This is a genomic window from Sunxiuqinia indica, from assembly GCF_009847015.1.
Taxonomy (GTDB): Bacteria; Bacteroidota; Bacteroidia; order Bacteroidales; family Prolixibacteraceae; genus Sunxiuqinia; species Sunxiuqinia indica.
On sequence record NZ_WVEM01000014.1, the window covers coordinates 1 to 57671 of the forward strand.

Sequence of the window (57671 nt, forward strand, 5' to 3'; positions counted from 1 at the left end):
TTTGATTTTTGCAAGAGACTTTGTACTCACGTGGGTGTAAATCTCCGTTGTTTTACTCGATTCATGTCCCAATATAGTTTGTATGTAACGAATATCAACTCCTTGTTCCAACATGTGAGTGGCAAATGAATGGCGAAGCATGTGAGGTGTTACTCGTTTGCGAATTCCTGCTTTCTCAGCAGCAGCGTGTAAAACGCGAGCAATGCTGGTTGTACTGTATTTTGTCCTGCCGGGGCCTTCAAATAGCCAATAGTTTGGTTTTTCCTTTTGCATATAGCGTTGTAATACGATGCCGATTGAATCGGATAAAAGACTTGTTCTGTCTTTCTTTCCTTTTGCTCCTCGAATATATAAAATATGCTTATCAAACTGAACGTCTTGAATGCGTAAATTAATTAATTCACTTCTTCTTAATCCTGCCGAATAGATTGTCCCTAATATAGCTTTATGTTTGATATTTTGGGCAGCTCTTAATATCGCCAATACTTCATTTTCAGAAAGCACTTTGGGTAACTCAAAGCTTTTACGAGGGCGCTCAATAGCGTAAAATTCTCCCGGCCTTCCCAAGACTTTCTCATAGTAAAATTTGACAGCATTGATGCGTTGATTCTGCTGGCTGGCCGAAATGCCTTTCTCGCGGATCAGCCACAAAATATACCGGTTAATCTGGTCTTTAGTCACGTCCCGCAAATCATACTTCCTGAACATGGTCGCAAAATCGCGCATATAGCTGATGTAAATCTTTTGGGTATTCATGCTGTATCGCTTTTGTTCCAGCATCTCGCGGTAACCCCCAGGAACGTCAGTTTGCTCCTTCGGGTGGCTTTCGGCTTTTGCTTTTCGAGCTTCGGGCATTGCCGGGGCATCGGTGGTTTTCAATCCCTCATAATCCACCCAAGCCTTTCCCCTGAGTGTCTCGAAAAATTGGTGCAGGTCAAATTGCGCTTTTGGCACATACCAACAACCCATCGTTTGGCTCCAACGGGTGCCTTTAAACTGTTTCACCTGGGCGGTCAGTTTGGCATCGTAAGCAAAATCAATCCGCACAACCGTTTGTTGCCGGTGATTGGCGTAGCTCAAGGTGATGGTTTTTTGTTTGGTCATTGAAGTGGGTTGATTTCGCTCCTCAATATACAAAACATAACAAAGTTAACGGCTTGATTAACTTAATTTATTCGCATTCTAAACAAGGTCTATTTAACAGGCCATGGGGGTACTTCCCAAGTGGGGTACCCCACTTCCGAAGTCCCCCCCCCACTTCAAAACCGAACTCGCGGAGTTCAATATAGCATTCACTCAGCCCGGAGATGCGCGAGTTCGGTAAAAAGGTGAATTAGAGCAGTTCCAAACCGAACTGGTTCACCTTTGAAGTGAATTCATTCGGTAAAAAGATAAACGAAAGCGGTTTTATGCAGCACTCATTCTATTCAAAACCGACTCGAGTCGGTAAAAAGGTAACTGCAGTCGGGTAAACGCTAAGTCGAGTCAGGAAAATGGTGACTGCAGTTGAGTAAATGATAACTTGAGTCGGTAAAAAGTAAACTTCGCCCGGGCCAGCGGTGGAGGGAAGGATTTTTGGCGGGTATCCCGGGTAGTGCGCCGGAAAGAAAAAATCCAGACGCGCGTGGAAGGATAACTTTGACTTGATTTTTTTTGAATACTTTTTGGTATCAAGACAAAAAAGTATTTGGGGTTTGGGGCAACGCCCCAACACAGGTAATGCGAACAAGACGTTAGATATCAGACATTAGATCCAAGAATAAAGAACCAAGAGCCAGGAGGGTGAAGATAGCAGCAATCTGTTTCGGTCAATATTGGAGCAACTGGCCAACCGATCCTGAAACGAGTTCCCGATGAAGAACATTCAATTGGGATATTTAAGTCCCCCGCTTCGCCGGCAGGCGAAAAGCCCGGCCTACGAGGGTTTTGAACTGGAAAACAAGGAAAGGAAACAGCAATGGCACTCGCTAAGAAAACCCTGTTTGACGACTGAAAGGAGGAGTTTGGTTTTCGGGCAGTGACTGACCCGTAGTTTTTGTTCAAAAGCATCGTCAGCCTTGACTTTTTTTCCTGGTTTTTGTGTCAAGACAAAAATCAGGTTCCGTTCGAAAAGACAACTTTGACTTGATCTTTTTTGATTACTTTTTGGTATCAAGACAAAAAAGTAATTGGGGTTTGGGGAAAAGAAAACAAGACATTAGATACTAGAACCAAGATTTTCAGATATTCGGATTTTCAGATCGACACCAAGTCCCCCATTTCGCCGAAAGGCGAAAAGCGCGAAGGCCGTCAAAACGCCCGGCTGAGGGTTCGGTTTGACAAGATTTTTCTTTGTTTCGTTTCTTTTCATCGGAAAAGAAATGAAATGGGGTTTGGGGCAACGCCCCAGCGCATGCAATGACACCAAGACAATAGATATCAGACATTAGATCCAAGAATAAAGAACCAAGAGCCAGGAGGGTGAAGATAGCAGCAATCTGTTTCGGTCAATATTAGAGCAACTGGCCAACCGATTCTGAAACGAGTTCCCGATGACGAACCTTCAATTGGGATATTTACATCCACTACTTTACTAGCAGAAGAAAAAGAACCGGGGTTTGGGCTGAACCCCCAACTACAGCAAACCAGACATCAAGTAAAACTCAGTTTTCAGAATGACTTCCTAAATAAAATCTTAATTTTGCCTGTCTCGAAAATAAAAAACATGGGCAAAATTTTCAACAATCTGATCGTTTGGCTTCTGAAAGCCTTATCGCATATACCTTTTCCTATTCTGTATTTAAAATCAGACTTCTTCTATCTGCTTGTGTTTTATGTTTTTCGTTACCGCCGGAAAGTGGTATATACTAACCTTCGCAACTCGTTCCCTGAGAAAACAGAACAGGAAATTGATACCATCGCCCGCAAATTTTACCGCCACCTGTGCGACTTGGGACTGGAAGCTATCAAGCTGCATAGTATTTCAGATCGGGAGCTGAACAAACGGGTAACAGTAAAGGGAATTGAAAAAGTAGAAGAATACTTCAAGCAGCAAAAAAGCATTATCCTATTGGGGATGCACTACAATAACTGGGAATGGAGTGCCAGCCTGCAACGTTTGGCCAGCCATCAGCTGCTAATGATTTACAACCCGGTACGCGATAATTTTGAGATGGAGCGATTCATTCTTGACATGCGCGGGCGGTTTGGAGGAATCTCGGTTCCGGTGCACAAGTCCGCTCGTTTTGCGATTCAGTTTGATAAAACCGAACGCCCGGGTTGCCTGTGGTTAGCCGCCGACCAAACACCTTTTCAAACCACGAAGTTCTGGACGACCTTTTTAAATCAGGAAACGCCTTTTTTCAGCGGGCCCGAGAAAATAGCCTACAAAACCAATCAGCCGGTCTTTTTTCATCACACAAAAAAAATTGGTCGCGGAAAATACGAAGTTAATTTTATCGAACTGTTTGCCGAGCCGAGCAAACAAAAGCCGGAGGACATTTTGCTGACCTACATCGATAAAATGGAAGAGGTGATCAGCGAAACACCCGAGTATTGGCTGTGGTCGCACCGCCGCTGGAAGCACAAACGTCCCGACGATGTTGAAATGATTGATCGCCTGCCGAAAAATACCCCATGAGCAAACTAGCCAGCTATATTGGATTTGTGTTGCTGACCTTGTTGTCGCTACTCCCTTTTTGGCTGCTCTATGCCTTGTCTGATTTGTTGTTTTTTCTGGTATACCGAATCTTCAAATATCGGGAAATGGTGGTCTTGGAAAATCTGCATCACGCATTCCCCGAAAAATCATCGGAAGAGCTAAACACCATCGCCCGTAAATTTTACCATCATTTTTGTGACTTGCTGGTGGAGTCGTTTAAGCTGAAAACCATTTCGGAGAAAGAGCTTGCAAAACGCATGGTGGTGCGCAACCCCGAATTGGTGAATCAATATTTTACTGACGGGCAAAGTGTGCTCGTGCTAACCATGCACTACAATAACTGGGAATGGAACTCCTTTTTGCCCTACTACCTGAAACATCGTTGCCTGTTGGTATACAATCCGGCTCGAAATCTTACCTGGGATGGGTTCATTAACCGGATGCGGAGCCGCTTTGGCGGGGAGTTGGTATCAACCAAAAAGATCGTAAAAACTGTTTTGAACTACAAAAAGAAAGAGCAAGCAACTTTCACCTGGTTATGTTCGGACCAACGCCCCAAGGCTAACACCCGTTTCTGGACAACTTTTTTGAATCAGGATGCCGGTTTTTTCCCCGGAGCCGAAGCTTTGGCAAAGCATACCAATTTTACGGTGCTATACCAGCATATCGAGAAGGTGAAACGCGGCTACTACCAAACTTATTTTGAAGTGCTGGCTGAACGCCCCGCAGAACTTCCTGCAGATGAAGTGCTACATCGGTACGTAAGCAAGATTGAAAGGATCATTCAGGAGCGCCCCGAATTCTATCTCTGGTCGCATAAACGCTGGAAACACAAACGCCCAACGAAAAACCAACAAACACGAAGCTGATGAGAGTCCAAATTTACATTCTTCTGCTGCTGACATTTCCGCTTGTTACTCTTGCTCAGCAAAATGCCGAGACGGAACTATCAAAAGCATGCGTATTCAGTAAAAAAGCATTGGAGGCAGCAGAAAGATCGGCCGATCACCTGCGTTTTTTTGAAGGAGCTTTTGACAATACCGAAATCAAGGAGTATTTCCTTTATGCCCGGGAGGATTTGGATAGCACTTATTTTTATGTGAAAAATTCATCGTACAAATGTGCTGACGCAGCTTACTACGCACAAAAGAATTCAAACGAAAGAATAGCAAAAAGAGCCTTGCAAGAGCAAAAGCAATTCAAAAGCGTGGCTGCAAAACTGGATCAAATCATAAAAAAAATTGACGAGTACATTGTTCACGGCATTTATAACCGCGATGCCTATATCATACAGTTCATTCAGGATTTTAACGAAACACACAAACAACTTGAACAAGCAGATCACCACCTGCAACAAACCCAGATGATGCTTGAAAATAAGCCCTTTAACTAGGCCGCCAGGTCCAGATCGGATCACCACATTTTATCGAGAAATCGATATTAAACCGCATTTAAAACAAACTATCGCCCTGCTCCTTTCTGTCTGTTTTGATGATCTTGAATGTACATAATAAGTGGGAAAATCATCATCAGAAAAACAATCCTCGCATAATTCAAAGAAATGTTTAAATTAGCTGTATCAAAATTCGTCGGAAACGAACGGACAACATGTGGAGGCTAGAAACCACAATAAAAACAGGGCGCCCCCGAAAAGCCTGATGAGTAGGGAAAAATAAAACTTATGAAATGAATTGGTATTTAAAAGTCTTAAAGCAATATGCTGATTTTAAAGGTCGCGCCAGTAGAACCGAATACTGGATGTTTATTTTATTCAACCTAATTTTTGCGACGGTCGCTTTAATTCTGGACAATGTTCTGGGCCTTGCATTTGGCAAATCAGGAATTGGAATACTTTACAGCATTTTTGTTCTGGCCCTTCTGGTTCCCAGTGTTGCTCTTTCGGTAAGACGAATGCACGACATTAACAAAACAGGATTGATGGTTCTTGTTGGCCTGATTCCGGTTGTTGGAACACTTTACTTGATATATCTGCTGGCGAAATCCAGTTTTCCGGGCGAAAATAAATATGGCGAGAATCCTACAATCAGCTACAACTACGATGAAGAAACAGATTCGATGCAAACAGTTGAACTATCGTCTGATGATTCCTCCATCGAAGATTCTGTCATTCTGATTATTGTTATCTGGATGGCCTTTTCCCGATTGTTTTGGGCGCTTGTTCCCATATTCACCGAGAATCACTATTCGCCAGTTTGGTACGAACTTGTCAATATGCTGATGGGAATCGTTTGGGCATTTGTTCCGTTTGGATTGGCATTCGCCGTAAAAAACAGAGTCAAACAAACTACCTTATTTGTCATTGGTGGATTATACCTGATGTACAGCCTAATAGAAGTTCTTCAATCTTTCGCCGCTTCAGGACAATCCGGAATGATGTAATTCATACACTATATTTTCAAAAAGAAATCCGATCCTGCAAATCGGATTTTTTTGCTTTCTATTGCGCAATCGGTTGCACTTTTCTGCAACTTTCTTTATCAGAAATAGCTTATTTACTATATTTGTAAAGAAACGACATTGATAAAGTGTCTTTATCCATACCAGTTATTCCCAGAAAATTCTATTGAATAATAGCTTTAAAGTAGATGATTGAGAAAGATAAATACTGTCGAAAATTTTAAATTAGATTGAGATGAAAAACCTGATCACGTTAGCATTAATCGCATTAATCGGGCTTCCGGTACTAGCCCAAAATAAAACCGATAAAAGTTTATACTGGAAAGATAAACACGAACAAGTTGATTGTATTTCGTCTGAAACCGGAGACTTGTATCAAAAAGTTGGTCACCACGGACCGGCGGTTGAAAACGAATGGATGGGTCTTCGTCTTTACTTCGACCACAAAGTAGCCATCGATGTGTACAACAAAACAAAACCTCAGCTGGAACTGGCAGAAGCCAAATGGTATCCAACTCCTGAGCAGCAAGAAGAAGGCTGGGGAGCCGATCAATACAAAGTTGGTCAAACAGTCGGTCTGGGTGGTGTTCGTTTATGGGACGGAGAACAAGTCGTTTTCCTTGATCCCGTTACAATGCGTACCGCCTGTGTAAAAAAAGAGGCTAATACATCGTACATGGAAATGCTGTCGGAAAATGTACCCTATAAAGGCGATAGCATTGATGTGTTGGTTCGGGTAACTGTTTACTCAGGCATGCGCGAAGCCAAGGTGGAAGCTTTTGCTTTTAGCTCGGAGCCTGTTCAGTTTGTAACCGGTGTTAACTACCACGCCGGAACCGAAACAAAAGAAGGTGAAGGCTTTATCGCCACCTGGGGCTTGCACCCCGAAGATGTAGCAGCTTTCCAATTGAATATTGGCGCGGCAATTATGTACGATCCTGCGGACTTTGTAAAAGAGGAAAAGTTAGAAAAAGAATATCAGTTAATTTCGAAACCAACCAATTACATTTCGACCTGGGTTACTTCGGCCTGCCAAAAAGAAGAAGGTTTTGACAATATGACTGACTTTATTGAGTACGTCGAGAAACTCTAACATACATTAAAAAATCCTGCCTCGAGCAGGATTTTTTTTTCAATCTATTCTCGAATAAGATTGAGATACGAATAGTCGAAGCCATTCTTTTCGTCATGAAAATCCTCACGACTTTCGACATCCCAATCCTTATAATCTATCGTCGGAAAATAAACATCGGCATCAAAATCTTTATGGACCAAGGTTAGATACAGTTTGCCGGCCATCGGGTAAAACTGCTTATAAATCATGCCACCGCCAATCACAAAAGCTTCCTTCTCATCCTTCACTTTCTCAATCGCTTCGTCAATAGAAGAGACCACTTCACATCCATCAAAACAATCGTCCAACTTATCGCTAATCACAATATGACGGCGATTGGGCAAGGGCCATTTAGGCAGCGAAAGCAAAGTATTACGCCCCATAATAATCGTGTGTCCCGAGGTAATTTCCTTGAAATGCTTTAAATCGTTGGGTAAATGAAACAGCAAATCGTTGTTTTTACCGATGGCAAAGTTTTGTGCAATGGCAACAATGATCGAGATATTTTGATGAATCATAAGCGGTGTATATTTGGTATTATTAAGAAGCTTACTTCAGCTGAGTCTCCTAATAATTTTAATTCAATATTGTATTTAAACAGCAACTTTCCCGGGAATATGCGGATGAGCTTCGTAATTTTCCAATTCAAAATCTTCAAATTTAAAATCGAAAATTGACTTCACATCCGGATTGATTTTCATCGTGGGTAATTTCTTCGGAAGACGTGTTAATTGCAATTCAACCTGTTCCAGGTGATTGGAATAAATATGCACATCACCACCGGTCCAAACAAATTCGCCGGGCTCCAATCCGGTTACTTGTGCCATCATCATGGTGAGCAGCGCATACGAAGCCACATTAAAAGGCACGCCCAGAAAAACGTCGCAACTACGCTGATAAAGCTGGCAACTTAACTTACCATCAGCCACATAAAACTGAAATAACAGATGGCAAGGCGGCAAATTCATTTTATCCAGCTCGCCAACATTCCAGGCACTCACAATAAGCCGCCGTGAGTTGGGATTATTTTTAATTGAATCAACAACTTCTGAAATCTGATCGATCTGCTTGCCATCGGGAGTAGGCCACGAACGCCATTGGTAACCATAGATATGTCCCAGGTCACCGTCTTCATTCGCCCACTCGTTCCAAATACGAACACCTTTTTCTTTTAACGTATTGTTATTGGTGTCGCCATCCAGAAACCATAAAAGCTCATGAATAATTGATTTTAAGTGAAGCTTCTTGGTGGTTAGTACTGGAAATCCTTCAGCAAGATTAAAGCGCATTTGGTGTCCAAAAACACTGATTGTCCCCGTTCCTGTACGGTCATCTTTTTTTACACCATTTTTGGTGACATGCTCCAGTAAGTCAAGATATTGCCTCATGATTTCTCCTTCAACGATTAATGTTCAATTTCCTCTTTTTTTCAATGCGGGAAGTTAAGCTTTTTGATTGAATAGGGAAAGGCAATTTTATAAACAATTAGAGGTCGAAACGAAAAGAGCGTGGACAAAACGGCCCACGCTCTCATCAAGAAAATGACCGGTATTGGTATCATTCAAATACTTCCTGTTCGGCAATAAAACCTTCCGAAATGACGGTCATTTTAATATTTTGTTTGTTAACAATTTGCCCTTCCAAAAGAATAGCCGGCACCAAATGATGACCATTATTTACCGTAAAGCTCATGTTATCAGTAGGATTTTTGCCTTTCGCCATTTTAACAGCTGCAATCGCCGCGTTAAATGCCATTGACTCTAAAGGCTTGTAAACTGTAATCGTCTGGTTTCCAAAAACAATATTCCGAATGGCGTTTATGTCGGCATCCTGTCCGGCTACCAAAACTTCACCTTCAAGGTCATTTTCGTGAAGAGCCTGAATAGCACCGCTTGCCAATGCGTCGTTCCCTGCAATAATTGCATCTAGTTGAACATCATTGTCAAGTAAGTCTTTAACAACCGTGTATCCATTCTCTACATTCCACTCGTTTGCAAACGTATTTGAGACAATGTTGATATCACCTTTATCAACCAAGGGTTGAAGCACATTCATCCAACCAAGATATAGTTGAACTGAGTTGTTGTCAATAGTTGGTCCTCCAATAAGCACATAGTTTCCCTCTGGTTTCGAGCTTGTAAGGAAGTTAGCTTGCTTTTCTCCAATCTGAATATTGTCGGTTGAAATGTAGAAATCCAGATCGCAATCCCAAATGAGTCGGTCATATGCCACTACCGAGACGTGTGATTTTTTCGCAGTTGTTACAATACCGGCAGCCACGGTCTTATCAACCGGAACAATAACCAATACATCAATCCCCTCATTAATCAAATCAAGCGCTTGCTGAAACTGAACCGATGGGTCAGATTCGGCAACTTTTACGATCACAGAGCCTCCAAGTTCTTCCACTTTGTTTACAAACAGGTCTCTGTCTTTTGTCCATCTTTCGCGTTCAACGGTGTCCAGAAGCAACCCGACCTTAGGATTGGTATTGCAGCCGGAAAACAGAAAGGTTAACAAGAAAAATCCGAGAATTACGTTGATGTGTTTCATAACGGAAAGTTTTTGAATGATTCATATATATGATCATACGTTAACTATCCACGAATGTTAAGTATTCAACAGCATGAAGTAAGTGGTAACCTTTTGAATGTCACGATCACGATCCCAAAATCATACCGATAATTGTTGCCGACATCAGAGAGGCCAACGTTCCGGCAATCAAAGCCGGCATTCCGTATTTCGATAAAGTAACTCGTTTGTTGGGAGCTAATGCTCCAATTCCACCAATCTGAATCCCGATGGATGCAAAATTGGCAAACCCACATAGAATATAGGTGGCCATTATGATGGATTTTTGATCAGCAAAAGCGCCGGCTGCTTTCAGATCTGAGAGACTAATGTAGCCAATAAACTCTGTCAAAATAAGTTTCTCACCTAACAGACGGCCAACTAATAAAATGTCTTGCGGATTTACTCCGATAAGCCACATGACAGGCGCAAAAATATACCCTAATAAAAATTGTAATGACAGCTCATGAAATCTTCCGTCGGTAGCCTGAATAATAACATCGTTAAGGCCGGTCCAATAGCCAACTTTTCCGAAAATAAAGTTGAACATGGCAATCAGAGCTAAAAAGGCCAGAAGCATGGCTCCAACATTTACGGCCAGTTTTAAGCCTTCGGAAGTTCCGTTGGTGATGGCATCCAGCACGTTGCTACCAATACGGTCTTTACTCACCTCAATATCTTTATTGACTTCGTCGGGATTGGGGACCATAATCTTCGAAAAAATAACAGCTCCGGGAGCAGCCATTACTGAAGCGGTTAGTAAGTGTTTAGCAAATTCCAACCGCAGTACAGGATCACTTCCTCCCAGCATGCCGATATAAGCTGCCAAAACTGCTCCAGCAAGCGTTGCCATTCCTCCGGTCATGACCAACATGATTTCAGAGTCATTCATCTTTGGCAAGTAAGCCTTAATCATCAATGGTGACTCTGTCTGTCCAAGAAAAATATTCCCGGCAACTGAAAGAGACTCAGCACCTGACAATTTCATTAACTTGGAAAACACCCAGGCGAGTGCCCAAACAACCTTTTGAATAATGCCCCAGTAAAATAACAAGCTGGTTAATGCCGAGAAAAAGATGATTGTTGGTAAAATCTGGAAAGCGAAAATCATTCCGAATTGACTTGTATCGACCAGTGTTCCAAATAAGAAATCAGTCCCAGCCTTTGTAAAGTCGAGAATCTTCACGAAAATATGGCCAAAAAAATCGAAGCCTCCCCGGATAAATGGAACATACAACACCCCCAATGCCAGCACAATCTGGAAGGCTAAGCCAATCGCCACTGTTTTCCAGGGTATATTCTTTCGGTCGCGAGATAGCAAAGCACCAAGTCCAACCAGAACCAACATACCAAGTAAGCCACGCAACACGGTCGCGAAATTAAAATTCCGCTCTTCGGCATGCTCGATTAAAATATTGGATGTTGAGGACGACTGTTCAGAGACCACGGTTGTGCTATCGTCAGCCGTCGATTGTGTACTGGAATAAGATGAAGCAGGAAGCGAAAACACCAAAAAACATGTTGCCAGTAGCAGGATCAGCAATCTATTCATTGTCGTATTTTAAAGTTCTTTTTGCTCAGCAACGCCCAACCTCTCTAATCCTGAAAGCTATGTTTCCGTCGATATGGGATGGTCTGAAATGTTTACTGAAAATTATTTTTTGCGTCGGTTGAGTTCATCTCTGATTCTCGAAGCACGCTCGTAGTCTTCATTACTAACAGCCTCATTCTGCATATCATTGAGTTCACTCTCTGTGTAACTTTCAAACTCGTTCTTGCTACCCGGCTCACCAGATCTACTTTGAAACTCCACCGGATCTTCTTCTTCGTTTTCCATAACGATACCGGCTTTATCCAAAATATCTCCATTCGTGTAAATCGGGCACTTAAAACGTAAAGCAAGCGCTACGGCATCCGAGGTGCGTGAATCAATCCGAACTTCGTCTTCTCCCATCACACACACCAATTCAGAGTAAAAAATCCCTTCTTCTAACTTATAAATAATTACTTCCGACACATTAACATCGAAAGCAAAAGCCAGGTTTTTAAATAAATCGTGCGTTAATGGCCGTGGTGGCTTCAAACCTTCCAACTGAATTGCAATTGCCTGAGCCTCAACCGGCCCTATAATAATTGGAATTCGTCGATCACCATTTTCTTCGGCTAAGACTAAGGCGTAAGCGCCTGATTGTGTTTGACTAACTGAGAGTCCGAGAATATTTAGCTTTTTTTTCTGCATAGGATATAGAACATCACCAATGTATTCAAACAAATATAACAATACTTTTAGTGTTTCATTAAAAACAGGAGGTGTTTCTTAGTTTCTAAAATGACCATCATTTCACCTCCCATTTCTAATCCAATCAGGCTCAGCTAAAAAAGGACTCTATTTTTTTGCTTCTGAGTAAAAAATATCTACTTTTGCAGACCGAAGTTTTCGAGTAGGCTCAAGAAGTGGACGATCATTTGATTTTCCCGCCTGCCGGAGGAAATTATAAAAGATAGAAAATGTACGCTATTGTAGAAATTGCCGGACAGCAATTCAAAGTAGAAAAGGACAAAAAGATTTTTGTTCACCGTCTTCAGGAAGATGAAGGATCAAGCATTGAGTTTGATAACGTTCTTTTAGTAGAAGATGAAACAGGTGTGAAAGTAGGAACACCAAAAGTTGAAGGAGTTAAAGTAAGTGCCAAAGTATTGGAACACTTGAAAGGTGACAAAGTAATCGTCTTCAAAAAGAAAAGAAGAAAAGGTTACAAAAAGAAAAACGGTCACCGTCAGTACATGACTCAGATTCAAATTGAAGATATTATTGGATAACCCTTAAAAACATTAGACCATGGCTCATAAGAAAGGTGTCGGTAGTTCGAAAAACGGACGCGAATCGGAAAGTAAACGACTTGGTGTAAAAATATACGGAGGTCAAATTTGCAAAGCTGGGAATATTATTATTCGTCAGCGTGGAACGTCTCATCATCCTGGAGAAAATGTTGGTATGGGAAAAGATCATACATTATTCGCCCTTATTGATGGTACTGTTGTTTTCAGAAAGAAAAGAGACAACAGATCGTATGTTTCTGTAGAACCTGTTACTGCAGTAAACTAAGCGATTTTAACGATATGTTATAAGAATCTCCTGTCTTTACTGAGGCAGGAGATTTTTTATTTTTTAACTTTGCCCGACCAAATTAAAAACCCGTTCAAAAATGCTCAATTTAAGATTCATCCAGGAAAACCCGGAGTTGGTTATTGAAAAGCTTAAAAAGAAGAATTTTGATGCTTCTGCCATCGTTGAACAGATCAACGATTTGTATAAAAAGAAAAACGAAACGCAGGTTCAGGCCGACCAATATAAGTCGGAAATGAATACGCTTTCGAAAGAAATTGGACAATTGTTTCGCGAAGGCAAACAAGAAGAGGCCAATCACACAAAAGCCAGAACTTCGGAACTGAAAGAAAATATCAAGAATCTGGATGAAGAATTCGCCAAAATTGACGAGCAGGTTTTTGACTTGCAGGTGCAACTTCCTAATTTACCAGCCGATATTGTTCCGGCAGGAAAAACTCCCGAAGATAATAAAGAGGTAAAAGCTGCCGGCGAAATGCCAGTATTGGGTGACAACAAGTTACCTCACTGGGAATTGGCTGAAAAATACGATCTTATAGATTTTGAGTTGGGTGTAAAATTAACAGGAGCAGGGTTCCCGGTATACAAAGGGAAAGGCGCTCGATTGCAACGTGCTTTAATCAACTTCTTTTTAGACGAAGCTCGCGATGCTGGCTATCTGGAGATTCAACCGCCGTTGGTGGTAAATGAAGACAGTGGTTTTGGCACTGGTCAATTGCCCGACAAAGAAGGACAAATGTACCATGTGACCGAAGACAACCTCTACCTGATTCCAACAGCAGAGGTTCCGGTAACCAATTTGTACCGCGATGTGATTTTGGATGCCAAACAACTGCCCGTAAAAAATACAGCTTACAGTGCATGCTTCCGTCGCGAAGCCGGATCGTATGGCAAAGATGTTCGTGGATTAAACCGCTTGCACCAATTCGACAAAGTTGAAGTCGTGCAAGTTGCCCACCCCGATAAAAGCTATGACATTCTGGATCAGATGGTGGCACACGTAGAGAGCTTGGTTACTAAACTTGGCCTTCCTTATCGCATCCTTCGGCTTTGTGGCGGCGACATGAGTTTTACTGCGGCATTGACCTACGATTTTGAAGTATTCTCGGCTGCCCAGGAAAAATGGTTAGAAGTAAGTTCTGTTTCCAATTTCGAATCATTTCAGGCCAATCGTCTGAAACTTCGTTTCCGTGAGGAAGGACAAAAGAAACCGCAGATTGCACACACTCTGAATGGCAGTGCTTTGGCTTTACCCCGAATTGTTGCCGCACTGCTCGAAAACTACCAAACAGCAGACGGAATTAAAGTGCCAGATGTATTAGTTCCTTATTGCGGGTTTGACATGATTGACTAACACATTATAAAAAATATATGATTGAAGGTCATTCCGTTTGGGATGACCTTTTTTTGCACCTAAAAAGCAGACATTCAATTACGTTAATTTTTTATTTTACAAGAACTTTACGAAGTAATCTCATCCAAAAACTCCCCCAATGAATAGATTTCCCTATATTCAGGTTTTGATTGTTTTGGCATTAAAGCAAATTGAGAGCCGAAACGAGCATGTAACAGTTTTTTACGTTAGGAACAAATCATTGCAACTCAGTTCCGTGAAATACTGTTGAAAATAAAAAACGATAACAAAATGAAAAGTAGAATGAACCTGATTGTAATGTCCCTATTTCTTTTGCTGACTTTTAATCTTCGAGCCAAAGATGTCGAAGTGATTGAGTTTGGAGCAACTGCTGATGGCAAAACCTTAAATACTGTCATCATTCAAAAAGCCATCGACCAATGTTCCGAAACCGGAGGTGGTGAAGTAATTTTTCCTGCAGGTAAATACCTGACCGGTTCAATTATCTTAAAAAGCGGTGTCCATCTTCATCTCAAACATGGAGCCACATTGCTTGGAAGCACCAATATTGAAGACTACCTCAGCATACAACCTGACTATGTTGCGCTGAGAACCTTGAAGGAAACCAAACAACTTATTTTTGCCGAGGGACAGCATGATATTGGCATTGTTGGTAACGGAACAATTGACGGACAAGGGGAAGTATTTATTCGAATAGGAAACGATGAAGGAATCAGGCGACCTCATGGAATTCAGCTAATCAATTGCAAAAATGTAAAAATAGAAGGTGTGTTCATGACCAATTCAGGAGCATGGATGCAGCATTATCTGGCGTGCGACAATTTGCAAATTCGTGGGATCAGGATATACAATCATTGCAATTACAATAACGATGGTATTGATATTGACGGCTGCCATGATGTTGTGATTTCAGACTGCATTGTAGATTCAGACGACGATGGAATTTGCCTGAAAAGTACGAGCCCACGTTCCTGCAAAAATGTGACTGTTAATAACTGTGTGATTCACTCACACTGCAACTCGCTAAAATTAGGAACTGAAACAACCGGCGGATTTCAAAACATACAAATCACGAACTGTGTTGTTAGTCCGAGTGAGAAAAAAACAACCTACTATGGCACGGCAATCGGTCAATCGGCCATCTCTGTAGAAATGGTCGACGGTGGTGTTTTAGATCAGGTGAGTATTGATCGTATTTCGATTATGGAAACAGGATGTCCCATATTTGTTCGATTGGGAAACCGCGCCAGAAAGCATGCTCCTGATGCTCCTCAACCTCAAATTGGTGAGCTGAAAAATGTCTCCATTACCAATATCACGGCAACGACGACTTCTAAAACGACATCCAACATTACCGGAATTGAAGGTACTTACGCTGAGCGTATTTTCCTGGGGAATATTCTGATCACCAACTTAAGTAACGGAACCGTGGCGGACGAAGCAACGATAGTCCCTGAAAACGACGCAGGCTATCCAACTGCTGCTATGTTTGGCGATATTTTGCCTGCCTCAGGCTTTTATGTCAGACACGTTAAAAATATCGTTTTTGAGAATGTCCGCTTGAAAACAGGTCCCCGCGAAGTTCGCCCGGCGTTTGTCCTTGACGACGTTCAGCAGGCAACAATTGAAGATGCAGAAATACGATCTGATTTAAAGATTGACCTGCTATCAAAGCATAAATCTCAGAATATAAAAGTGGAATGTGGAGAATAAAAGAATAAAGATCTAGCTACTTTGTTGATATTGGCAAGCTAAAAGAAACCGTCGTACCTTTTCCTTCTTCGCTTTCGATCCAAATGCGGGCACCTTGCTTTTCAGTCAGCTCCTGACACAGAATTAAGCCGAGGCCACTTCCTTTCTCCTGACTTGTCCCAACAGTAGATGATTGAACACCGACATTGAAAATATTGGACAGGCGCTCCTTCGAAATACCGATTCCTTTGTCAACCACTTGAACCACCTGGTAATCTTCACCATCAATAGATCTCTCTTTGGCTAAAATGGTTATCACTCCGTTGGTCCGACTGAACTTTAAGGCATTCGAAATCAGATTACGTAGAATCGTATGGGTCGCGTTTTTATCTGCAAAAACAGTCGCCTCCTCCTGTATGCTGCTTTCAACAACAACCTGCTTTTTATTAGCAATATGCTCAACACCACCGATCGCCTCTTTTACAAGTGGTTGAAGAAGGATTTTGGCTGGTTTCAACAAGAGCTCGTTACGATGCGACAAAGACCATTTTAATAAATTCTCCAACAATTCATTCAAACTAATTGATGAAGACAGCATCGATTGGATCAGTTGCTTCTTTTGCTCGTCATTATAATGATCATATTCCTGATGCAACAATTCGGAGATACTTTGAAAATTAGATAGTGGATTACGGAGATCGTGAGCAATGATGGAGAAAAATTTGTCTTTTGTGGCATTCAGCTCTTTGAGTTTCTTTTCTGATTGTCGAATGTTTTCTTCGTCGTTCTTTTTTTCAGTAACATCGTAAGCATTGAAAATCACGGAATCTTCTGACTTATACGAAAGGCGGGCTGTAAACCAACGGGGCTCACCACCGACTTCCAACGGATAATCGATAACAACTAAAGATTTTGAACGAATGCATTCTTGAATAGCATGAAGGATGAGATTTGCACGGTCAGCGTCAAACACATCGTGAACAGATTGTCCGATGAGTTCTTCCTCTGGTTTAAAAAGTAAACTTTTATTTGTGGGAGCAATTTTCACATATTCGCCTTTCCGGTTGTATTCAACAATCAGGTTGTGCATCGATTTAAAAATTGCACTTAACTCCCGAGCATTTCTCCTTATTTTTTGATGTGCCCGAACAACCAACCAAAATAAGAAGCTGATGATGATCGAACTCACAATGAGTAAAATACTGAGCGTCTTATCCTGATCAAGATAGTGACTCCATCCGTTTACCGGGGTGGCCCCCAAAATCCAACTTCCATCAGGCAAGTCGACAATTATTTTTACTGGCTCTTCTTGAAAAACTGAAGCGTCCCCCCAAAAGATAGTTCCATTTTCACCCTTACCGTCTGTACCCTTCAACGAATATCGAAACCCGTTATCAACCGCCGCTAATTCCGCCTCATCTAAAAGTTTATCTTTGTATATAACAATATCGGTTATTCCCCAAAAATCGCCATCACGTGTTGACAATCGATTAAAAACCGGCGTGTAGCTGATAAACGCGACACCACCCTCAACGAGTTCAACAGGTCCGGCAACAAAAGTTTTATGTGTTTCAATCGTCTTTTCAACGATTTCTTTTCGGGCAGGGTGCTCCAGCAAGTTCAGGCCAATGGCTGCCATATGCCCTTCCTGAGGATAAATAGCACTTAGTATGCAATCCGGAGAAATTGAAATGGTACTGATCACCGAATCTTCTTTTATCAGCTCTTTCGCCAACTGGTAAAAGTCTTCGTTGGTGAGGTTAGGGTTGACCGACACAAACGCAGCAACTCCCTTGGTATAATAAATTCGAGAAGACAGTGCTTTTTCCAGCTTCGATTTTTTTCCAATCAGGATTTCCAGCAAATTGGCTCGTATATCTTTCTCCCACTGTCCTCTTTTGTACGAAATATAGTAATAGGAGATTGACAACAACAGCAGAAAAAAAAGAATTGCAAATATCGAAGATATCCTGGATCGAATAAAATGAGCTATTCTGTTTAATTTCATCAGCACTGATTTCTGGGTCGTTTAAAATTAGCCTAGTTTTTCGGATTTATATCATGAAACGGATACTATTTCTTTAAAAAATGAAAGAAACAAAATGAAAATAGAAAAGGAGTAGTCGGCCTACTCCTTTTTATATCTACTATTTAACCAATTTGGAAATTGATTTGAATTCAGATGCTGCAGCCGAACGGGTAAGTTCGAACAAAATAGATTCGTAGGAAGTCATCATAATTCCTTCAAAGCGGAATCGGTCGGCAGCCAACTCAACGCTTTTCAACGTGCGCGATGAAACACAATCCATCACGACAATCGGGTTATAGCCTGACTCTTTTAAATCAATGGCCGTTTGCATGACGCAAACATGGCTTTCAATTCCACAAATGATAACATTGTGAGCCCCATTCATTTTTAATTCATCTGCAACCACCGCTTCATCACAACAACTAAAATCGCGCTTTTCAATCGGACGAAAGTCTTTAATTAATGAACTGATTTCTGGAATTGTATCTCCCAAACCTTTGGTATATTGCTGGGTAACCAACAAATTAAGGTTTAAGGTTTGTAATCCTTCAATGAGGATTTTTGTGTTATTCACAAAGGTTTCCTTTTCTGCCATTGCCGGAACCAAGCGTTCCTGAATATCAACGACCAATCCTACAGTGTTTTCTCTGGTAATACGCATAACTTATTTATTAATTTGAAGAAGAAGTGCCTGTGTGCGTGATTTGTCACCCAAATAACCTCCGTGGTGACGTTTGGCATATTCCTCATTTGTAAATCCAATTTCTTTCATCATCAGCACAACCAGCACATCGCCAATTACAGTCATTGTCGTTGTCGAGGTACTTGGCGTTAAGCCCAAGGTACACACTTCGGCCGGGTTTCCGGTAAAAAGAACAGCGTCTGCAATTTTGGCTAAATCGCTATCCGGATTTCCTGTAATCACCAAAATTGGTATTCCTTTATACAGATTATCCACCAGATTAACAAGCTCCAAAATTTCCCTTGTTTTTCCTGAATTCGAGATTAACAACAAGACATCATTGGGCTGAATTACCCCAAGGTCTCCATGCTGTGCATCGCTCGGGTGTATAAAAACCGCAGGAGTGCCTGTCGAACTAAACGTTGTTGCAATATTTAGCGCTATTTGTCCGGCCTTGCCCATACCACTGGCAACCAATTTGCCGTTCAGTTTATGCACCTTGTTCTTAATAATCTTAACCGCTTTTTCATATTCATCAGTAACCGGTATCGCTGATATCGCTTCCGCTTCCTGCCTGATAAGCTTAATAACTTCTTCTTTCATAACTAAAGTGTAGTGTCACTATTTTCCAAAAATAATTCATCCGGACAATAGGTTTTGATGATGAAATTTAAAGGATACAAAAATACTTAATTTTTAGCTCGAACCAATCCACTCAGATTTTTTAGTAAAAATAGTTAAGCGAATTTATGGAAGACTCAACGATGGACACTTATTCTTTATTGCATGCGACATTTTTTCTGAGAATTACTAAAAATCAAAATCCCCCCAAAAAGCTTCTTCCATGCAACTTCAAAACTCAATCATCACATAATGCAATCGATTGTATTTTTTTGACTTTTCAACCAAACAATTCAGGAAACCTGCTGTTAATATGTTTTAAAATAGCGAAGTGAGTACCAGAATTTCTTCTTGCCCATTCGATATTTTGATACTTTTATGAGGAATAAGAATTCTCTAACCTTTTAATAAAATATGTAAATTTATGAAGATACACGAATTTCATTCCAGAAACATCTTCAGGAAATACGGCCTTCCGGTACCGAACGATGTACTTTGCCATTCGGTTGAGGAAGTAGAAAAAGCAATGGCAAAGTTTGACGACATGGTCGTTGTAAAAGCCCAGGTACTTGTTGGAGGGAGAGGCAAGGCAGGCGGTGTTAAACTTGCGAAAAACAAAGAAGAAGCAGTAAGTGCAGCCCGTAAAATATTGGGCATGGACATTAAAGGCCTCACCGTTGAAAAGGTATTGGTCACCGAAGCTGTCGACATCGAAAAGGAGTTTTATGTTGGTCTGATTAACGACCGAAATACCAAAACTGTTACGCTGATGGCAAGTGCCGAAGGGGGAGTTGAAATTGAAGAAGTAGCGAAAGAAACACCTGAGCTAATTCACAAACTTCCGATCGATCCGCTGATCGGCTTGCTGGATTTTCAAGCCCGCGAGGTTGCCATGAAATTATTTGGCAATGTAAAATTAGCCCGAAAAGCAGCTGTCATCATGCAAAAGCTATATCAGCTTTTTGTTGAAACTGATTCTACAATTGCTGAAATCAATCCATTAGTTTTAACCCCCGATCACAAGATTTGGGCTATCGATGGGAAGATGAATTTTGATGACAATGCACTTTATCGTCAGGCTGAAATAGAAGCGATGCGAGAAGCAGACGAAGATGAGTTAAAGGAAATTGATGCTCACGAAAAAGGTCTTTCGTATGTGAAACTTGACGGAAACATTGGCTGTATGGTGAATGGTGCAGGCTTGGCAATGGCTACAATGGACATGATAAAATTGTATGGTGGAGAACCGGCGAACTTTCTGGATATCGGGGGAAGCTCGAACCCTCAGAAGGTAGTTGATGCCATGAATATTCTCATTTCAGATAAGAATGTAAACGCCGTAATGATTAATATTTTTGGTGGTATCACACGTTGTGATGATGTTGCCCGCGGACTGATTAAAGCTCTGGATATTATCAAATCGGACATTCCTATTGTAGTTCGACTATCAGGAACGAATGCTGAAGAAGGTTTAGCATTGCTGAAAGAGACAGGACTACCCACTGTAGAAACCATGAGTGAAGCCGCAAAAAAAGCAATCGAGTTAAGCCAAGGTCAGAAATCATAAAAACCAAACGAATGAGCATTTTAGTAAATAAAGATACAAAACTGCTGGTGCAGGGAATCACTGGCCGAGATGGACAATTTCATGCCGGACGCATGAAAGAATACGGTACGAACATTGTAGCCGGAACCTCGCCTGGAAAAGGAGGGCAAGAAGTGAATGGAATTCCCGTTTTCGATACGGTATCAGATGCCGTAAAAAAGACAGGAGCTAACACCTCTATTATTTTTGTGCCGGCTGCCTTTGCGGCGGATGCAATTCTTGAAGCTTCTTATGCCGGAATTGATTTGGTCATTGCAATTTCGGAAGGCGTTCCTATTCAGGATATGATCCGGGTGAATTCAATAATCAAACAAAATGGCACCAAGTTAATTGGCCCCAACTGCCCGGGATTAATTACTCCGGATGAAGCACTGGTTGGTATTTTACCAGGCATGATCTTCAAAAAAGGAAATATTGGGCTGATGTCGCGTAGTGGAACACTCACCTACGAGGTTGTCAACATGCTCACCATGAACGGACTGGGACAAAGCACTGTTGTCGGAATTGGGGGTGACCCGGTTGCCGGACTATACTACCAGGAAATATTGGAAATGTACGAAAACGACCCCGAAACGGAAGCAGTTGTTTTAATTGGTGAAATTGGTGGCGATGCAGAAGAGCAGGCTGCCGAATACATTGCCCAACATATGACCAAGCCAGTCGTTTCGTTTATTGCCGGACAAACGGCACCTCCCGGAAAACGAATGGGACATGCCGGAGCAATCATCTCTAGTGGTGCAGGTACTGCCGAAGAAAAGATTAAAGCCTTTGCCAAAGCTAACGTACCGGTCGCTAAAGAACCATCCGAAATTCCTGGTTTGTTAAAAGAAAAGCTAGCGAAAGCCACTTCATAAATGAAAAGAAAAATCCTGCTTAACAGCGGGATTTTCTTTTTAGCCTATTCTTCTTTCTACTTGTTGTGGGAGAACTACTACTTTCGTTTTGCTTTTCTAAAAATAGTTGGCAGTTGACCTCTTTTACAAACCTCAAAATGAGCTGTTTTCAAGTTCTACACAAAGAATAAACAACTCGCTCAGATGAGTTATAGATAAAGTAATCAAACAAGTTTAGCTTTCGAATACACAAGAAAGAACAACAAAAATCCGGTGAAAAACCGGACTTTCATTTTAATAGAGCAACTTCCCCAAGTTGTCAAATCGTTTTTGATAGTCTGTTATCGATCGCTGAATCACCTCATACGCTTCCTCAACCTCGTACGTATGCGTAATTTCCGTGTCATTGTCTTTCCCCGGCATATCTTTGTAAGTCAGGAAGTAGTGTTTTAAACGTTCTATTACAATGGGAGGTAGGTCTGAAACATTTTTATATCCTTCGTAAACAACATCGTTGTTCAATACTGCAATGATCTTGTCGTCAGCTTCGTTACCATCGATCATCCGAAAACCGCCAATGGGTCGGGCATGGACCAAAATATCACCGTGTGTAATATCTTTCTCGGTCAAGACACAAATATCGATAGGGTCGCCATCTCCTTTTATGTTTTCCCGCCCTGTTTTTTCCATGCAATATTTACCAACTTCATCACCACAAAACGTTTGTGGTATAAACCCATACAATGCCGGCACGACGTTTGAATACTTTTGCGGACGATCAATTCTCAAGTAGCCGCTATCTTTATCGATTTCGTACTTTACCGTGTCCGTAGGAACAACTTCAATAAAAGCAGTTACTTTTTCAGGAGCGTTTTTACCAATATAAATTCCGTGCCAAGGGTGTGATTTATAACGAAGTCCCATCAGTCGGCCGATGGGATCAGACAATTTATCTACCATATTTTATCTATTTATCAAGAATCAATAATAATTAACCTAAGTTTTTGAAAAAAGTTTTTGAAAACCGAACATTTTGCACAAAAATAGGAAAGTAAAATTGTTACAAAATGAAAAGACGCAAATTTGACTTAACTTTAATTGAAATCAACTACCAAACAATCAATACTAATGCCTTTTAACTGTGTTCTACGTTACTAGTAAATTGATCTCTTTGACTTAGAAATACAAAAATCGACGTTCATCGGAACAGTCATAACACAAGACCATTAAGCCCACCCAGGATATTATTTAAAAGTTATCAGATCCGGCTACTGTTATTCAACATTTTGTAGAATTTATCTATTTTATTAGCTTCAACCTCTATGAAGTATGTGATTTGTGTGGTATTGAGTTTAATCGTTTTTAATTCAGAGGCAATCCTCCCCGACCCTGTTCAACAATTCTATAGTGACTCGGCCAGTATTCACCGAGCGGAATTACAGACGGACAGCTATGTCCATAAACAACTGGACGATAGTTATCAGAATCAGGCTCAGATTGCGATGAGTTATTACCCTGAGCTGAAAGGAACAGAAATTGAGTTTGTGCGAAAAGACCTGAAAACTACGATGGCATCCCGACCAACTCTTGGATCTATTTTCAAGAAAAAGGGAAAACGGAAATACCGAATTTATATTGACACGAGTGTGAAAGGTGAAAAAGGTTTGTTATTGAGTGATGTTCCTTTTAACGCCCAGATTGGTATCATTGGCCATGAGTTGGGCCATATCGTTGATTACAAAGAAAAAACAGGAATGGGTATTGTTCTGACTGGCTTGGGTTATTTATTCCATCCATTTCGTAAAAAATTGGAACACAAAGTTGACGAAATTACCGTTGCCCACGGACTAGGACACCAAGTGCGGGAATTTTCAGAATATGTACTGAGAGAACCCAGAGTTTCTGAGAAGTACAAAAAGTATAAGCGGAAGATCTATTACAAACCCAAACAACTTTCGACGCTGATGTCGGGGTATTCGATTTATTAGTTTAACGATTTACGCTCCCCAGTTTTCCCGATCTAAACTTCGGTACTGAATCGCCTCAGAAATATGGGCTGCCTCAACTTTTGCAGACACTTCCAGATCGGCAATTGTGCGCGCAACCCGTAGAATTCGATCGTACGCTCTGGCTGAAAGTCCAAGTTTTTCCATGGCATTTTTAAGCAGATTATTGCTGGCATCATCCAACTCAACATAGTCACGAATTTGGCGTGATGACATTTGCGCATTGCAAAAAACTCCTTCAACCTCGCGATAACGGACAGATTGAATTTCACGAGCTTTAATTACGCGTTCGCGAATGGTTAAACTTCCTTCCGTTTCTTTCAACTCCGAGAGTTTTTTGAACGGAACCGGAACAACCTCTAAATGAATATCAATGCGGTCGAGCAGTGGACCCGAAATTTTATTTAAATATTTAGGAACCATTCCCGGCGCACAAACACACTCTTTGGTAGGATGGTTATAATAGCCGCATGGGCATGGATTCATGGATGCAACCAACATCAAACTAGCCGGATAATCTACTGAAAATTTTGCACGCGAAATTGTGATTTTCCGATCTTCCAAAGGTTGGCGCATCACTTCCAAAACCGTGCGTTTAAATTCGGGGAGTTCATCCAAAAACAATACGCCGTTGTGTGCCAATGAAATTTCTCCCGGCTGCGGATAAGTTCCTCCTCCAACAAGTGCCACATCAGAAATCGTATGATGTGGGCTGCGAAACGGGCGCTCAGTCATCAAGGAAGTATCTTTATCAATCCTTCCAACCACCGAATGAATTTTAGTGGTTTCCAAAGCTTCGTACAAAGTAAACGGGGGCAAAATAGTTGGTATTCGTTTGGCAAGCATGGTTTTGCCTGCTCCGGGAGGCCCAATCATAATTACATTATGACCACCAGCAGCCGAAATTTCCAATGCCCGTTTGACATTCTCCTGACCTTTTACATCAGAAAAATCCAGATCTGTTGCGTTCAATTTTTTATAAAATTCTTCTCTTGTATTCACAACGGTTTGTTCCAGCTCCTCCCGGTCGTTAAAGAAATCTACCACTTGATTCAGATTATCAACCCCATAAACTTTTAGTTGGTCAACAACAGCAGCTTCTTTGGCATTTTCGCTAGGCAGGATAAATCCCTCAAAACCTTCTTCCCGAGCTTTGATGGCAATGGGTAATGCCCCTTTTATTGGCTGCAAGGTTCCATCCAACGAAAGTTCACCCATCATTAAAAAGTGCTCAAGTTTCTCTGGAGCAACCTGCTCCGAGGCTGCTAAAACAGCGATCGCCAATGGCAGATCGTAGGCAGAACCTTCTTTGCGAATATCTGCCGGAGCCATATTGATGACAATCTTTTTGCGAGGCCATTTAAAATCATTTAGACGCAAAGCCGACTCAATCCGCTGCTGGCTCTCTTTTACTGCACTGTCCGGTAGTCCGACAAGAAAAAACTTTATTCCCTGTGATACGTCCGTTTCAATGGTAATGGTTGTCGCATCGATGCCATGAACAGCGGATGCAAAGGTTTTAATCATCATGGAGGTTGAATGTTTTTAGTTTACACAACTAAATTTAACGAAAAGTTGTGAATTGTAAAACATTTACGCGAAGTAGTTTCTGGCTAATCAAAAAATTGCAAAGGTAGAAAATACAATATTGTCCAAGCTGGCCATTTATTGAGGATTAAGTATTAGAAGAGTTGATGAATTAAATCAACCAGCACATCTCTTTTAATGGGCTTAGAAATGTAATCATTACATCCTGCAGCAAGAGCTTTTTCTCGATCTCCCTCCATCGCAAATGCTGTTTGCGCAACAATGACTACGTCTTTATTGAATTCTCTTATTTCCTTTGTGGCTTCATATCCGTTTTTTTCAGGCATCTGAATATCCATCATAATCAGATCAATATCGGGGTTATTATTAACGAGCTCAATCGTTTGAACACCAGTAGTGGCATGGATAATTTCCGTTGAAAAACTTTTTAATAAAATGCTCAGATATTGATAGCTCGCAAGATCATCTTCAGCAATTAGAATTTTCAAGTTTTTGTTATCCGTTCCTGACATTGCTGCCAACGTATTGTCTTTTGTTTGATTATCTTTTATTTTAGAATTTTTTAGTGGGATGGAAAAATAAAAAGTTGAGCCTTTATCTTCCTCCGACTTTACTCCAATTTCTCCATTCAACATCTGTACATATGCCTTAGCGATAGCCAAGCCTAAACCAGATCCCTCATATGCTCTTTTGGTTGCAATATCGCCTTGGATAAAACGCTCAAAAATAGCTTGTTGTTTTTCACATGGAATACCAATACCCGTATCTATCACCTGGCAAATTAGCTTTCCATCCTTCTTTTCAATTTTAATTTCGATGGATCCCGCTTTCGTATATTTAATGGCATTCTTTATTAGGTTGGTAGTTATTGAAATAAACTTTTTGATGTCCGTTTCGATAATTTCTTCATCGCTGCTCAGCAGACAAGTACACATCAGCTTTAATCCTTTTCGGTTTGCTTCCTCGGTAAAGAAATCATATAATTGATTGATTTCCTTTTTCACGTTCATTTCCTCAAGCGACACGTCCATCAGCCCGGTTTCAATTTTCGCAATATCCATCAAATCATTAACTGTTTCAAGTAGCCTATTTCCACTTTGCATGATAATATCCAGGAATTGCTTTTGGTCTTCACCCGACAACTCCGGATCCTGAAGTAAGCTTGTGAAACCCAAAATACCATTCATCGGTGTTCGGATTTCGTGGCTCATATTAGCCAAAAATGCAGATTTTAACCGATCCGATTCTTCGGCTTTCTCTTTAGCTCTTCTTAGTTCTTCCACAACCGCCAGTCTTTCAGTCACATTGCGCATCATTCCGAGGTTCCCGATCCATTCTCCTTCTGTATTAAATAGTTTTCTTCCAAAAGTCTCCCCCGGAAAGACAAGGTTATTTTTGTCTTTAAAGTCGGTGACAAAAAATTGATCCTGACTTTTCGCATTTTTTCCAAAAACCATTGTTCCGGCTTCTTTATATTTTTGCTCATCGGCATAAAGTATCTTGGTGGTTTTCCCAATTATTTCTTCCGGGCTATAGCCAAAGGTTGTTTTTATTCCTTTATTTGCAAGTATAATTTTTCGCGATGTATCGGAGACAATGATGCCATCTTCAATAGCATTAAACATGGTTTCAAAAAGCAACTTTTGATCGACTAGCTGTTTTTCCACCTTTTTGTAATCTGTGATATCCTGAACAACCCCGTACAATTCATTAACTTCTCCACGCTCATCTTTTCTACAAAATCCTTTTATCCTGATCCATACTATTTTATTATCACGATGCACTAACCTGATTTGGATATCATAAGGGACTTCCTCTTCTATTAACTTTTGTACTGCATTGTCAAAATACGCCCAGTCATCAGGGTGGACAAATTTCTTTTGTTCAAAGTAGTTTGGCTCTCCGTTTTCTTTAGGTACAGCATACATCTCAAAAACCTCATCGGTCCAACTGGGTATCTGACTTTTAACATCAAAACTCCAGTAGCCCAACTTAGCGATATTTTGTGCCAGCGAAAGTTGACCGTTCAATTTAACCAATTTCTTTTCATGTTCCTTTCGTTCGGTAATGTCTTGAAACGATCCATAAAGTCCAATTACCTTTCCAGATATATCTTTTTTTGCATATCCTTTAACTGCACAATTTAGACTCTCCCCACTGCTCCGAATAAGAATAAGATCCAGATGATAAGATATTCCTTCGGCAACAGCTTTTTCAACTGCCCTGGTAAGCAGTTTTAAGCTTTCTTCCGAATACATTTTGGAGTGTTCTGCAAACGATGGTGCACCGTCTTTGGGATCGAGTTGAAAAATACGGAACAATTCATCAGACCAAGTCACGGTATCGGTCGCAACATCCCAGTCCCAACTGCCAATTTTCGCAAGTTCCTCGGTTCTCTTCAGCCTTGACTCGCTCTTTTTAATCTCTTCTTCGGCAATTTTTCGCGCTGTTATATCTTGAAAGGTACCCCGTAACCGAACACATTTTCCATCTTTCATCAATGGCTTCCCGATTGAATGGGTCCATATTTGTCTTCCTTTGGCAGTGATCAAAGGAATTTCGAGATCGAAATCTATCCCTTTATCGATCGCATCACGAATAGCCTTTTCAACAATACTGCGAGATTCTTTGGGGTAAAAATCAAGTGCTTCTTCCAGTATTGGTGTAAAGTCCTTCGGGACTTCATGAATTTCTTTTGTTATCTCGGTCCAAGAAACCCTGTTTGAAAACAAATCCAGTTCCCATGCCCCAATCTGAGCCATTCTTCCAATTTCGGTTAAAAGTTCTCGGCTCCGTTCTAATTCTTCTTCTGTTTCGGCAAGTTTCCTGTGCTTTTCAATATCAACACAAATACGTTTGACTTTTTCGGGTAGAATAGTCGTAAAATCTGCTTCCTTTATTAGGTACTCACGGGCTCCTAATTTCATCATGTCAACAGCAATCCGCTCATCGCCATAACCGGTCATGACAATAAAATCTGGGATTTGCGGCAACTTTTGTTTTAAACGTTCAGCAAGCTGCATTCCGTTCATGTCCGGCAGCTTATAGTCAATAAGCAACAATTCGTTACCGGCTCCGGTTATTTTATCAATAGCTTCCTTTCCACTAAGAGCAAAACCTGTTTGAAAACCTTCTCGTTTGAGTCTTTTTTGTATTAAATGATTCAACCCTTCATCGTCTTCAATAACAATGATTTTGAATAATCTCCAACCGTCACTATCTACAACTCCCCCATCGTTCCCCGCGTTACTCATGTTCGCATATTTTATATGTTTTGATTCTCCTTTTTCATATTCTACATTACATTGAAGAACCGATAATAGCTGAATTCAAATTAATCCATCGGCTTATTAACATCGGGTATTTCAACAATTAGCAAAAACAACCCCAGCTTTCTAATGGCGTCAACAAATTTGTCATAATCGATTGGTTTACTAATATAATTGCTGCACCCCAGCTCATGGCATTTAGTAATTTCTCTCGGGTCATCAGTAGTTGTGATCATGATTACCGGCATCCTTTTTAAGTCCGGGTCCTCTTTAACTCGGCGCAACACTTCGACACCATCAATTTTAGGCATGTTGATATCTAATAATAATAGCGAGGGAATTCCATCCTTTTTTTCTTTGGTTTGAAACAGGTAGTCTAGCGTTTCCTCTCCATCTTTAAAATGAATAATTTTGTTCATTAAACCTGACCGCTTCAGATTTCGTCGAATTAGCGTAGCATGGCCTTCGTCATCCTCGGCAAGAATAATTGTTAGTTCCTTTTTCATCGTGTTATATAAGGTGAGTTTTACTTAATGCATTTGGCTTATCTATACTTTTGGTAACAAGATAATAAATTTTGTTCCAATACCGACTGTCGATTCAAGTATAATTTTGCCTTTATGTTTTTCAACAATCTGTTTCACAATACTCATTCCCAGACCAATACCTGACGTTTGCGGGTTGAGTTTATGAAATAATTCGAAAACCTTTTCCTGGTGATCCGGATGAATTCCTATTCCATTGTCTTCAACGGTGTATTTAATAAATCCATTTTCCTTTTCTCCAGAAATGTTGATTTTACCAGGTCTTTTCGAATCAAAAAATTTCATCGCATTATCAATCAGATTGGAGAATAACTGATTAATTTGAAGTTCATCTCCTTGGCATTGGGGTAAATCAGAAACATCAATCTCAATCTGACTTTCTCTTATTTTATATTTATAATTCTCAACAACCTCCTCCATTAACTTATTCATATCCAACAAACTAAGAGCGATCTTTTGCCGCCCCAAACGCGAAAGGGAGAGAAGCCCTGTTAGCAAGGCATCCATTTTGCCAGCGCTGGTAGTAATAAAATGCATAGCCTCTGGTATCTCTTCATCTAAAATTTGGTTACTAATTAGCTTTGTTGAGTCTTGCAAATTTTCATTCTTAATGAGTTCTGAAAGTTCTTTCAACGACGCTTCCAGCTCTCTATTGAAGCCTTGTATATTGACAAGTGGTGAACGTAAATCGTGCGTTGTAATGTAAAGGATTTGTTGCAATTCCTTCGTTTTAGCCTCTAATTCCGAATTCAATCTCTGTAAGTCCCGTTCTGCCTTTCTTCTCTCGGTGACATCTTGAATGGATAACAAAATCAACCTGTCTTTCGCCCGTTCCTGCAATAACTCTCTGGCATTAATCAACATAATTTTTCTGCCAATTCTTTCAAAGTCGTGTTCCACCTCATAATTGTCCATCGTTGATTTTTCAGGAAGCACGTCATTCAACAGCATCTTGAGAGCAGGAACATTCCACTGGCCGTAATCAAGCTCATAAAAAAGCTTGCCTTCCGTCTTTTGGGGAACAGTTTTAAATGTGTCGTAAAAAGAGCGACTTGCAGACACAACACGAAGACTCCCATCCAGAACGATTAAAGGTTCGCGTACCGTCGCAATAATATTCTCAGCATAATTGCGGGCGAACCGGGCAATCTCTTCTTTCTCAATTAAATCCCGTTCACTTGCAGTTAATTGCTCCGTTAGTGCTTTTAGCTGCTGCTCAGAGGCCTGAAGTTGCTGGTTGGCAGCATCTAACTGTTGATTGACCGCCCTAAGCTCTCGCTCAATATTCTGCTGCTTTCCCAGTTCATTCTCAAGTGCAGTAATTTTCTGCTGTTTTTCTTTCATTTTAGCGGATGCTTTGTTTCTTTTCAATTAAAGATACAATCTTACGTTGAGAGTTTGGTAGTATTTGAAAGTAATCTCTCATCCGAATCTCCTTCGGTATAATAAACAAAGCCACTGGAAACATTCATAAAAGCAGATCTTCTCAAGGTGCCGCCCACCGACAGTGCTTTGATCGAAAATCCTTTATGACCAAGAATTTCTTGTACCGACCTTACATTATTCTCACAGATCGTGTCATTTTCTCTTTTCAGCACATTGCCTCCGCCAATTATGCATACTTCCAGATTTTCCTTTTTCGCCCCTAGCTGTGATAGCTGACCAAATAGATTATCAAGTGCGTTTGCCGCATATCTGGTTGCATACTCCTCTTTACTTTGGGGAGCAACTCCCGGCAACATCACGTGAGCCATTCCTCCTATTTTCTGAAATGAATCCCACGCAGTTACCACGACGCATGAGCCAATCGCTGTTGACTTTAAATGGTGATTGACGTCACACACTTTTACTTCTCCAGTAGATACGAAGATCACATTCCCCATTTCTAGTCATTTAGGTTATAACAAATTCGCAGAGTTTAAATTTCGATGCAGACAGAATTTCAAAACGCTGACAAACAAACAATATACTAAGATTCAAAGATATCTGTAAATTAACAAGCTGATGATTGAAAAAAGCTCTGTCATTTTGCAGCTATCAAATATTTCGCAAAATCTCTATCTTTAGAATTCATTCAGGAAACCTATGAAAAACAGTATCAGAAATAAAATTTACGAAATTATCTTTGAAGCCGACACTCCCAAAGGAAAGGTTTTTGATGTGGCTTTACTGTTTACCATTTTAATCAGCATTGCACTGGTTATCATTGAAAGTGTTCCATCAATCAATAGTCAGCACCGAAGTTTGCTCCGCATTATGGAGTGGGTCATTACAATTATCTTTTCAATTGAATATGTCCTGCGAATACTCGTGGTTAAGAAACCGTTCAGATACATTTTCAGTTTCTATGGCATCATCGATTTACTGTCGGTGATACCAACCTATTTGAGTTTAGTTTTTGTTGGAAGCCAAAGTTTAGTGGTTATTCGTGCATTGCGGTTGCTTCGCGTTTTTCGTATCCTGAAGCTGAACCGATACACCATCGCGGGAAATAATTTATCAAAAGCACTCTGGGCAAGCCGCGAGAAAATATTCGTCTTTCTTTTCTTTGTCATTAATCTTGTGGTGATCGTCGGCACATTAATGTACCTGATTGAAGGTCCGGAACATGGCTATGTAAGCATTCCTTCGAGTATTTACTGGGCCATTGTTACCATGACCACTGTTGGTTATGGCGACATTTCACCTCAAACGCCACTTGGCCAATTACTGGCAAGCGCTGTGATGATTGCCGGCTATGCCATTATCGCAGTACCAACCGGCATTGTTACGGCTGAAATGATGAAGCCGGCCAAGAGTACCAACACTCAGGTTTGTCCGCATTGCCTGCAAGACAAGCATGATAACGACGCCGCGTTTTGCAAAAAATGCGGTGGTAAACTAAACTAAACACAAACCCAAAAAGTGAGTTTAGCATCATTTAGGACTTTTAACGAATTCCCTTTCACCATCTGGCTTGGTTTTTGTATTTTTGTAGATCAATCAATATTTGACAAGCCATGATCGGGAAATTTTTTCATATGCCCAGCCACCGCCGTTTCAGCATACCATATCGGTATTACGATCCGGAAAAGGAAGAGATGCGAGAACGTGAAGACAGAATCAAGAAAGAAATGGGGATTCATGAGAAAAAAGAATTTGACCCGAACTACCGGGCAAACATTCGCGGACAATTCAGAAGAGCAATGGGTGAATCATCAAAAACGTCATCAGATGCTCGCCGCAATTACAATACCCGTTTAATTACGTTTGTTATTGTTTTATCGATTGCCGTATACCTGTTTTTTAAATTTTAATAATTTTCTGTGTCAGATATCATTCAACTACTCCCCGATTCAGTTGCCAACCAAATCGCTGCAGGAGAGGTTATTCAACGTCCTGCGTCAGTAGTCAAAGAGTTAGTCGAAAACGCGATTGATGCCGGGGCATCGCAAATCAAAATCAACTTAAAAGATGCCGGCCGCACCTTAATTCAGGTAAGCGATAATGGCTGTGGAATGTCGGACACTGATGCCCGTATGGCGTTTGAGCGTCACGCCACATCTAAAATTAAAGAAGCCAACGATTTGTTTGCCATCCGTACGATGGGTTTTCGTGGTGAAGCACTGGCCTCCATTGCAGCAATTGCGGATGTTGAACTGCACACACAACAGCACGATCAGGAAATTGGCACCTTGATTCACATCAACGGGTCAAAAGTAATTAAGCAAGAAGCCACGCGTTGCAGCTGCGGAACAAATTTCATGGTGAAAAACTTATTTTTCAATGTTCCTGCACGACGCAAATTCCTGAAATCGAACGCCACAGAGCTCAAGCACATTATCAATGAAATTCAACGGGTGGCCTTAGCCAGCCCCGAAATATCTTTTTCGTTGATTCACAATCAGCAAACGGTTTACGAGTTGGGACAAGGCAACATCAAAAAACGCATTGTTGCTTTATTTGGAAAAAACAGTGCTCAAAACCTAATTCCGGTAAACACCGACACCAGTTTGGTGAAAATTTCCGGCTACATTGGACAACCCAAGCACGCCCGAAAAACCTTTGGAGAACAGTTCTTCTTTGTCAACAAGCGTTACATGCGCCATCCGTTTTTTCACCGGGCGGTAATGCAGGCTTACGAAAAAATATTACCACCAGACGGAATTCCTTCTTACTTTTTATTTTTTGAAGTAAAGCCGGAAGATATTGACATCAACATTCATCCAACGAAAACGGAAATAAAATTTGAAAGTGAATCTGCAATTTGGCAGATGATTAAAGCAACGGTTCGTGAATCACTAGGAAAATATAATGTGGTGCCATCTATCGATTTTGATCAGGCCGGAAGCATTGATATTCCAATTGCACGAAAAAGCTCCGAGTCAGTTGAACCACCTAAGATTGAGATCGATCCTACTTATAATCCGTTTGAAGAGGAAAAGAAATTTTCCGGAGGGTCTTCGTTTTCGTCAGGCTCAACCAATCAGAAAAGCCAGTCGCAGCATTGGGAAAAATTATACCGTGATTTTAATACGGATGAGCAAGAGGAAGAGTCATTCAATTTTCCGATCACTCAGCCAGAAGAACAAGCAAGCAGAACACTGGAAATCAAACATGAAGAACAGTACAGTGGAAAAACGTTCATCCAGTTTAAAAATAAATACATTCTAACTCCTGTCAAATCAGGATTAATGGTTATTGACCAAAAGCGTGCTCACGAACGGATTCTTTTTGAGAACTTCATGGCGATTCTTGAAAGTGAAGAAACCGTTAGTCAGCAACAACTTTTTCCCCATACGTTTGATTTGAATGCCGCCGATGCTGAAACGCTTCGCTCGGTGTTAGATGACCTGAAAGCGCTGGGCTTCGATATCCGTGACTTTGGCAATAACAGTTTCATTATCAATGGAACACCTGGCATGCTTGATAATTCGTCGCCTTTGGAGATTATTGAGAGCCTGTTGGAAGATATAAAAAGTTCGGCGACCAACTTTAAAGAAAAAGCCCGGGAAAAAGTTGCAGCATCTTTAGCTGGCGCTTCTGCGGTTTCGTATGGCTACACCATGAAACAGGAAGAAATCAATCAATTAATCGACCAATTATTCGCCTGCTCAACACCAAATTTTTCGCCAACAGGCAAACAAGTGTTAACAATTATGCCGTTGGAACATTTTGAAAAACTTTTGAAGTGACAATTTGTCCTTTGTATTGTTACTTTGTATTGAAAACAATGTTTGGCGTGGCTCTTGCAGTCACCATCTAAATTTTTCAGATATGCAGAATTTCAGACCCAATTTAAGCTCCATACCTCCGGTTGTTAAAAACCTGATCATCATCAATGTGCTAATGCTTTTGGCAACTTACATCTTGAGCATGCGAGGCATTAATTTTTCAGGCATACTCGGCCTGCACTACATTGCTTCACCCAAATTTGAGCCGTACCAGATTGTTACCCACATGTTTATGCATGGAGGTTTTACACACCTCTTGTTTAATATGTTTGCACTTTGGATGTTTGGGCGAATTTTGGAAAGTGTTTGGGGGCCGAAACGATTTTTCATTTACTATTTTGCGACCGGATTGGGTGCCGCTGTTTTGCACACTTTTGTCAATTGGATTGAATATCAGTCAGTGGTTTCACAAATGACTCCGGAAAAGATTGACCTTGTCATGCAGAACGGGGGCGATATTTGGATGCAAGGGAAAAACTATACTGATCCACTGATGGGCAAACTCAATCTACTGCTGAACGTTCCGACTGTTGGTGCATCCGGTGCAGTATTTGGTGTCCTGCTTGGCTTTGGAATGCTATTCCCCAATACCCAGTTGATGTTACTTTTTCCTCCCATCCCGATTAAAGCAAAGTATTTTGTGATTGGCTACGGTTTGATTGAGCTGTATCTTGGACTGTCTCGCCCGGGAAGCAATGTTGCTCACTTTGCCCACTTGGGAGGTATGCTTTTTGGGTATCTGCTTATTCGCTATTGGAATAAAAACAGTAATAACTTCTATTAGTCCGAGCCATGAGTATTGTAGATGAAATAAAAGAATCATTTAAAAAAGGGTCGATACTAACGCGCCTGATCTATGTGAATATTGCCGTTTTCTTGTTCATTCGGATCATTAACGTGTTTTTCTTTTTACTGAACCAGGATCTTTCGTTGGTTAGCTGGCTGGCTTTACCGGCCGACATCCATCAATTGGCGTACAAACCCTGGACCTTGGTTACCTACATGTTCCTTCACTTCGATTTCTTCCATATTCTATTTAATATTCTCTGGCTGTATTGGCTTGGCAAACTTTTTCTATTTTATTTTACCGAAAAGCAATTATTAGGAGTCTATATTTTGGGTGGTTTAGCCGGGGGGCTCTTTTTTCTGGCTGCTTACAACTTGTTCCCGGCTTTTTCGGATATGGTTGTATTTTCTCGATTGCTTGGCGCATCAGCTTCGGTTATTGCTATTGTTATTGCAGTGGCCATGTGGGCTCCAAATCACACCATCAACCTGATGTTTATTGGTCCGGTTAAAATGAAATATGTGGCACTGGTTTCTATTGCTATGTATGTGATCGGAATAGCCTCATCAAACTCAGGTGGAAATATTGCTCACATCGGAGGTGCTTTGCTGGGTGTGATTTTTGTTTTGCAATATCGAAAAAACAAAGACCTGACAAACATCGTCTCCACAGTTATCGACAAAGGAGCCAAAATTTTCACCCCAAAACAAAAGATAAAAGTAACCTACAAAGGTAAACCCACCGACGATATTGAATACAATCGCCAGCGAAACCTGAAGCAGGAAGAAATCAACCACGTATTGGAAAAAATAAGTAAATCAGGTTACGATTCGCTAACAAAAGAAGAAAAAGAGCTACTGTTTAAAATGGGGAAATAAGCTTCGTTTTCAACACCAGCTTTTCGGCCAACTTATGCTTTTATGACCAGTTACTCCACATATATTCCTGACTTGAGTAGCGAGCTATCGTTTCGCACCTCCAGAAGCAGTGGCCCCGGAGGACAGCATGTTAACAAGGTCGATACTCGTGTTGAATTACGGTTCAATATTAGCAACTCGCAACTGTTACGTGAAAGTCAAAAAGAAATTTTGCTTAAGAAATTAAGCAAAAAACTCACCAATGATGGCGACCTAATCATCGTCAGCCAGCAAGATCGTTCACAACTTCGAAACAAGGAAATTGCAACTGAAAAATTTTATTCAACCTTACAAAAAGCACTGCGCCCGGTTAAAAAACGGAAAGCCACCAAGCCTACCCGATCATCGATTGAAAAACGCATCAATAAGAAAAAACAAACTGGTGAGAAGAAAAAATGGCGTGGAAAAATTGAACCTTAAATATCCGTTCAACATGTTCTTAAAATCGATCAAAACACAATTAATAGCAATGCTAATCCTAACCACAGGAGCAACATCCAAAGCCCAGAATTATTCCTCGGAAATTATCAGAACCGGAGACTTGCTATTTCGTGAAACAATGTCGAACGGTCTGTCGAAAGCCATTGACAAAGTAACGCAAACCGAAAAACATACGCACTTTTCGCATATTGGCTTGGCAGTTGTTGAGAAAGACTCGGTTTACGTGCTTCACGCCAGTCCTATTGGGGGCACCTGTAAAGTGAGTCTGAATGAGTTCTCCCACCCTGAAGGTGATTCAACGCAAGTAACCGTTTATCGGTTAAAAACAGCGTATCAAGAAGCGATTCCGGCAGCGATAGACAAAGCCAGCAGCTTGCTTGGAAAACCATACAACTTTAGTTATTTACTGTCTGACACCAGCCACTATTGCTCCGAATTTATCTACCTGGCTTTTGCTCAGGATTCTATTTTCCAGCTCAACCCCATGACTTTTAAAAATCCTGAAACCGGAAGATTTGCACCAACCTGGGTATCCTATTATCAACAGTTGGGAATTGATATTCCGGAAGGAAACCCCGGGTGCAACCCCAATGGGTTAGCAGCTTCTGAAAAAATCGAACGCATTGTAGTGCTAGAATAAGTTGATTCGGTAAATAATTATGCAACACCAAAGGCAATTGAATTCAAAAGCTGCCATTTTTTAAACCAGCTTTCTATCGAATTATTGCGGAATGGCAGCACATGGTAAGATCAGGCTTCCAAATCATTAATCTTCTTCAAAAAGTGGCAGTTCAATATAAAAAGTGGTGCCTTCATCCAATTCGGTTTCGAACCAAATTGTTCCTTTCGCATTTTCAATAATTTTTTTGACAATTGCCAACCCTAAACCCATCCCGCTGCTTTTAGTTGTAAAATTGGGCTGAAACATTTGTTGGCGAATATTTTCAGGAATACCACACCCATTGTCCTCTACGGCAACTACAGCGTTCTTTTTTCGTTTGGTAAGTACCACTTTTACCTGCCCCCGACGTTTAGCTGGAATTGACTGAATGGCATTTTTTATCAGGTTGACCACCGCTCTGGAAATTTGCTCATGGTCGGCATAAACAAGAAACTGTCCTTTTTCCTCAAACTCCATTGAGAAATCGATCTCCGTATTCGATTGAAACAACTCGGTAACATTAATTAACTGATTGGCTAAATCGAACGCTTCATTCCTGGCCTTTGGCATTTTGGCAAAGTTTGAGAACTCGGTGGCAATATCTGACAACGTATCAATTTGCTCGATCAGCGTGCGTGTTACCCGGTCAAAATAGTCGTCAAAGTGCTCACCCTTACTGTCTTTAGCTCGCTGTAAATATTGAATATTCAGCTTCATTGGTGTTAGCGGATTTTTTATTTCATGTGCAATTTGCTTCGCCATTTCACGCCAAGCCAACTCACGCTCACTCCGAGCCAGTAAATCCGCACTCTCGGCCAATTCTTCCACTTTACGATTGTATTCCTTAATCAGGGCTCCAATTTCATCATCACGATTATAGCTGATTTGTTCGTTCTTTTTAACCAGTTGAATTCCTTTGAGTTTTTCGCGAACCAGACTCAACGGACGAGTAATTTGGTTGGCCAGCAATACGGCAACAATCACACTTGCCAAAAACAGTAAAACATACAGGTTAATGAATGCCACAATAAAAGTAGAAATCTCCTGCTTCAACTCATCGCCCCTCGAAAAATAGGGCAAGTTGATAAAACCGAGGTAGTCGCCACGATTGTTTATTATTGGCTCATAAACTGACAAATAAGACAACTTGCCAATCTTTTCAGGCTGCGAATAGTTGACCTGGTAATTCTCAATCAATTCATAAAAAGCTTCTGTATTAATCCGGTTCGAAATAATGCCTCGCAAATAAATCTCGGGTCGCGAAGAAGCAATTAATTCTCCATTCATTCCGAAGATATTGATGTCGGTTCGAAAAACAATGGACAGTTTATTCAGTTCCCGCCATAGCCAATCGACCAGCTCCGGCGATATCTCATCCACATTATTCAATCGCATATCAATCTCTTCAGCAATTGATTTCATCTTTTCATTCAGATCATCCTGATGCTTTTCTTCATATTGTTGAATATTATAAAAAATTGTTCCCCCGGCAACGACCATCAACGAAACTAACACAACAGTAATGATGGATGCCTGTATTTTAAACTTCAGGTCGTAGATCATCGCCTTTTTCCGGTAGGCCGGATTGCCACCAAACACCACCACCAAAATGAACAGAAAGTAAAAAACAAAAAGGTAAGGGAAGGAAATTAAGTAATCCAGCAATTCAAATGATTTACCGCTGACAATGATGTAGTTGTTATGTCCCAATTTATGAATCAGATGATCGTAACCATCCCATTTCTTGAGAGTAAACTCACCACTATCGCTCTCAATATCGTAACTGTCGATGTAATAATTGTACTGGTAGTCGCCACTTAAATGCACCAACTCTTTGTCGAAATATTTTGAATATGAAAAATGTCGATAGCGGTCTGGTTTGGTCATCGATTGATCCAGCAAAAGCTCAGGAAAACCCGCTCCCTCGGGTAGCAAACGCGAATTAAGCTCAAAGAAGATAGACGTACCCAACGAATCGGCAGATAGTGGATAGAAAATTTTTCCCATATAGGAAATCCGACCATTCAGATTATCCATAAAGTAAAAATCGGTACCCGGAATCTGAATACCCGATTCATCAATCATATTTTCAAAAAACGGGAAACAGGGAACCCATTGATTATCGGGTTCAACCAGTAAGCTATCCGAGCCACGACATAGAATGATATCCACGTCATATTTTCGAAAATAACCACCAAAATACTGGCGTTCAATATAACTCTCCAGCTCTTGATAGGTCGTCGACAATAGATACGGAATTACCGAATCAACACTCAACTCTTCGTAAATCTCTGTTAAAAAGATCTCTGCAGCAGGATCATGCTCCGAGTTCAGAGTTATACTCATCAACTTCTGGCTTTCAATCCGCCGAATCTCGCTGTAATGCTGGATAGTAATCAGGGTGAAAAATGCAAAAAGCGAAACAAAATAAATCAGATAAGAAAGTGAATACCGCTCAAACTGGGTATTCTGCAAGGCAAAGACCGAAAAATTGGTCAGCAAAAACAAACTAACCATGTACACGTAACCATTTCCTGCAACAATAGCCGAGCTAACACTAATGATAATTAGCAGCAGATGAATCTGTAAAAAACGTTTTTTAGAAATATATCGACCACTTAGTTCTACGATCTTTAAATTGATTAAAAAAGCAGAAAAGAAAAGTAGCGCTACAATGAAATATCCGATAACGCTATCCAGGTTAATATCGTCAATTTGGTTCAGCTGAAACGAAATACTACTATTTTCAATCAGGTTTTTAATCAGGTAATTGGCAAGAAGGTAAACAAACAAACTAAAGGAATATACAGTAAGAAGTTCAGTCCATTTGGCATTTTTGGAGTACGAAAAATCTTTCACAAAATTCATGCTCCAAAAGAAAAACAGGATGGCAAAAATGAGTAAATCGCCCAAAGACGGAAGCCAAAAAGAATAAGCGTACAGCGATGGCCCAAATAAATCGAACGCATATAAAAACTCGGGAATACGAAACAAAATATGAATCCAATAGAACCCGATAAGCGATAAGCCCAAAACAATAACACGGGCTACAAAATTCTCGTGCCGAAATAGTTTGAAAAACCTTCGGACAAAGACCAGTAGAAACATAAAAGCCAGCACGAATACGAATGCCGGAAAATAAAGCTGATCAACGCTACATTTTATTTTCCCTGTCGGCATAACCGAAAACAGGTAATTCCCATTCTCATCGCGAACAGGCAGGTTATAATCTGACTTTTCACGCTGAATAACAAATCCATCCGGCAAATCAAATGGTTTGACAAATTGATTGTTTATAAATTGATTTTCAATGCTGAACACATCCTTGATTTGAATTAGTCCAACGACATTCAAAGAATCCACTTTACGGTTGAGTCCCAAGTAGGTGCCATTTGGCAGAGCCAGCAACTGCTGGTCTTTCATTTTGCTTGAATAGCGGCTGGTAAATGCAAAATGATTATGTGACCAATACAGCAACTGGTCGCCTTTCAAAATAACAAACCCAAGTCCTTGATCATGGAAAATGGTTGAATAATCGATAAATGCATTCTGAAAATGGCCATCAAAATCAGGGTTGTTCAGCGTTTGCTCAATTTCATCCAACTGAGCATTTAAAATATCTTTTTGATCATGCAGTTTCTTTTCAAAAGTCTGCACCAACTTAACTTCCGGATTATGATACAACACATGGTGTTCCAAGAAAAAGGCCCCGACAAATAACAAAAGCGAAAAAAACAGGTAATTATATTTTGTGTTGTATCTCATAAATCAGTTTCAATGCAACTATTCGTGATGGTATGGCTCGCCTTTCAAAATCGTCAACCCTCGGTACAGTTGCTCGCTAAAAATCAATCGAATCAGCTGATGAGAAAAGGTCATTTTTGACAAGCTTACTTTACCAGTGGCTTTTTGATATACTGTATCCGAGAATCCATAAGGTCCTCCGATGACAAAAACAAGGTTCTTAACTCCACCAAGCATCTTCTTCTCCAAAAATCGTGCAAATTCAGTTGATCGAAAAGTTTTCCCCTTTTCATCGAGCAAAATCAACTCATCGCCAGCCTTCAACTGATCGAGAATCAGGCCCCCCTCCTTTTCTTTTTGCTGATCTTCCGACAACTTTCTTGTATTTTTTATATCCGGAATCACCAAATAATCGAACGGAAGGTAATGAGGGATTCGCTGATGATAAATTTCAATTCCCTTTTGCAAATAAGGCTGGTCAGTTTTTCCAATTACAATCAATTTAATCTTCACTCTATTCTCTTTTAAAACAACGTTCTGTTTTTTTTCACTCTAAAAATGTAATCTATAAATATCAGCATTCTTACTGAAAAGTTTGTATCATTACGACAACAAAAAATCAAGCCGACCATTACTTGATAGATACAATCTTAAATTTGTTAACTTTACAAAGTTATATAGCGTGTTATATGCATAATCTTATTTGGTACAATTTATGCATACAAACAACGCATTAAAATTGATAAACAATGGAAAATCAAAGCATTAAAACAATCACACTGGGACTTTTTTTTACAATTGCGACTGTTGTTAGCTTTGCTCAAGTTCCTGACGAAGTGATATTAAGCCTGAAAACAGGAAATGCCTCAACCTTGTCAAACTATTTTAACGATAATATTGAGTTAGTCGTTCTCGAAAAAGATGATGTTTACAGCAAAGATCAGGCAAAACAAATTGTTGCCAACTTCTTTTCATCCAACACAGCACAGCGTTTTGCAATTATTCACCAAGGAGGAAAAGAAGGTGCGCGTTACGCCATTGGAAACCTGACAACCCAATCCGGCGTTTACAGAGTGTATTTTTTATTGAAAGAAAAAGGATCACAAGTATATATTCACCAGTTACGAATTGAAAAACAGTAAGCTGAATGAACATCAGCAAACGGAGGCATAAAATTAAGCGCTTCTTTCAACGGCTTTTAATTTGGGCCCGAAAGGCGAGTTTGCCTGGTTTTGATGATATTGCGCTTTATGATGTTGGGCTCTTTTTTTGGCACAGTATTGTCAACGGATCCATCACCACCAGAGCTTCGGCAATTGCTTTTAGTTTTTTTCTGGCACTTTTCCCGGCCATTATTTTCCTGTTTACCCTAATTCCATACATCCCAATCAAGAATTTTCAGCAGGAATTATTTTTCCTGATTCAGGAATTTCTTCCTCCCGATGCCTTTTCGACCGTGGAAGAAACCATTCAGGATATTTTAACCCGTCAGCGGGGAGACCTATTGTCACTTGGTTTTTTTATGGCTCTTATTTTTTCAACCAATGGTCTGGCTAGCATGATGAGCGCCTTTGACGGCTCGCTACACACCTTTAAAAGGCGGAGTTGGCTAAGTCAACGGATAACAGCAGTGGTGCTTTTATTTATTCTCTCCATTTTAATTACGCTTTCCATTGCCTTAATTACGGGAGGTCAATTTGCAATTGATTACATGCTAAAAGTGGGTTTTTTGAATGACAAGTTCACCTACTATCTGCTCACTTTCGGAAAATGGATTATCACCGTCACCTTATTTTTCTTTGCCTTTGCTTTTCTGTACTATTTTGCTCCGGCCAAGAAAACCAAGTGGCGTTTCATTTCTCCAGGAGGAACACTAGCCACTTTTTTAAGTATTTTTGTGATGATCGGTTTCAGTTATTACATCACCAACTTCGGGCAGTACAACAAACTTTATGGTTCCATCGGAACTCTGCTGGTTATTCTGCTTCTTTTTTATTTAATGTCCTTGATCCTGTTGGTTGGATTTGAGCTTAACGCCAGTATCAATGAGGCACACCAACAAGCACAGGAAGTCTGAGTTTACCTTAAAAAAACATCTTTTCGTCGAAAATCTAACTCATCAAGCAAAACGATTTGTAAATTTAGGTTCAGAAATAAATTCAAAAATGAACAGATATGCAGTCACACGAAATTGATTACAAAATTATCGGGCACGATGTCCAATTGGTGGAAGTGGAGCTTGACCCGGGAGAAACTGTCATTGCGGAAGCCGGTGCCATGATTTACATGGAAGACGGAATTAGCTTTGAAGCTAAGTTAGGCGATGGTTCCAATCCGAGAGCAGGCTTTTTCGACAAAATTTTATCGGCCGGGTCCCGCATTATTACTGGCGAATCGCTTTTCCTGACACACTTTGCTAATCAAGGCTGGGGTAAAAAGCATGTTGCATTCTCTGCCCCTTATCCCGGTACAATCATTCCGCTTAATTTAGCGTCCATCGGTGGCCGAATCATTGTTCAAAAAGATGCATTCCTTTGTGCAGCATTGGGGACCAAAATCTCGATCACGTTTAACAAACGACTGGGAGCCGGTTTTTTTGGCGGCGAAGGTTTTATTATGCAAGAACTTATTGGTGATGGAAACGCATTCGTTCATGCCGGCGGAACAGTCATCGAGCGCCAGTTGAATAACGAAGTTTTACGCGTTGACACCGGCTGCATTGTGGCTTACGAACCTACTGTTGATTTTAGTGTAGAACAATCGGGTGGTTTGCGTTCCATGGTATTTGGTGGTGAAGGAATATTCCTGGCCTCCCTCCGCGGAACCGGGAAAGTTTGGTTGCAATCCATGCCAATCCGAAAACTGATTGCTCAACTCTCACCGAGAGGTGGAAACCAACGGAAAGAATCCGGTGGTTTCCTGAATCAATTTTTGCAAGACTAACCAATACAGAAAACAAAAAAGCCGGGTTACCGGCTTTTTTGTTTTCTGTTATTTTGTTTATGAAGTTGTTTCTAAATGTTTTCGATAGTTATCAATCGCTACGCGATAGTTCGGATCTTCAACAATATTCACATCGCAAATCTTTTCGGCTCTTTTAATCAACTTGATACAGTCTTTGCTCAAGTGGCGTAAGTGAATGGTTTTTCCTTCTTTCTGATACCGTTCATCCAGCTTGTTGATTGCTTCAATAGCCGATTGATCCATAATTCGGGATTCTCTAAAGTCAATAACTACTTCTTGAGGATCATTTTGCACATCAAATCTGCCGTTGAAAAAGGTGGTTGACCCAAAGAAAAGAGGACCAACAATCTGGTAATGTTTGATTCCGTGATCATCTACTTTTGTATTCGCACGAATTCGAACAGCATTCTCCCAGGCAAATACCAAAGCCGAAACAATAACACCTGCCAATACCGCAATGGCTAAATCGAAAATAACGGTCAAGGCTGTTACTAAACCAATAACAATCAAGTCTGCCACCGGAATTTTATTAATGACGTTGAACGTACTCCAGGCAAATGTTCCGATTACCACCATAAACATCACCCCAACCAAAGCGGCAATTGGCACCATTTCAATATAATCAGAAGCAAACAGAATAAACGCCAGCAATGACAAGGCTGCCACAATACCGGATAATCGGTTTCTTCCACCTGATTTTATATTGATAATACTTTGACCAATCATGGCACATCCCCCCATACCACCAAAGAAACCATTAACCAAATTGGCAGCACCCTGTGCGGCACACTCCCGGTTTCCGCTCCCCCGTGTTTCGGTCAGCTCATCAACCAAGCTCAAGGTCATCAGCGATTCAATCAAGCCAACAGCAGCCAAAATTATCGCATATGGGAAAATAAATTTCAAGGTTTCAAAATTCAGAGGGATCATTGGAATATTGAAGCTTGGCAACCCCGCCTTTATACCTGTTCCACCTCGAGCCTGAATAAAGCTTTTCACGGTTTCCGTTTCAATTCCTCCAAATATTACAATTGCCGAAATCACCAGAATACCAACTAGTGCCGCAGGTATCGCTTTGCTAATTTTAGGTAGAAAAGTCATAATAAGCATGGTACCCCCCACCAAACCGAGCATCGTAAAAAGTGGTTCGCCACTCATCCATTCTCCGCCTACTTTAAACATACTGAGTTGAGAAAGAAAAATAACAATAGCCAATCCGTTTACAAAGCCCATCATTACAGAATGAGGCACCAATCGAATAAACTTACCCAGTCGCAAAAATCCGACCGTCATTTGTATTATCCCGACTAAAACAAGGGTGGCGAACAAATACTGTAAGCCCATCATCTCACCGGCTCCTCCCATGGCAGTTCCTTCTTTCACCAGACTGACCATTACAACGGCCATTGCACCTGTTGCTCCGGAAATCATTCCCGGACGACCTCCTAATATGGAAGTTACCAGCCCCATCATAAAAGCTCCATACAAACCAATAACCGGCGAAACTCCTGCCACAAAGGCAAATGCTACGGCCTCTGGCACCAAGGCCAATGAAACGGTTAATCCTGAGAGAATATCGTCTTTAACAGTTCCCTGCTTCTTGTCAATAAACTTAAAATCATACTTCAACTTCATATGCGTATACTTTGTCAGCGCGCAAAAATAGACTTTAAATCTTGAACGATGCTCTACAGCATATCTTTTGACAATCTGTTAATGATGCCTTAATGTAAAATGAAGCGTTCGGTTTACAGACTCTATTTCTTCCTGAAAAAGATTTGCAGAGGCACACCACTAAAGTTAAAGCTATCGCGAATCTTATTTTCAATATACCGGCGATACGGATCTTTAATGTATTGTGGCAAGTTGGCGAACAAGGCAAACGAAGGCGTTGGACTCGGCAGCTGAGTTACATACTTAATTTTAATGTACTTCCCTTTAACTGATGGAGGTGGGTATTTCTCAACAGCTTCTAAAAGGATTTCATTCAGTTTCGAAGTTTTGAGCTTTTGTTGGCGATTCTCATACACTTCAATCGCCAATTCCAGTGCTTTAAAAATACGCTGTTTGGTTAACGCCGACATAAAAACGATTGGCACATCGACAAATGGGGCAATGCGTTCGTGGATTTGCTCGGTAAACTTTTTCACCGAAGCATTGTCCTTTTCAACCAAATCCCATTTGTTTACCAAGATGACTACTCCTTTTCGGTTTTTAATCATCAGGTTGAAAATGCTTAAATCCTGACCTTCCACGCCGCGGGTGGCATCAATTAACAACATACAAACATCTGAATCTTCGATAGAACGAACCGACCGAAGCACCGAATAAAACTCCAAATCCTCGTGAACTTTGGCTTTCTTTCGAAGCCCAGCAGTATCTACCAGGTAAAAATCGTGTCCATATTTTGTGTAGCGGGTGTTAATGGCATCTCGTGTTGTTCCGGCAACATCGGTTACAATATTCCGGTCAACGCCTGTCAATGCATTAATGAATGACGATTTTCCCACATTAGGACGGCCAACAACAGCAAAACGCGGAACGCCTTCCTCATCGGGCAAGGGTTCTTTTTTGACAAAGCTATTAACCACGGCATCCAACAGCTCGCCGGTTCCGCTACCAGTCATGGCCGAAATACAATACAGTTCGCCCAAGCCCAGGCCGTAAAATTCGTGCGAATCGATAATACGTTCGTGGTTATCAACTTTGTTGACAGCAAGGAAAACCGGCTTTTTAGAACGACGCAATATATGAGCCACATTCTGATCCAGATCGGTAATTCCGCCTTCAACATCAACAGCAAACAATATTACATCAGCCTCATCGATTGCCAGGTGTACTTGCTTGCGAATTTCTTCTTCAAAAACATCTTCTGAGTTAATTACGTAACCGCCTGTGTCAATCACCGAAAACTCTTTACCATTCCATACTGCCTTACCGTAGTTGCGGTCGCGGGTAACACCCGAAATTCCATCAACAATGGCTTTTCTACTTTCAACCAACCGATTAAACAAGGTTGATTTACCGACATTCGGTCTTCCTACTATAGCGACTATATTGCTCATTCTTCCTTTTGTTCCATTTATAAATTTCAAATTCCAAGTTCCCTGCCCTGGTGAGTTTCCACGTTCAGCTTCACTCTTTCTACTTTACTGAAAATCATATCCAAAGTTACCCAACATACGATCTTTATCCCGCCAGTCTTTAGCTACTTTAACATACAATTCCATAAATACTTTTTTCTGGAAAAACTCTTCCATGTCTTTCCGAGCCTGCGTACCTACTTTCTTCAAGGCAGCCCCCTTGTGCCCAATAAGAATACCTTTTTGGCTGTCGCGTGCAACATTAATCACACACCGCAAGCGCAGTAATTCCTCTTCTTCCTTAAACTCTTCCACCTCAATTTCAACCGAATAGGGAACTTCCTTTTGATAGTACAACAGTATTTTCTCCCGAATAATTTCGGAGACAAAAAACCGATCATTCCGATCCGTTAACTCATCTTTTGGGAAATACGGAGGTGCTTCGGGCAGCAACTCAATAATGCGGTCAAAAATAGGTCCGATGTTGAAACGCTCGGTAGCCGAAACAGCAAACACATCAGCAGCCGGCAAAAGATCTTTCCAGTATTCATACAACTTCATTACATCACCTTGGTTCGACAAATCAATTTTGTTGACCAAAACAATTACCGGGGCGTTCGACTTGCGAACTTTTTCCAGATACTCCGCATTTTTATCTGGTTTCTCAACTACATCTGTCACGTATATGATCACGTCAGCGTCAGACAATGCCGTGTTTACAAACTTCATCATCGATTCCTGAAGCTTGTAATTGGGTTTCAAAATGCCTGGAGTGTCTGAATATACAATTTGAAAATCCTCCCCACTCACAATCCCTTTTATTCGGTGACGAGTCGTTTGCATCTTTTTAGTAATGATCGATAACCGCTCGCCAACCAACGAATTCATGATGGTTGACTTCCCGACATTCGGGTTTCCAATGATGTTTACAAATCCTGATTTATGTGCCATTTGCCTGATTTCCTTTTAAAAAGCTCGGCAAAGATAACAATATCCTTTTAGCAGTTAAAAATCAAGTTCTTAATTTTTAGGAAATACGCTATTCGCTGCTGTTTTACTTTTTGAGAAATGCAATTGCACTCTTATTGTACGATTGACTCAAAGCTATCTGAACATGAGAAAGATAAAAAAGCCCGACCAGCGTGGTCAGGTCGCCAAGCCGCCAAAAACCTTACAAGTACTTGCCTTTCGTACACAGGGGATCATGTCTCGCCCCTTGGGGAAAACAATAAGTACCTTGGGAATCGGGCCTTGCCCCTGGGGGATAAAGACAATCCCCAACATCAAAAACTGCTTATCTGGAGAAAAGCCGGGGCGTCTGTCGCGGCGGCACTCAGAAATAACAAACACAAAAAAAAGACCATCCTTTCCGGACAGTCTTTCTGATTTTTGGTTTTCTTCCCAGTCATGCGTTAGCATCCGCCTTGCACGCGCTTTTTCTTTTTATTTTTAATTACCGGAGGTGCTGCTGCCGGTGCATCCAGTTCGGTGGCAGCTGGTTCAATGTCGCCACCACCTCCGCCAAGAGCAGAGCCTGCAGCTTTCCGAAAGTCGTATTTTGCGATCTCTTCATTCGGGCTGGTTGAAGCGGGTTTTTCAGGATTCATAATCGTTTCAACCCAGTAGTTTAAGCCTCCCTGCAGCACATAGTTATTTTTGTACCCCAACTGGCGGGTAATCATCCAGGCTTCGTTGGCGTCAGTCGATCCGTTGGAATAAAACACGTTCAACTTCACATCCTGGTTAATGTCATATTCGTAATCTTCGGAGAGCAAGTTTTCCAACGGAACATTGATCGCTCCCGGCAGGCTAAACTTCTCGAATTCAGCTTTACTTCTTACATCAATCAGCTGTAACGAAGGATCTTTCTGAATCAACATATCGGCCACCTGGTCGGGATGAATAAATTGTAAATTTTCCCGAACTTCGTTGAGAAGTTGCTCGGCGGTTAATTTATAGGCTTTGGTGGTATTGGGCGGAACTGCCGCGATGATCAGTCCCAACGGTAAAATAACACTTGCTAATATTAGTCTTGGTTTCATCTTTTAAGTTTTTTTTTAGACGTTCAACAATTGAATGATTGAAGCTTAGTGCTGATTGATTTCGTAATCATCACGGGCAAATTTCTTCTCGGCCCATTCGCCCACCCAAAACATACCAATTGCCACAATAGCAATTAAAAATGCCAAGAGCCCGCGTGACATATTCAGCCAGTCGCTTAGCAACGGGCTTCCCATATATTTTGCTTTAAAGAAGCCTTCCCACAGTGGGTAACCTTCCATAAAAATGACAATACCAATCAGGATTCCTCCAATAAAAGCTAATGCATCAAGTTTACCAATGGCAGCCGCACAGAAGGAAGTTCCCGGGCAATAACCACCCAAAATAAAGCCGGCCCCCATAATTACTCCTCCGCCAATAGCCGACCAAAGAAATGTTGGGTTAATATAGATGAAGCTGAGATCGATCCATCCAAAAAGGCTTAAAAACAAGAGGCCGATTCCGGCAGTAATAGCAGCGGTAAAAAACACTTTAAGCACAGTCGTGTCGTAGCCATAAAACATACCGGCCAAGCGGCGGCTGGATGAAAATCCATTGGCTTCGAGCACAAAGCCAAAGCCGATGCCAATAAAAAAGGCAATAAGTAAATTGGTATTGGATGATATTATTTCGTTTACAATTAATGGTCCCATAATAGATTGAATTATTGCGTAATTGAATGAATGAATGGTTGAATTAAAGCCAAAGTTTTCGAACAAAATAGGCCATGCCAAAAGCGGTTCCAAAAATCGCTGCCATGGTAATAAAACCTCCGGCCGAAAGCACTGCCATTCCGGTGAGCGCCGATCCACTGGTACAACCACGCCCCAGTTGCGAACCAAACCCAAACAGAATTCCGCCAAACACGGCGAAAATGATCCTTACTTTACTGGTTACATTGGGGCCTTTTTCAACTTTAAATTTCAAACGGCCTGCCACAGCTCCCGAGAGGAACCCACCAACCAGTACACCCAGCATCTCAAACACCAACCACGACTTCAACGGATGCGCATGTCCGCCCAGGTACTCTTGGTAAAAAGCTGTATTGGCCGTATGCGAAGGAGCAATAGCATTGATCCCTGCAACCAACGCAGCTTTTGGTGCACCACTTGCGCCTAAACCACGCCCCGACACCCAAAAGGCAACAATCAAAACCAATCCCAGCAAAACTCCACCGAGGTATGGATTCATGTATTTTTTAGCTTCTTTCATATCTGTATACGTTTTATAGTTTTTCTTTAATTGTCATTTCTGAACTTGTTTCAAAATCTGTTTGCAAAGAGATCCTGAAACCAGTTCAGGATGGCCCCCACGTTATACTAGTAAAGCCAGCGGCTCATTTGTCCGGCATAGGAAATAATAAAACGAAGCATTAAACTTCCGAATAAAACCAGGACTACCGGAATATAAACCGGAATTTTCTTGTGACGCAGCTCCATCAGCTCCAAAATTGCGGGAACAATCATCCCCAATACCACCACAAAAATCCAGAACGGTGCAGTGTAAGCTCCTCCCAAAAACATATCTGCAGCGTCAATCTGCACCTGCGTACTAGCTCTGAATCCCATAAACATATGGATGATCAGAAACAATTCAATAACGATAAGCATGATATCTATTTTGGCAAAAACCACTTTCTCTTTCTTGCTTTGGGCAAACAAAATAATGGCAGCCGCACCTGCCGACAAACCGGAGGTCAGAAATAATGGCCCCAGAATAGAAGTATTCCAGAGTGGCCGGGCATTAAACGCAGAAAACAAAATACCGGTGTAAATTCCAAGGATAACGGAAAGAACAATGGTCACCCAGGCCAGCCCAACTTTATTCTTTAAAAAGAATGCATTCAGGTCTCTCAGAATGACATTTTTCCATTCCCACCCGGGGAAGTATTCCTGAATATGAATGGCGACCCAAATAATTGAAATCGGAGTAATAGCCATCAACGTCCATGCTCCCCACGACATCGGAGATTCTAATTTTATGGTTGTGTATAGTTGCCAGAAAAACAGTTTGTGACGTAAATCGAGAAACAATGCACCCAGTCCAATCGCTAAAATAAACGGAACAATAATGGGGGCACGACGAACAGCTCCACGATATTCGTTTTCTTTACCAAGAATAACATAAAGGGAAGCAAAAAACAGAATTCCTGCAGCTAATCCTCCCAGAAAAAGATAAAGCGGAATTTGCCAGTGCCATATTTCCAAATATGGATCAACGTTCGGATTCAATCGTCCGCTGGTAATAAGTTCTTCTCTCATCTTCTTACAATTTTAAATCAAATAATAAACCTGAGGTTTGGTTCCGGCCTGCGGTATCAGGGTTTTAAACTTTCTTTTCTTCAGCACTTTGGAGACTTCACTATTTGCGTCATCCAGATCGCCAAAATACATACACTTGGTAGGACACACCGACACACAAGCAGGTTGCAATCCATCCTGAATCCGGTGATCACAAAACGTACATTTGTCGACATATCCATCGGGGTGTCCATATCGGGCATCGTAGGGGCAACTGGTAATACAGGCACCACATCCAATGCATTCGTGCGGAGTAACCTTTACGATTCCACCTTCGACATAATGACTCGCTCCGGTTGGGCAACAACGCACACAAGGCGAATTGTCGCAGTGATTGCAGCGCTCAGATCGGATTTCGATCTCCAACTGCGGATAGGTTCCATCTGTCACCTCCACAATCCAATCGCGGCAATAACCAATCGGAACATTATTTTCCGTTTGACAGGCTACCACGCAATCGGCACATCCTACACACTTCTTTGTATCAACTGCCATCGCATATCTCATGATGTCACCTCACTTTCTTTTTCAAAACGGAAGGTTACAAAATTGCCGCGCATACCGGTTCCCCCCATTACCGGATCAACCAGCACCCGGGTAATCAACTGCGAGTCGCTTGCTCCCTTACCAAAAGCCCGACTTAATTTTTTATTGTTATGACCAAAACCATGTACCATGTAAACCGAATCAAAGCGAATACGCTCGGTAACTCGAATTTTGATCGGAAAATCAGTAACCACTCCATCCTGATTTTCAAGATAAATGGGTTGTCCATTAGTCAGTCCCCATTGTTTTGCTACTTTCGGATTAACCCAAACGGCATTCTCATCTTTTAAATCCGTCAAGTTTGGATTATTGGCAGTACGACTAAACGTATGTTGTGGGGTACGACCATAATTCAAATGATAATAACCCTCAGGTGGCTCCATGTGGGGCGTATATTTTGGAAGTGGATCGAAACCAGCTGCAGCCAACGAAGTTGAGTATAGCTCTATTTTTCCGGTATTGGTGAAAAACTCCGGTTCGGAATGTTCGCTGAAATAAGGCTCGCCAAACGCACGAGGTAGTTGCTTTACACCAATGCGTTTCATTTCCTCTAATGAAGAACCAACTTGCTTCAACTGCCAGTCCAGCATTTCCTCGGCTGTTTCCCACTGGAAATACTGATCCAAACCTAGTTTTTTTGAAAGCTCTTTGGCAATCCAGCTATCCGGTTTCGAATTGTACTTTGGCTCAGTTGCCGGCATGCGTAAAGCAATCGTCGGGAAACGTCCCGGCAGAATCCTCAACGCATCATACCGTTCCAAATAAGTACATTCCGGCAACACAACATCAGCATAACCGGTAATTTCCATCGGCATGGTGTCAATAACCACCAGAAACTCCAACGCCTTCATCGCCTCAACGGTTGTTTTTGTATCTGGCATGGTCATCGGCAGGTTGGTGCCATTTACCACCCATGCTCGAACACGCTTATCTTCTGGAGCAGTTGGCAACGATGCTTCAATAACCCCGTTCGACAAATCGCTACCGGAAAGCGGATACTTACCTTCTTCAATCGCGTCGCGCCAGGTCCACTCCGCCTTTGGGAAAGGTGCTGATGGAAATGACGGAACTGAAGTAAAGTCAGGAATATAGAAACCACCCCGGCGCCCCCATGAACCAAGCAGCGCATTTAAAATGGCAACTGCACGGAGTCTCTGGGTATCATCACCATACCAGGTTGTATGTCGTCCGGGGTGAATAATAACTGCCGGCGAAGCATTGGCCATTTCCCGAGCAGTTTCGCGAATTACGTGCGGCTTGATGGTTGTAATTCCGTATGCCCATTCGGGCGTATAATTTTTAACATGAGCCTTTAACTGCTCAAATCCATAAGTGTACTTTTCAACGTAATTTTTGTCGTACCATTCATTTTCAATAATCTCATGAATCCAGGTTAACAACAAAGCGATATCGGTTGAAGGTTTTATCGGTAACCAAAACTTCGATTTGCTGGCAGCTGTTGAAAACCGTGGATCGACGGTAATGATTGCTGCTCCTTTATCGATAGCATCCGACATTTCCTGAACCTGCCCATTATGCATATTTTCACCAATGTGTGAACCAATCAGAACCAAACAACGGGTGTCGCGAATGTCAGTTGGTTCGGGCGAGTGAAGTGCCTCTCCAAAAGTAGTACTGAAAGCCACTTCTCTTGGCCCTTTACATTGTGCATAACTCGGCGCCGGAAAGTTATTGCTTCCCATCCCTTTTAGTATTGGCTTTAAAAATGAACCACCGGAACCGTGACTAAATAAAGCCAGACTCTCACCTCCATATTTCGACTGTACAGCCTTTAGCTTTTTAGCAATCAGGTCCAAAGCCTCGTCCCAGCTGGCTTCCCGGAATGTTTGCTTTCCATCTTTGCCCGTAACCCGGATTAATGGCGACTTTAAACGATCTTCATCATGATACATTCCAACACCGCCGGTCCCGCGAGGACATAAGCGACCATTGCAATTCGGATCGTCATCATTACCAACTACTTTTTTGATATTACCTTCTTTGTCTTTATAAACCCATCCGGCGCACTTCCAAAAACAAACTTCGCAATAGGTTGGTGTCCGAAGAGTATCCAGCGGGCCAAAATCACCTAACTTGCTTTTTGAATTTATCTTTGTTGCCGAGCTTAATTGCTGAGCCCCGAAGATTAATCCGGCAGCACTTAAAGAGGATATTTTTATAAAATCACGACGTTTTTGTGCCATGTGTTTTTAATTTTATTTCCACAAACATACAAAACTCTCTATATCGAAATATATAGAAATATCAATATATTGACGAGCTTCGATATGTTGATTTCAAACTTGAAAAAACAACTCACACAAATTACTGAATTCCAAACGAAAGCAGAGAGATTGCCGCCTATTTAGATTTACTATAAATAAAGTGGCAGCTCAATTTATATCCATTCCAAGCAAGCAGATAGGACTTTTAAAAGCATTATTTCTGATTCAAATCCTCAGGCCTGTTTAGATTTAAGAACAAATCGGGGAACTTTTGAAGCACAGACGAAACATCAACAAACCGAACGGGTATTTCCCGAATAACCTTTTGCAATTTCAGATCTCCGTGCTTGATCTTTTCTTCTAAAAACCCGATGAGCTCTTTATTGTACAACGCAGCCATGGGTTCTACACCTTTATCGTGTTTAGGAATTATTGCCTGTGCATCCTCCTTTTTGGCAAGTAGAAACTGAAATAGCAGGCTGTTTAGGTTTGGAGTATCGCAGCTAACGACAATATTCCAATCAGTTTTCGATCCACTTAAAGCAGCGTGCAAACCTCCAATCGGCCCACAATCCGGATAAACATCATTCACGACTGTCAATCCAAATTGATCATAGCCTGATTGATTGGCACTAATGAGCATGTGTGAACAAAGTGGTCTCAACAAATCAATGGCATATTCAATTAACTTTTTGCCCTGGTAGTCAATCAAGGCCTTATCCTGTCCCATTCTCGAACTTTTCCCTCCTGCCAATATAATGCCCGTTAGTGCCATAAATTGTTTTGAAAAATATTACTCAAAATTGTCGATTTTTTATTTGAGAAAAAATAAAAATGTTATATTTGCACCCGCTTTGGCAATCAAAGCAAACATGGTGGTTGTAGTTCAGTTGGTTAGAACGCCGGATTGTGGTTCCGGAGGTCGTGGGTTCAAATCCCATCATCCACCCAACAAAAAAACTCCGTTGGAAGCAGCGGAGTTTTTTTTACTCACATACTCCCCAACTCCAAAAAAAATGTCCGGTAAAATCTACCAGCCACGAATGATTGAAAACCTGTAAATTGATTGATTGTCAAGAAATGGGATTCCCCGATGATTGGAAGAATGAAGTTATTTGGCAATAATATATCTATCTTGAAAATCTCTGCTCCTCGAAATCTGTCGAAAGCTATTAGTGGCTGGATCGGATTTGCAAACCAAGTCGAAAAAAAATGTACTGTCACTAGCCGGTGCTGTTCGAAAACTCGAACATGATGTTATCAGATGTTGACGAAATGCCTGAAACACCCCACCTGATTGACTATGCGAAAAGCCCACCAGCATTGATTACTAGAAAGACAAGCCCTTGCCAATATTATGGAATATCATCAATATGAAATGATTAACATAACCCCTTCCCGCATTCTTAAACCGGGCATTTCAAGGTAGATTAAGATTATCAGGAAATAATATGTTTTGCATTTCTCTGAAAAAACGTCGGCAATGCGACAACGATGAATTAAAATGGTTAATTTTTTTTAGATTCCTTCGATATTGTGAAAAGAAATTCGGAGCCCTCGCCGAGTTTCGATTTTACCCAAATTTCACCTCCAAACATTTCAACGATACTTTGCGAAATACTTAATCCCAAACCTGTTCCTCTGTACATCACCTTTTTGTCCTCTATTTTAATAAAGCGGTTAAATATTTTCAACTGGTGCGCTTCAGGAATACCAATACCCGTATCTCTCACAAAGAACAGGATATGATCGTCATTGTCTGCAAAGCCAAACGAGATTTCTCCTTGTCTGCAAAATTTGATTGCATTGCTTATCAGGTTACTTAACACCTGTTTAATCCTGTACTGATCTGAAAAAAGAATCACTTCATCAGTATGTTCACTTAAATTTGAAAAGACCAGCTTAACCTCCATCCCGTGCTGCTGCTCAACCTCATTCTTAAAAGTACTGAACAAACCGGCCATCAGCTCATTAACACTAAAACTCTCATTTTTTACCGTGAGCTGTTTTGCTTCAATTTTCGAAAGATCAAGGATATCATCAATGAGTTTAAGCAACATGGTTGAATTAGAAATGATCATATCAATATACTGCCTTCTGGTTAACTGGTCCAGCTCATCCTCTTCCAGAAGTGAAGAAAACCCACAAATAGCATTTAAAGGGGTTCTGATTTCGTGTGACATGTTTGCCAGAAACGACGATTTCAGTTCTTCGGATTCTTCTGCCCTACGCATAGCAAGTTCCAATTCACGCGTCCGCTCACGGACATTATTTTCAAGTTCGGCATGATGCACCTCTATTTCCTTTTTCTGTCCGCCAATTATCCGGTTTTTTTTCGACAATTCTTCAACTGCATCTCTTAAGTCGCGGGTTCGCTCGCTCACCAATCGCTTTAATTCAGCCTGTCTCCTTTTTATTTTTGTTGACTGGTACTTATAGATAAAGAAAATCAACCCGATAATAACTATGCCCATCAAAAAGCGGAACCAGTTTTTTTGATAAAAAGGTGGTTGAATTAGGATACGAATTTTCGGTGTTACAGATGACCATATCCCATATTCATTAAGTGTTTTAACCTTAAAAGTATAATCACCTGGCTTGAGACCACTGTAGGAAATAAAATTTCTGTTCCCCGAATTATTCCACTGCTGATCAGCACCTTCAAGCTTATAAAAGTAATTATGCCGGTAAGGGTTTTTGTAATCCAGCTGGATAAAATCGAAGCTGATGTAATTCTGATCGTGCGAAAGTTTCAGCTCTTCCTGGTAAAGTACGTCCTGCAGCGTACTTTTCCCGTATATCAGTAAATTTGAAATCATAACCTTCGGTGCGATATTCACATGATTGATTTCGTCCGGATAAAAAATATTGAATCCGTCATTACCTCCAAACAACATTTCTCCTGTTGGGAAAAAACAAACAGCCCCCGGTTCAACAATATTGCTCTTTAAACCCACTTCGCTGTTAAAGTTCACGAAGTGTTCGGTTTCGGGATTAAACTTTGATATGCCGTTATGCGTACCGATCCATAGATTGTTTGATCGGTCTTCTCTGATGCTCATGATTAGCGGAGATGGCAACCCGCTTGCAACATCGTAATAAGAAAAGCGGCCGGTATTTGGGTCGTATTTATTTAAGCCGCCTACCTTGGTACCTATCCAGATATTCTTTTTCGAATCTTCATACACGCATCGTACCATACTGCTGTTAACACTGGCATACAATGGCTGATTTCCGGTGTAATGACAGAAATAATCCGATTTGGTGTCGAAAACAAACAAGCCATTGTTACGTGTTGAAACCCACATTCGCCCATCGGATGCCTGAATAATAGAATAAATATCGAGCAGGTCATTTTGAAACAGAATAGAATCGCCCTGATCATGGCCACGCACCAGCTTATTTAACTGATTATCGATATAAAAAAGCCCTTTAACAGTACCAACCCAGATTGTACCTTCTTCATCCTGAAACATCGTATTGATTGACAATGTACTAATCCGACGAAAAGAGTTATCAGTCTTGTTGATGAATTGCAGCCCACGATCGGTACCAACCCACAACACACCATTTCTGTCGCGAAATAATGCCTGCACCCTCATGGATAGCAACGAACTGCTGTTTGAAGGGTTGGTTGTATAATTGATTATCGTATCGTTGTTCAGGTCGCATTT

The 57671-nt window shown here is 41.1% G+C and carries 50 protein-coding genes and 1 tRNA gene (1 of these 51 running past the window's edge); 23 read left to right on the plus strand and 28 right to left on the minus strand.

What is annotated here, in order from left to right; all coding sequences use genetic code 11:
- A partial coding sequence (xerA, locus tag GR929_RS17525; protein ID WP_201301053.1) for a site-specific tyrosine recombinase/integron integrase occupies nt 1–1104 on the minus strand: 1104 nt, incomplete at its 3' end.
- A 1600-nt stretch (nt 1105–2704) separates the two neighbouring features.
- On the opposite strand from xerA, the gene GR929_RS17530 reads away from it, so the two are divergent.
- The 5 genes from GR929_RS17530 to GR929_RS17550 all read left to right on the plus strand — a co-directional run bounded on the left by GR929_RS17530 (nt 2705) and on the right by GR929_RS17550 (nt 7151).
- Complete coding sequence (locus GR929_RS17530) at nt 2705–3619, plus strand: lysophospholipid acyltransferase family protein (protein WP_159522235.1); 915 nt, start codon at nt 2705–2707, stop codon at nt 3617–3619.
- Entirely contained in the window at nt 3616–4509 is an 894-nt protein-coding gene (locus tag GR929_RS17535) for a lysophospholipid acyltransferase family protein (RefSeq protein WP_159522237.1), read from the plus strand. Before GR929_RS17530 ends, GR929_RS17535 begins: the two co-directional genes overlap by 4 nt.
- Nucleotides 4509–5033: a hypothetical protein gene (locus tag GR929_RS17540; protein WP_159522239.1), complete on the plus strand. Its 525-nt coding sequence runs from the start codon at nt 4509–4511 to the stop codon at nt 5031–5033. The genes GR929_RS17535 and GR929_RS17540 overlap by 1 nt, the downstream gene beginning before the upstream one ends.
- Before the next feature lie 293 nt (nt 5034–5326).
- A complete protein-coding gene (locus tag GR929_RS17545) occupies nt 5327–6040 on the plus strand; it encodes a DUF805 domain-containing protein (RefSeq protein ID WP_159522241.1) in 714 nt (237 codons plus the stop codon).
- 253 nt (nt 6041–6293) lie between these two features.
- Nucleotides 6294–7151: a DUF4861 family protein gene (locus GR929_RS17550; protein WP_159522243.1), complete on the plus strand. Its 858-nt coding sequence runs from the start codon at nt 6294–6296 to the stop codon at nt 7149–7151.
- A 44-nt stretch (nt 7152–7195) separates the two neighbouring features.
- Here the strand turns inward: GR929_RS17550 and GR929_RS17555 are convergent, their stop codons facing one another.
- The 5 genes from GR929_RS17555 to GR929_RS17575 form a co-directional block, all read right to left on the minus strand.
- Nucleotides 7196–7690 (minus strand): dihydrofolate reductase, encoded by a 495-nt coding sequence (locus GR929_RS17555; RefSeq protein ID WP_159522245.1) that lies wholly within the window; start codon nt 7688–7690, stop codon nt 7196–7198.
- Between the two features lie 75 nt (nt 7691–7765).
- Entirely contained in the window at nt 7766–8560 is a 795-nt protein-coding gene (locus tag GR929_RS17560; RefSeq protein ID WP_159522247.1) for a thymidylate synthase, read from the minus strand.
- Between the two features lie 169 nt (nt 8561–8729).
- Complete coding sequence (locus GR929_RS17565) at nt 8730–9725, minus strand: substrate-binding domain-containing protein (RefSeq protein ID WP_159522249.1); 996 nt, start codon at nt 9723–9725, stop codon at nt 8730–8732.
- A gap of 106 nt (nt 9726–9831) precedes the next feature.
- Nucleotides 9832–11295, minus strand: coding sequence for a NupC/NupG family nucleoside CNT transporter (locus GR929_RS17570; RefSeq protein ID WP_159522251.1), 1464 nt, complete (start codon nt 11293–11295; stop codon nt 9832–9834).
- Nucleotides 11296–11397: 102 nt separating this feature from the next.
- On the minus strand, nt 11398–11982 hold the full coding sequence (locus tag GR929_RS17575) for a bifunctional nuclease family protein (protein ID WP_159522253.1): 585 nt from the start codon (nt 11980–11982) through the stop codon (nt 11398–11400).
- A gap of 269 nt (nt 11983–12251) precedes the next feature.
- Here GR929_RS17575 and rplU point away from each other — a divergent pair, with 269 nt between their 5' ends.
- From rplU to GR929_RS17595, 4 genes are all read left to right on the plus strand, one after another.
- A complete protein-coding gene (gene rplU / locus GR929_RS17580; protein WP_159522255.1) occupies nt 12252–12563 on the plus strand; it encodes a 50S ribosomal protein L21 in 312 nt (103 codons plus the stop codon).
- Between the two features lie 19 nt (nt 12564–12582).
- Entirely contained in the window at nt 12583–12849 is a 267-nt protein-coding gene (gene rpmA / locus GR929_RS17585; RefSeq protein WP_159522257.1) for a 50S ribosomal protein L27, read from the plus strand.
- Between the two features lie 100 nt (nt 12850–12949).
- Nucleotides 12950–14224: a serine--tRNA ligase gene (gene serS / locus GR929_RS17590; RefSeq protein ID WP_159522259.1), complete on the plus strand. Its 1275-nt coding sequence runs from the start codon at nt 12950–12952 to the stop codon at nt 14222–14224.
- A gap of 291 nt (nt 14225–14515) precedes the next feature.
- The gene (locus GR929_RS17595) at nt 14516–15958 is read left to right on the plus strand and encodes a glycoside hydrolase family 28 protein (RefSeq protein ID WP_159522261.1); all 1443 of its coding nucleotides are present in this window, start codon (nt 14516–14518) and stop codon (nt 15956–15958) included.
- A 16-nt stretch (nt 15959–15974) separates the two neighbouring features.
- On the opposite strand, the gene GR929_RS17600 is transcribed toward GR929_RS17595, so the two are convergent.
- The 3 genes from GR929_RS17600 to GR929_RS17610 form a co-directional block, all read right to left on the minus strand.
- A complete protein-coding gene (locus GR929_RS17600; RefSeq protein ID WP_159522263.1) occupies nt 15975–17945 on the minus strand; it encodes an ATP-binding protein in 1971 nt (656 codons plus the stop codon).
- A 139-nt stretch (nt 17946–18084) separates the two neighbouring features.
- Nucleotides 18085–18627: an isochorismatase family protein gene (locus GR929_RS17605; RefSeq protein ID WP_159522265.1), complete on the minus strand. Its 543-nt coding sequence runs from the start codon at nt 18625–18627 to the stop codon at nt 18085–18087.
- 3 nt (nt 18628–18630) lie between these two features.
- Nucleotides 18631–19251: an SIS domain-containing protein gene (locus GR929_RS17610; RefSeq protein WP_159522267.1), complete on the minus strand. Its 621-nt coding sequence runs from the start codon at nt 19249–19251 to the stop codon at nt 18631–18633.
- A 442-nt stretch (nt 19252–19693) separates the two neighbouring features.
- Here GR929_RS17610 and sucC point away from each other — a divergent pair, with 442 nt between their 5' ends.
- Together sucC and sucD are read left to right on the plus strand one after the other, a co-directional pair.
- Complete coding sequence (sucC, locus tag GR929_RS17615) at nt 19694–20836, plus strand: ADP-forming succinate--CoA ligase subunit beta (protein ID WP_159522269.1); 1143 nt, start codon at nt 19694–19696, stop codon at nt 20834–20836.
- A gap of 11 nt (nt 20837–20847) precedes the next feature.
- Nucleotides 20848–21729, plus strand: a complete 882-nt coding sequence (sucD, locus tag GR929_RS17620; RefSeq protein WP_159522271.1) for a succinate--CoA ligase subunit alpha — start codon at nt 20848–20850, stop codon at nt 21727–21729.
- A gap of 273 nt (nt 21730–22002) precedes the next feature.
- Here sucD and GR929_RS17625 read toward each other — a convergent pair whose 3' ends face one another.
- Entirely contained in the window at nt 22003–22668 is a 666-nt protein-coding gene (locus tag GR929_RS17625) for an inorganic pyrophosphatase (protein WP_159522273.1), read from the minus strand.
- A gap of 362 nt (nt 22669–23030) precedes the next feature.
- Between GR929_RS17625 and GR929_RS17630 the strand changes: the two genes are divergently transcribed.
- Entirely contained in the window at nt 23031–23696 is a 666-nt protein-coding gene (locus tag GR929_RS17630) for a hypothetical protein (RefSeq protein ID WP_159522275.1), read from the plus strand.
- 9 nt (nt 23697–23705) lie between these two features.
- On the opposite strand, the gene GR929_RS17635 is transcribed toward GR929_RS17630, so the two are convergent.
- From GR929_RS17635 to GR929_RS17655, 5 genes are all read right to left on the minus strand, one after another.
- Entirely contained in the window at nt 23706–25244 is a 1539-nt protein-coding gene (locus GR929_RS17635; protein WP_159522277.1) for a YifB family Mg chelatase-like AAA ATPase, read from the minus strand.
- A 152-nt stretch (nt 25245–25396) separates the two neighbouring features.
- Entirely contained in the window at nt 25397–28516 is a 3120-nt protein-coding gene (locus GR929_RS17640) for a response regulator (RefSeq protein ID WP_159522279.1), read from the minus strand.
- Between the two features lie 80 nt (nt 28517–28596).
- On the minus strand, nt 28597–29037 hold the full coding sequence (locus GR929_RS17645; protein WP_159522281.1) for a response regulator: 441 nt from the start codon (nt 29035–29037) through the stop codon (nt 28597–28599).
- 42 nt (nt 29038–29079) lie between these two features.
- Complete coding sequence (locus GR929_RS17650) at nt 29080–30420, minus strand: sensor histidine kinase (RefSeq protein ID WP_159522283.1); 1341 nt, start codon at nt 30418–30420, stop codon at nt 29080–29082.
- A 41-nt stretch (nt 30421–30461) separates the two neighbouring features.
- A complete protein-coding gene (locus GR929_RS17655; RefSeq protein WP_159522285.1) occupies nt 30462–30959 on the minus strand; it encodes a chemotaxis protein CheD in 498 nt (165 codons plus the stop codon).
- A 202-nt stretch (nt 30960–31161) separates the two neighbouring features.
- Between GR929_RS17655 and GR929_RS17660 the strand changes: the two genes are divergently transcribed.
- The 7 genes from GR929_RS17660 (at nt 31162) to GR929_RS17690 (ending at nt 37074) form a co-directional block, all read left to right on the plus strand.
- Nucleotides 31162–31965: an ion transporter gene (locus GR929_RS17660; protein WP_159522287.1), complete on the plus strand. Its 804-nt coding sequence runs from the start codon at nt 31162–31164 to the stop codon at nt 31963–31965.
- Between the two features lie 110 nt (nt 31966–32075).
- Nucleotides 32076–32372 (plus strand): hypothetical protein, encoded by a 297-nt coding sequence (locus tag GR929_RS17665; protein ID WP_159522289.1) that lies wholly within the window; start codon nt 32076–32078, stop codon nt 32370–32372.
- 9 nt (nt 32373–32381) lie between these two features.
- Nucleotides 32382–34250 (plus strand): DNA mismatch repair endonuclease MutL, encoded by a 1869-nt coding sequence (gene mutL, locus GR929_RS17670; RefSeq protein ID WP_159522291.1) that lies wholly within the window; start codon nt 32382–32384, stop codon nt 34248–34250.
- A gap of 82 nt (nt 34251–34332) precedes the next feature.
- Entirely contained in the window at nt 34333–35073 is a 741-nt protein-coding gene (locus GR929_RS17675) for a rhomboid family intramembrane serine protease (RefSeq protein WP_159522293.1), read from the plus strand.
- Nucleotides 35074–35081: 8 nt separating this feature from the next.
- A complete protein-coding gene (locus GR929_RS17680) occupies nt 35082–35954 on the plus strand; it encodes a rhomboid family intramembrane serine protease (RefSeq protein WP_159522295.1) in 873 nt (290 codons plus the stop codon).
- A 42-nt stretch (nt 35955–35996) separates the two neighbouring features.
- Nucleotides 35997–36413: an alternative ribosome rescue aminoacyl-tRNA hydrolase ArfB gene (arfB, locus tag GR929_RS17685; RefSeq protein ID WP_159522297.1), complete on the plus strand. Its 417-nt coding sequence runs from the start codon at nt 35997–35999 to the stop codon at nt 36411–36413.
- Nucleotides 36376–37074, plus strand: coding sequence for a YiiX/YebB-like N1pC/P60 family cysteine hydrolase (locus GR929_RS17690; RefSeq protein WP_201301054.1), 699 nt, complete (start codon nt 36376–36378; stop codon nt 37072–37074). The genes arfB and GR929_RS17690 overlap by 38 nt, the downstream gene beginning before the upstream one ends.
- 126 nt (nt 37075–37200) lie before the next feature.
- On the opposite strand, the gene GR929_RS17695 is transcribed toward GR929_RS17690, so the two are convergent.
- Both GR929_RS17695 and rlmH read right to left on the minus strand, forming a co-directional pair.
- Nucleotides 37201–40860, minus strand: coding sequence for a sensor histidine kinase (locus tag GR929_RS17695; RefSeq protein WP_159522299.1), 3660 nt, complete (start codon nt 40858–40860; stop codon nt 37201–37203).
- Between the two features lie 18 nt (nt 40861–40878).
- Nucleotides 40879–41352 (minus strand): 23S rRNA (pseudouridine(1915)-N(3))-methyltransferase RlmH, encoded by a 474-nt coding sequence (gene rlmH, locus GR929_RS17700; RefSeq protein WP_159522301.1) that lies wholly within the window; start codon nt 41350–41352, stop codon nt 40879–40881.
- 236 nt (nt 41353–41588) lie between these two features.
- On the opposite strand from rlmH, the gene GR929_RS17705 reads away from it, so the two are divergent.
- From GR929_RS17705 to GR929_RS17715, 3 genes are all read left to right on the plus strand, one after another.
- Nucleotides 41589–41981, plus strand: a complete 393-nt coding sequence (locus GR929_RS17705) for a DUF4783 domain-containing protein (protein ID WP_159522303.1) — start codon at nt 41589–41591, stop codon at nt 41979–41981.
- Nucleotides 41982–41986: 5 nt separating this feature from the next.
- Nucleotides 41987–42916, plus strand: a complete 930-nt coding sequence (locus GR929_RS17710; RefSeq protein ID WP_159522305.1) for a YihY/virulence factor BrkB family protein — start codon at nt 41987–41989, stop codon at nt 42914–42916.
- A gap of 98 nt (nt 42917–43014) precedes the next feature.
- Nucleotides 43015–43782: a TIGR00266 family protein gene (locus GR929_RS17715; protein WP_159522307.1), complete on the plus strand. Its 768-nt coding sequence runs from the start codon at nt 43015–43017 to the stop codon at nt 43780–43782.
- A 57-nt stretch (nt 43783–43839) separates the two neighbouring features.
- Here GR929_RS17715 and GR929_RS17720 read toward each other — a convergent pair whose 3' ends face one another.
- The 10 genes from GR929_RS17720 to mobA all read right to left on the minus strand — a co-directional run bounded on the left by GR929_RS17720 (nt 43840) and on the right by mobA (nt 54772).
- Nucleotides 43840–45438 (minus strand): SulP family inorganic anion transporter, encoded by a 1599-nt coding sequence (locus tag GR929_RS17720; protein WP_159522309.1) that lies wholly within the window; start codon nt 45436–45438, stop codon nt 43840–43842.
- A 122-nt stretch (nt 45439–45560) separates the two neighbouring features.
- On the minus strand, nt 45561–46868 hold the full coding sequence (gene der / locus GR929_RS17725; protein WP_159522311.1) for a ribosome biogenesis GTPase Der: 1308 nt from the start codon (nt 46866–46868) through the stop codon (nt 45561–45563).
- 84 nt (nt 46869–46952) lie between these two features.
- Nucleotides 46953–47837, minus strand: coding sequence for a GTPase Era (era, locus tag GR929_RS17730; protein ID WP_159522313.1), 885 nt, complete (start codon nt 47835–47837; stop codon nt 46953–46955).
- 461 nt (nt 47838–48298) lie between these two features.
- On the minus strand, nt 48299–48928 hold the full coding sequence (locus tag GR929_RS17735; protein ID WP_159522315.1) for a rhodanese-like domain-containing protein: 630 nt from the start codon (nt 48926–48928) through the stop codon (nt 48299–48301).
- A gap of 45 nt (nt 48929–48973) precedes the next feature.
- A complete protein-coding gene (locus tag GR929_RS17740; protein ID WP_159522317.1) occupies nt 48974–49579 on the minus strand; it encodes a YeeE/YedE thiosulfate transporter family protein in 606 nt (201 codons plus the stop codon).
- 43 nt (nt 49580–49622) lie between these two features.
- On the minus strand, nt 49623–50138 hold the full coding sequence (locus tag GR929_RS17745; protein ID WP_159522319.1) for a YeeE/YedE thiosulfate transporter family protein: 516 nt from the start codon (nt 50136–50138) through the stop codon (nt 49623–49625).
- 107 nt (nt 50139–50245) lie between these two features.
- On the minus strand, nt 50246–51187 hold the full coding sequence (gene nrfD, locus GR929_RS17750) for an NrfD/PsrC family molybdoenzyme membrane anchor subunit (protein WP_159522321.1): 942 nt from the start codon (nt 51185–51187) through the stop codon (nt 50246–50248).
- A 12-nt stretch (nt 51188–51199) separates the two neighbouring features.
- Entirely contained in the window at nt 51200–51721 is a 522-nt protein-coding gene (locus GR929_RS17755; RefSeq protein ID WP_201301055.1) for a 4Fe-4S dicluster domain-containing protein, read from the minus strand.
- A gap of 8 nt (nt 51722–51729) precedes the next feature.
- A complete protein-coding gene (locus GR929_RS17760; RefSeq protein ID WP_159522325.1) occupies nt 51730–53976 on the minus strand; it encodes a molybdopterin-containing oxidoreductase family protein in 2247 nt (748 codons plus the stop codon).
- A gap of 235 nt (nt 53977–54211) precedes the next feature.
- Complete coding sequence (gene mobA / locus GR929_RS17765) at nt 54212–54772, minus strand: molybdenum cofactor guanylyltransferase (RefSeq protein ID WP_159522327.1); 561 nt, start codon at nt 54770–54772, stop codon at nt 54212–54214.
- 100 nt (nt 54773–54872) lie between these two features.
- On the opposite strand from mobA, the gene GR929_RS17770 reads away from it, so the two are divergent.
- Nucleotides 54873–54946 (plus strand) — tRNA-His (locus GR929_RS17770).
- 559 nt (nt 54947–55505) lie between these two features.
- Here GR929_RS17770 and GR929_RS17775 read toward each other — a convergent pair.
- On the minus strand, nt 55506–57671 hold the 3' portion of the coding sequence (locus GR929_RS17775) for a hybrid sensor histidine kinase/response regulator (RefSeq protein ID WP_159522329.1). Its footprint extends 1119 nt past the window's final position; the window shows 2166 of its 3285 coding nt (coding positions 1120–3285); its start codon lies off the right edge, out of view; the stop codon is at nt 55506–55508.

Excerpts from the sequence above, each read along its gene's own strand:
- GR929_RS17530 (WP_159522235.1), top strand. The coding sequence starts at position 2,705 with ATGGGCAAAATTTTCAACAATCTGATCGTTTGGCTTCTGAAAGCCTTA.
- GR929_RS17535 (WP_159522237.1), top strand. The coding sequence starts at position 3,616 with ATGAGCAAACTAGCCAGCTATATTGGATTTGTGTTGCTGACCTTGTTG.
- GR929_RS17540 (WP_159522239.1), top strand. The coding sequence starts at position 4,509 with ATGAGAGTCCAAATTTACATTCTTCTGCTGCTGACATTTCCGCTTGTT.
- GR929_RS17545 (WP_159522241.1), top strand. The coding sequence starts at position 5,327 with ATGAATTGGTATTTAAAAGTCTTAAAGCAATATGCTGATTTTAAAGGT.
- GR929_RS17550 (WP_159522243.1), top strand. The coding sequence starts at position 6,294 with ATGAAAAACCTGATCACGTTAGCATTAATCGCATTAATCGGGCTTCCG.
- GR929_RS17555 (WP_159522245.1), bottom strand. The coding sequence starts at position 7,690 with ATGATTCATCAAAATATCTCGATCATTGTTGCCATTGCACAAAACTTT.
- GR929_RS17560 (WP_159522247.1), bottom strand. The coding sequence starts at position 8,560 with ATGAGGCAATATCTTGACTTACTGGAGCATGTCACCAAAAATGGTGTA.
- GR929_RS17565 (WP_159522249.1), bottom strand. The coding sequence starts at position 9,725 with ATGAAACACATCAACGTAATTCTCGGATTTTTCTTGTTAACCTTTCTG.
- GR929_RS17570 (WP_159522251.1), bottom strand. The coding sequence starts at position 11,295 with ATGAATAGATTGCTGATCCTGCTACTGGCAACATGTTTTTTGGTGTTT.
- GR929_RS17575 (WP_159522253.1), bottom strand. The coding sequence starts at position 11,982 with ATGCAGAAAAAAAAGCTAAATATTCTCGGACTCTCAGTTAGTCAAACA.
- rplU (WP_159522255.1), top strand. The coding sequence starts at position 12,252 with ATGTACGCTATTGTAGAAATTGCCGGACAGCAATTCAAAGTAGAAAAG.
- rpmA (WP_159522257.1), top strand. The coding sequence starts at position 12,583 with ATGGCTCATAAGAAAGGTGTCGGTAGTTCGAAAAACGGACGCGAATCG.
- serS (WP_159522259.1), top strand. The coding sequence starts at position 12,950 with ATGCTCAATTTAAGATTCATCCAGGAAAACCCGGAGTTGGTTATTGAA.
- GR929_RS17595 (WP_159522261.1), top strand. The coding sequence starts at position 14,516 with ATGAAAAGTAGAATGAACCTGATTGTAATGTCCCTATTTCTTTTGCTG.
- GR929_RS17600 (WP_159522263.1), bottom strand. The coding sequence starts at position 17,945 with ATGAAATTAAACAGAATAGCTCATTTTATTCGATCCAGGATATCTTCG.
- GR929_RS17605 (WP_159522265.1), bottom strand. The coding sequence starts at position 18,627 with ATGCGTATTACCAGAGAAAACACTGTAGGATTGGTCGTTGATATTCAG.
- GR929_RS17610 (WP_159522267.1), bottom strand. The coding sequence starts at position 19,251 with ATGAAAGAAGAAGTTATTAAGCTTATCAGGCAGGAAGCGGAAGCGATA.
- sucC (WP_159522269.1), top strand. The coding sequence starts at position 19,694 with ATGAAGATACACGAATTTCATTCCAGAAACATCTTCAGGAAATACGGC.
- sucD (WP_159522271.1), top strand. The coding sequence starts at position 20,848 with ATGAGCATTTTAGTAAATAAAGATACAAAACTGCTGGTGCAGGGAATC.
- GR929_RS17625 (WP_159522273.1), bottom strand. The coding sequence starts at position 22,668 with ATGGTAGATAAATTGTCTGATCCCATCGGCCGACTGATGGGACTTCGT.
- GR929_RS17630 (WP_159522275.1), top strand. The coding sequence starts at position 23,031 with ATGAAGTATGTGATTTGTGTGGTATTGAGTTTAATCGTTTTTAATTCA.
- GR929_RS17635 (WP_159522277.1), bottom strand. The coding sequence starts at position 25,244 with ATGATGATTAAAACCTTTGCATCCGCTGTTCATGGCATCGATGCGACA.
- GR929_RS17640 (WP_159522279.1), bottom strand. The coding sequence starts at position 28,516 with ATGAGTAACGCGGGGAACGATGGGGGAGTTGTAGATAGTGACGGTTGG.
- GR929_RS17645 (WP_159522281.1), bottom strand. The coding sequence starts at position 29,037 with ATGAAAAAGGAACTAACAATTATTCTTGCCGAGGATGACGAAGGCCAT.
- GR929_RS17650 (WP_159522283.1), bottom strand. The coding sequence starts at position 30,420 with ATGAAAGAAAAACAGCAGAAAATTACTGCACTTGAGAATGAACTGGGA.
- GR929_RS17655 (WP_159522285.1), bottom strand. The coding sequence starts at position 30,959 with ATGGGGAATGTGATCTTCGTATCTACTGGAGAAGTAAAAGTGTGTGAC.
- GR929_RS17660 (WP_159522287.1), top strand. The coding sequence starts at position 31,162 with ATGAAAAACAGTATCAGAAATAAAATTTACGAAATTATCTTTGAAGCC.
- GR929_RS17665 (WP_159522289.1), top strand. The coding sequence starts at position 32,076 with ATGATCGGGAAATTTTTTCATATGCCCAGCCACCGCCGTTTCAGCATA.
- GR929_RS17675 (WP_159522293.1), top strand. The coding sequence starts at position 34,333 with ATGCAGAATTTCAGACCCAATTTAAGCTCCATACCTCCGGTTGTTAAA.
- GR929_RS17680 (WP_159522295.1), top strand. The coding sequence starts at position 35,082 with ATGAGTATTGTAGATGAAATAAAAGAATCATTTAAAAAAGGGTCGATA.
- arfB (WP_159522297.1), top strand. The coding sequence starts at position 35,997 with ATGACCAGTTACTCCACATATATTCCTGACTTGAGTAGCGAGCTATCG.
- GR929_RS17695 (WP_159522299.1), bottom strand. The coding sequence starts at position 40,860 with ATGAGATACAACACAAAATATAATTACCTGTTTTTTTCGCTTTTGTTA.
- GR929_RS17705 (WP_159522303.1), top strand. The coding sequence starts at position 41,589 with ATGGAAAATCAAAGCATTAAAACAATCACACTGGGACTTTTTTTTACA.
- GR929_RS17710 (WP_159522305.1), top strand. The coding sequence starts at position 41,987 with ATGAACATCAGCAAACGGAGGCATAAAATTAAGCGCTTCTTTCAACGG.
- GR929_RS17715 (WP_159522307.1), top strand. The coding sequence starts at position 43,015 with ATGCAGTCACACGAAATTGATTACAAAATTATCGGGCACGATGTCCAA.
- GR929_RS17720 (WP_159522309.1), bottom strand. The coding sequence starts at position 45,438 with ATGAAGTTGAAGTATGATTTTAAGTTTATTGACAAGAAGCAGGGAACT.
- der (WP_159522311.1), bottom strand. The coding sequence starts at position 46,868 with ATGAGCAATATAGTCGCTATAGTAGGAAGACCGAATGTCGGTAAATCA.
- era (WP_159522313.1), bottom strand. The coding sequence starts at position 47,837 with ATGGCACATAAATCAGGATTTGTAAACATCATTGGAAACCCGAATGTC.
- GR929_RS17735 (WP_159522315.1), bottom strand. The coding sequence starts at position 48,928 with ATGAAACCAAGACTAATATTAGCAAGTGTTATTTTACCGTTGGGACTG.
- GR929_RS17740 (WP_159522317.1), bottom strand. The coding sequence starts at position 49,579 with ATGGGACCATTAATTGTAAACGAAATAATATCATCCAATACCAATTTA.
- GR929_RS17745 (WP_159522319.1), bottom strand. The coding sequence starts at position 50,138 with ATGAAAGAAGCTAAAAAATACATGAATCCATACCTCGGTGGAGTTTTG.
- nrfD (WP_159522321.1), bottom strand. The coding sequence starts at position 51,187 with ATGAGAGAAGAACTTATTACCAGCGGACGATTGAATCCGAACGTTGAT.
- GR929_RS17755 (WP_201301055.1), bottom strand. The coding sequence starts at position 51,721 with ATGGCAGTTGATACAAAGAAGTGTGTAGGATGTGCCGATTGCGTGGTA.
- GR929_RS17760 (WP_159522325.1), bottom strand. The coding sequence starts at position 53,976 with ATGGCACAAAAACGTCGTGATTTTATAAAAATATCCTCTTTAAGTGCT.
- mobA (WP_159522327.1), bottom strand. The coding sequence starts at position 54,772 with ATGGCACTAACGGGCATTATATTGGCAGGAGGGAAAAGTTCGAGAATG.